At 70.4% G+C, this 42,883-nt stretch carries 38 protein-coding genes and 2 pseudogenes; 20 read left to right on the top strand and 20 right to left on the bottom strand.

Annotation, left to right across the window (positions count from 1 at the left end):
• A partial coding sequence (locus ACFYR3_RS40170; protein WP_389287057.1) for a helix-turn-helix domain-containing protein occupies window positions 1–559 on the bottom strand: 559 nt, incomplete at its 3' end.
• 145 nt (window positions 560–704) lie between these two features.
• Here ACFYR3_RS40170 and ACFYR3_RS40165 point away from each other — a divergent pair.
• From ACFYR3_RS40165 to pcaB, 3 genes and pseudogenes are all read left to right on the top strand, one after another.
• Window positions 705–1,071: pseudogene (locus tag ACFYR3_RS40165) on the top strand (IS200/IS605 family accessory protein TnpB-related protein); the annotation flags it as partial.
• A 236-nt stretch (window positions 1,072–1,307) separates the two neighbouring features.
• A complete protein-coding gene (locus ACFYR3_RS40160; protein WP_389287055.1) occupies window positions 1,308–3,335 on the top strand; it encodes an FAD/NAD(P)-binding protein in 2,028 nt (675 codons plus the stop codon).
• Window positions 3,332–4,747, top strand: a complete 1,416-nt coding sequence (pcaB, locus tag ACFYR3_RS40155; RefSeq protein WP_355858008.1) for a 3-carboxy-cis,cis-muconate cycloisomerase — start codon at window positions 3,332–3,334, stop codon at window positions 4,745–4,747. The genes ACFYR3_RS40160 and pcaB overlap by 4 nt, the downstream gene beginning before the upstream one ends.
• Window positions 4,748–4,880: 133 nt before the next feature.
• On the opposite strand, the gene ACFYR3_RS40150 is transcribed toward pcaB, so the two are convergent.
• The gene (locus ACFYR3_RS40150) at window positions 4,881–5,804 is read right to left on the bottom strand and encodes a response regulator transcription factor (protein WP_389287053.1); all 924 of its coding nucleotides are present in this window, start codon (window positions 5,802–5,804) and stop codon (window positions 4,881–4,883) included.
• Window positions 5,805–6,068: 264 nt separating this feature from the next.
• The gene (gene tnpA / locus ACFYR3_RS40145; protein WP_355858011.1) at window positions 6,069–6,497 is read right to left on the bottom strand and encodes an IS200/IS605 family transposase; all 429 of its coding nucleotides are present in this window, start codon (window positions 6,495–6,497) and stop codon (window positions 6,069–6,071) included.
• Window positions 6,498–6,519: 22 nt separating this feature from the next.
• Between tnpA and ACFYR3_RS40140 the strand changes: the two genes are divergently transcribed.
• Window positions 6,520–7,752 (top strand): RNA-guided endonuclease TnpB family protein, encoded by a 1,233-nt coding sequence (locus ACFYR3_RS40140; RefSeq protein ID WP_355858014.1) that lies wholly within the window; start codon window positions 6,520–6,522, stop codon window positions 7,750–7,752.
• 13 nt (window positions 7,753–7,765) lie between these two features.
• On the opposite strand, the gene ACFYR3_RS40135 is transcribed toward ACFYR3_RS40140, so the two are convergent.
• The 7 genes from ACFYR3_RS40135 to ACFYR3_RS40105 all read right to left on the bottom strand — a co-directional run bounded on the left by ACFYR3_RS40135 (window position 7,766) and on the right by ACFYR3_RS40105 (window position 15,315).
• On the bottom strand, window positions 7,766–8,809 hold the full coding sequence (locus ACFYR3_RS40135; protein WP_389287050.1) for a C45 family autoproteolytic acyltransferase/hydolase: 1,044 nt from the start codon (window positions 8,807–8,809) through the stop codon (window positions 7,766–7,768).
• Window positions 8,806–9,414 (bottom strand): GNAT family N-acetyltransferase, encoded by a 609-nt coding sequence (locus ACFYR3_RS40130; protein ID WP_389287048.1) that lies wholly within the window; start codon window positions 9,412–9,414, stop codon window positions 8,806–8,808. Before ACFYR3_RS40130 ends, ACFYR3_RS40135 begins: the two co-directional genes overlap by 4 nt.
• A 93-nt stretch (window positions 9,415–9,507) precedes the next feature.
• On the bottom strand, window positions 9,508–10,794 hold the full coding sequence (gene purB, locus ACFYR3_RS40125) for an adenylosuccinate lyase (protein WP_328663418.1): 1,287 nt from the start codon (window positions 10,792–10,794) through the stop codon (window positions 9,508–9,510).
• An 84-nt stretch (window positions 10,795–10,878) separates the two neighbouring features.
• Complete coding sequence (locus tag ACFYR3_RS40120; protein ID WP_355858021.1) at window positions 10,879–12,381, bottom strand: glutamine synthetase family protein; 1,503 nt, start codon at window positions 12,379–12,381, stop codon at window positions 10,879–10,881.
• A 42-nt stretch (window positions 12,382–12,423) separates the two neighbouring features.
• On the bottom strand, window positions 12,424–14,358 hold the full coding sequence (locus tag ACFYR3_RS40115) for a hypothetical protein (protein ID WP_389287045.1): 1,935 nt from the start codon (window positions 14,356–14,358) through the stop codon (window positions 12,424–12,426).
• On the bottom strand, window positions 14,355–14,690 hold the full coding sequence (locus tag ACFYR3_RS40110) for a 4Fe-4S dicluster-binding protein (protein WP_355858027.1): 336 nt from the start codon (window positions 14,688–14,690) through the stop codon (window positions 14,355–14,357). The genes ACFYR3_RS40115 and ACFYR3_RS40110 overlap by 4 nt, the downstream gene beginning before the upstream one ends.
• 121 nt (window positions 14,691–14,811) lie before the next feature.
• A complete protein-coding gene (locus ACFYR3_RS40105) occupies window positions 14,812–15,315 on the bottom strand; it encodes a zinc ribbon domain-containing protein (protein ID WP_389287043.1) in 504 nt (167 codons plus the stop codon).
• 259 nt (window positions 15,316–15,574) lie between these two features.
• On the opposite strand from ACFYR3_RS40105, the pseudogene ACFYR3_RS40100 reads away from it, so the two are divergent.
• Window positions 15,575–16,414, top strand: a pseudogene (locus tag ACFYR3_RS40100) (IS5 family transposase).
• On the opposite strand, the gene ACFYR3_RS40095 reads toward ACFYR3_RS40100, so the two are convergent.
• Both ACFYR3_RS40095 and ACFYR3_RS40090 read right to left on the bottom strand, forming a co-directional pair.
• Window positions 16,411–17,967 carry an oxidoreductase gene (locus ACFYR3_RS40095; protein ID WP_389287041.1) on the bottom strand — a complete coding sequence of 519 codons (1,557 nt, stop codon included), beginning with the start codon at window positions 17,965–17,967 and terminating at the stop codon, window positions 16,411–16,413. The pseudogene ACFYR3_RS40100 and the gene ACFYR3_RS40095 sit on opposite strands and share 4 nt — an antisense overlap.
• Window positions 17,968–18,041: 74 nt before the next feature.
• Entirely contained in the window at window positions 18,042–18,293 is a 252-nt protein-coding gene (locus ACFYR3_RS40090) for a helix-turn-helix domain-containing protein (RefSeq protein WP_355858036.1), read from the bottom strand.
• A gap of 119 nt (window positions 18,294–18,412) precedes the next feature.
• Between ACFYR3_RS40090 and ACFYR3_RS40085 the strand changes: the two genes are divergently transcribed.
• Window positions 18,413–18,637 carry a hypothetical protein gene (locus ACFYR3_RS40085; protein ID WP_389287039.1) on the top strand — a complete coding sequence of 75 codons (225 nt, stop codon included), beginning with the start codon at window positions 18,413–18,415 and terminating at the stop codon, window positions 18,635–18,637.
• 16 nt (window positions 18,638–18,653) lie between these two features.
• Here the strand turns inward: ACFYR3_RS40085 and ACFYR3_RS40080 are convergent, their stop codons facing one another.
• On the bottom strand, window positions 18,654–19,859 hold the full coding sequence (locus tag ACFYR3_RS40080; RefSeq protein WP_389287038.1) for a ParB/RepB/Spo0J family partition protein: 1,206 nt from the start codon (window positions 19,857–19,859) through the stop codon (window positions 18,654–18,656).
• 476 nt (window positions 19,860–20,335) lie between these two features.
• Between ACFYR3_RS40080 and ACFYR3_RS40075 the strand changes: the two genes are divergently transcribed.
• From ACFYR3_RS40075 to ACFYR3_RS40045, 7 genes are all read left to right on the top strand, one after another.
• Window positions 20,336–21,067 carry a gamma-glutamyl-gamma-aminobutyrate hydrolase family protein gene (locus tag ACFYR3_RS40075; protein ID WP_355858587.1) on the top strand — a complete coding sequence of 244 codons (732 nt, stop codon included), beginning with the start codon at window positions 20,336–20,338 and terminating at the stop codon, window positions 21,065–21,067.
• 535 nt (window positions 21,068–21,602) lie between these two features.
• Window positions 21,603–23,144: an alpha/beta fold hydrolase gene (locus tag ACFYR3_RS40070; RefSeq protein WP_389287036.1), complete on the top strand. Its 1,542-nt coding sequence runs from the start codon at window positions 21,603–21,605 to the stop codon at window positions 23,142–23,144.
• A 109-nt stretch (window positions 23,145–23,253) separates the two neighbouring features.
• On the top strand, window positions 23,254–23,829 hold the full coding sequence (locus ACFYR3_RS40065; protein ID WP_389287034.1) for an IS607 family transposase: 576 nt from the start codon (window positions 23,254–23,256) through the stop codon (window positions 23,827–23,829).
• Entirely contained in the window at window positions 23,826–25,286 is a 1,461-nt protein-coding gene (gene tnpB / locus ACFYR3_RS40060; RefSeq protein ID WP_389287032.1) for an IS607 family element RNA-guided endonuclease TnpB, read from the top strand. Before ACFYR3_RS40065 ends, tnpB begins: the two co-directional genes overlap by 4 nt.
• A gap of 63 nt (window positions 25,287–25,349) precedes the next feature.
• On the top strand, window positions 25,350–25,538 hold the full coding sequence (locus ACFYR3_RS40055; RefSeq protein WP_356786892.1) for a hypothetical protein: 189 nt from the start codon (window positions 25,350–25,352) through the stop codon (window positions 25,536–25,538).
• Window positions 25,535–25,987: a pyridoxamine 5'-phosphate oxidase family protein gene (locus tag ACFYR3_RS40050; RefSeq protein ID WP_389287030.1), complete on the top strand. Its 453-nt coding sequence runs from the start codon at window positions 25,535–25,537 to the stop codon at window positions 25,985–25,987. The genes ACFYR3_RS40055 and ACFYR3_RS40050 overlap by 4 nt, the downstream gene beginning before the upstream one ends.
• Before the next feature lie 168 nt (window positions 25,988–26,155).
• Entirely contained in the window at window positions 26,156–27,907 is a 1,752-nt protein-coding gene (locus tag ACFYR3_RS40045; RefSeq protein ID WP_355858572.1) for an FAD-dependent monooxygenase, read from the top strand.
• 282 nt (window positions 27,908–28,189) lie between these two features.
• On the opposite strand, the gene ACFYR3_RS40040 is transcribed toward ACFYR3_RS40045, so the two are convergent.
• Window positions 28,190–28,648: a MarR family transcriptional regulator gene (locus tag ACFYR3_RS40040; protein WP_355858569.1), complete on the bottom strand. Its 459-nt coding sequence runs from the start codon at window positions 28,646–28,648 to the stop codon at window positions 28,190–28,192.
• Between the two features lie 63 nt (window positions 28,649–28,711).
• On the opposite strand from ACFYR3_RS40040, the gene ACFYR3_RS40035 reads away from it, so the two are divergent.
• Complete coding sequence (locus ACFYR3_RS40035) at window positions 28,712–29,080, top strand: VOC family protein (protein ID WP_355858566.1); 369 nt, start codon at window positions 28,712–28,714, stop codon at window positions 29,078–29,080.
• Between the two features lie 218 nt (window positions 29,081–29,298).
• On the opposite strand, the gene ACFYR3_RS40030 is transcribed toward ACFYR3_RS40035, so the two are convergent.
• Window positions 29,299–30,552 carry an RNA-guided endonuclease InsQ/TnpB family protein gene (locus tag ACFYR3_RS40030; protein WP_389287027.1) on the bottom strand — a complete coding sequence of 418 codons (1,254 nt, stop codon included), beginning with the start codon at window positions 30,550–30,552 and terminating at the stop codon, window positions 29,299–29,301.
• Between the two features lie 51 nt (window positions 30,553–30,603).
• Between ACFYR3_RS40030 and ACFYR3_RS40025 the strand changes: the two genes are divergently transcribed.
• Window positions 30,604–30,738: an Arc family DNA-binding protein gene (locus ACFYR3_RS40025; RefSeq protein ID WP_389287025.1), complete on the top strand. Its 135-nt coding sequence runs from the start codon at window positions 30,604–30,606 to the stop codon at window positions 30,736–30,738.
• Between the two features lie 109 nt (window positions 30,739–30,847).
• Here ACFYR3_RS40025 and hemG read toward each other — a convergent pair whose 3' ends face one another.
• On the bottom strand, window positions 30,848–32,326 hold the full coding sequence (gene hemG, locus ACFYR3_RS40020; RefSeq protein ID WP_389287023.1) for a protoporphyrinogen oxidase: 1,479 nt from the start codon (window positions 32,324–32,326) through the stop codon (window positions 30,848–30,850).
• Window positions 32,327–32,678: 352 nt separating this feature from the next.
• Here hemG and ACFYR3_RS40015 point away from each other — a divergent pair, with 352 nt between their 5' ends.
• Together ACFYR3_RS40015 and ACFYR3_RS40010 are read left to right on the top strand one after the other, a co-directional pair.
• Window positions 32,679–33,407 carry an SDR family oxidoreductase gene (locus ACFYR3_RS40015; RefSeq protein ID WP_355857537.1) on the top strand — a complete coding sequence of 243 codons (729 nt, stop codon included), beginning with the start codon at window positions 32,679–32,681 and terminating at the stop codon, window positions 33,405–33,407.
• 104 nt (window positions 33,408–33,511) lie between these two features.
• On the top strand, window positions 33,512–34,390 hold the full coding sequence (locus tag ACFYR3_RS40010; RefSeq protein ID WP_355857534.1) for an NmrA/HSCARG family protein: 879 nt from the start codon (window positions 33,512–33,514) through the stop codon (window positions 34,388–34,390).
• Window positions 34,391–34,421: 31 nt separating this feature from the next.
• On the opposite strand, the gene ACFYR3_RS40005 is transcribed toward ACFYR3_RS40010, so the two are convergent.
• Window positions 34,422–35,039, bottom strand: coding sequence for a DsbA family protein (locus tag ACFYR3_RS40005; RefSeq protein WP_355857532.1), 618 nt, complete (start codon window positions 35,037–35,039; stop codon window positions 34,422–34,424).
• 221 nt (window positions 35,040–35,260) lie between these two features.
• Between ACFYR3_RS40005 and ACFYR3_RS40000 the strand changes: the two genes are divergently transcribed.
• From ACFYR3_RS40000 to ACFYR3_RS39990, 3 genes are read left to right on the top strand one after another with little or no spacing between them, the layout of a single operon-like run.
• A complete protein-coding gene (locus tag ACFYR3_RS40000; RefSeq protein WP_326782989.1) occupies window positions 35,261–36,289 on the top strand; it encodes a methyltransferase in 1,029 nt (342 codons plus the stop codon).
• A 60-nt stretch (window positions 36,290–36,349) separates the two neighbouring features.
• The gene (locus tag ACFYR3_RS39995; protein ID WP_326782988.1) at window positions 36,350–36,781 is read left to right on the top strand and encodes a carboxymuconolactone decarboxylase family protein; all 432 of its coding nucleotides are present in this window, start codon (window positions 36,350–36,352) and stop codon (window positions 36,779–36,781) included.
• An 18-nt stretch (window positions 36,782–36,799) separates the two neighbouring features.
• Complete coding sequence (locus ACFYR3_RS39990) at window positions 36,800–37,462, top strand: sulfotransferase (RefSeq protein WP_326782987.1); 663 nt, start codon at window positions 36,800–36,802, stop codon at window positions 37,460–37,462.
• 113 nt (window positions 37,463–37,575) lie between these two features.
• On the opposite strand, the gene ACFYR3_RS39985 is transcribed toward ACFYR3_RS39990, so the two are convergent.
• From ACFYR3_RS39985 to ACFYR3_RS39975, 3 genes are all read right to left on the bottom strand, one after another.
• Window positions 37,576–39,519, bottom strand: a complete 1,944-nt coding sequence (locus ACFYR3_RS39985) for a multicopper oxidase domain-containing protein (RefSeq protein WP_355857527.1) — start codon at window positions 39,517–39,519, stop codon at window positions 37,576–37,578.
• Window positions 39,520–39,645: 126 nt separating this feature from the next.
• Window positions 39,646–41,397, bottom strand: coding sequence for an ABC transporter ATP-binding protein (locus ACFYR3_RS39980; protein WP_355857552.1), 1,752 nt, complete (start codon window positions 41,395–41,397; stop codon window positions 39,646–39,648).
• Window positions 41,398–41,890: 493 nt separating this feature from the next.
• Window positions 41,891–42,751 carry an ABC transporter permease gene (locus ACFYR3_RS39975; RefSeq protein WP_389287059.1) on the bottom strand — a complete coding sequence of 287 codons (861 nt, stop codon included), beginning with the start codon at window positions 42,749–42,751 and terminating at the stop codon, window positions 41,891–41,893.
• Between the last annotated feature and the right edge of the window lie 132 nt (window positions 42,752–42,883).

Genomic DNA, 42,883 nt, shown 5'->3' with positions numbered 1-42,883 from the left:
CGGCGAACGCGATGTGCCACCGGCTGTTGCGCAAGGTGACACGGAAGGTCTTGGCCTTGGGCAGTTCGGGCCGGGTGAGTCGGAAGCGGACCCAGCCGCAGCCGGGCACCTTGACCTGAGCCCACCTGCGGTTGAGCTGGCGCACCACCACCGACCGGCCCATGATCTGCTTTCCGGTCTTTGCGTTGAGCTTCGGTAAGCCGTCCGCCTCGAACTCTCCGATGCGGTCGGTGCCGATGACGCGGAAGCCCTCGTGCACGTGCTTCCTGCGCCAGGTCGGCTCACCGAACCCGGACGTGAAGCGGGCGTTCTTGGCCGTGGTGAAGTCCTTCAGCGCCTGCTGCTGCACGTCCGCGTTCCCGGCGCCGAGCCATGCGTTCTCACGCCGGGCCTCGGTGAGTTGGCGGCACTGTTCGGCAAAACCGGGCGCCGCCCTGCGACCCTTGCGCCAGTGCGTGTGCTGCTCGACGGCGAGGTTCCAGACGTACCGGGCGTGCGCGCAGTGGCCGAGCATGACGCCCGCCTGCTCACTCGTCGGATACATCCGAAACCGCGCCATGCCGTGAACCTAGCCAACACGTTCCCCGACCGCCCACACCATCGACCAACACCACCCGTGCGAGCGACCGTACCCGGCCACCGACCACCAGTCAGTCAGCCACCGTCGGCTCCGAGTTGCCGCACCCGCTCGAGGCCGGCCTCACCACCGTCAGAAACCCCTCACCAGCACCACCAGGAACACCACCCGCCACGGCGCGGCCGCCGTGGCCATCGGAAGGCGCGCCCTGGGGCATCCGATCAGGCGTCGGACGGCACCGCCCCGTACCCACCAGAGCGATGGGTACGGGCATCGGACCGTCCAGGCCCGACCGGAAACCCCGGGACGTGAGGAAACCCGCCCCCGCATCCCCGGACCACGGACCCGATCCGTGCCGCCCGGACGCGGCGAGAACGCGGGCAACCTGGGGGTACCTCCCACGCCCTTAAGGCAGTGGGGGAGCCCAACACCGTCCGGGGCGTTCGACTGAGCATGAGTCCTGGCAACAGGACTCACTCCCGCTCAGTCTCTAGGAACGGTGCTCTTCGCGTGTCACGGGGCCCGTACGCGTGCCCGACCGGCCCGGACGGCGCCCGAAACCGGTCCAGGACCGGTCTTCCACTCGGATCCGAGCACTGGTTGAGCGGCGGGACTGACCGTTGGCGGACACCACCCTGACCCCCGGGGGCAGGCCGGGCAGGCACACCGGCGGGGCCGACGCGTCGGCCCCGCGGTCCAGCCGTCCCCCGTCTCCTGAGCGGAGTGCTTCGTGACTAGCGGACGTATGGAAGTGTGCCTTGTCGGTGCCGGACCCCGCGGGCTGTCCGTACTGGAACGGCTCTGTGCGCAGGAGCGGAAGTCCCCCCGCTGGGACCAGCTGACCGTGCACATCGTGGAACCGGACCCACCGGGCTCCGGCCGGGTCTGGCGGCCCTCCCAGTCCCGGCACCTCCTGATGAACACCGTCTCCTGTCAGGTCACGGTCTACACCGACGCCAGTGTGGCCATCGAAGGGCCGCTGGAGGAGGGTCCGAGCCTGTACCAGTGGGCCAAGGCGCTGGGCCCCAGCGCTCTGACGCCCGGAGCGGGCACGCCGTACGACGACGAGACCCTCGCCGAGGCCCGGGACCTTGGGCCCGACACATACCCCACCCGCGCCTTGTACGGCCAGTACCTGACCTGGGTGTTCGGCCGGGTGACCGCGAGCGCGTCCGCGAACACCACCGTCCGTGTGCACGCCTCGCGCGCCGTGGCCCTGGAGGACGCCGAGCCCGGCACGGGCCCCAGCGGGGCGCAGACCGTGCTCCTGGAGGACGGCACCCGGCTGACGGGCCTGGGCGCGGTGGTGCTCGCGCAGGGCCACGTGCAGGTGCGGCCGACCGACGTGGAGCGGGAGTTCGCCGCGTACGCCGCCCGGCACGGGCTGACCTACATCGCGCCGAGCAACCCGGCGGACGTCGATCTGTCCACCGTCGCCCCCGGCGAGACGGTGCTGCTGCGCGGTCTGGGCCTGAACTTCTTCGACTACATGGCGCTGTTCACGCACGCCCGCGGCGGGCTGTTCGAACGCGTCGACGGCCGCCTGGTGTACCGCCCCTCGGGCCGCGAGCCGCGGCTGTACGCGGGCTCCCGCCGCGGCGTGCCGTACCAGGCGCGCGGCGAGAACGAGAAGGGCGCGCACGGCCGCTACCACCCGCGGCTGCTGACCACCGATTTCGTGGCGTCCCTGCGCGCCCGGGTACGGGGCGGGGAGCCGATCCGCTTCGGCACCGAACTGTGGCCGCTGATATCCAAGGAAGTGCGCACCCTCTACTACGAGACGCTCCTCGCGCAGCGCGCGGAGCCGGCCGCGGTGGCCGCCTTCGGGGAGGCGTTCCTGCAGGCAGGGGATGACGAGGCCGAGGACCTGCTGCTCAGCGCGGCCGGTATCGGCAACGACGAGCGCTGGGACTGGGACACGGTCGCCCGGCCGTACGACGGGCAGGTCTTCCGGGACCTGGCCTCCTTCCGCAGCTGGCTGCGCGGCTACCTCGACGAGGACGTGCGCCGGGCCCGGGAGGGCAACGTCAGCGGCCCGTTCAAGGCAGCCCTGGACCTGCTGCGGGACCTGCGCAACGAGCTGCGCCTGGCGATCGACCACGGCGGCCTCGACGCCCACTCGCACCGCGACGAGCTCGACCGCTGGTACACGCCGCTCAACGCCTTCCTGTCGATCGGTCCGCCGGCCTCCCGCATCGACGAGATGGCCGCCCTGATCGACGCGGGCATCCTCGACGTAACCGGTCCGGGGCTGCGGGTGGCCACCGACCCCCTCGACCCCGCGGGCGCGGCCTTCGTCGGCACCTCCCCGGACATAGCCGACCTGCGGGTGCGGGCCACGGTGCTGATCGAGGCCCGACTGCCGGAGATCGACGTGCGGCGCACCGCCGATCCGCTCATGGACCGGCTGCTGAGCACCGGTCAGGCCCGGACCCACCGCATCGCGGGCGCGGACGGCTCGTCCTACGAGACCGGCGGCCTGGCCGTCTCGCAGCGCCCGTACCACCTGCTCCAGGGGCAGGGGGTGCCGCACCTCAGACGGTTCGCGTACGGGGTGCCCACCGAGGCCGTGCACTGGGTGACCGCGGCCGGCATCCGGCCGGGCGTGGGCTCGGTGACGCTGGAGGACTCCGACGCCATCGCGGCGGCGGTGCTGGCGCTGCCGGAGCCGCGCCCCGCGCTGCGGCTGCCCGGGACGCCGGCGGTCGCGGCGGGGCCGGCGATGTCCGGCAACGCGGGTGCGGGAGCGGTTGCGTGAGCCAGGCCGCCGTCCGCACCGCGGGCCCGGACACGGGGCTGCTGTCCCCGGTCCGGGCCGGCACGCCCGTCGAGGCCGCCGTCGCCGACGACGGCTGGGTCCAGGCGATGCTCGACGCCGAGGCTGCGCTGGCCCGCGCCCAGGCGCGGTGCGGCACGGTCCCGCCGGCGGCGGCCGCCGCGATCACCGCGGCCGCCCGGGCCTCGGACTTCGACACCAGGGAGCTGGCGCTGGCCTCGCGGGAGACCGCCAATCCGGTGGTGGGCCTGGTCGCGGCGCTCACCGCGCGGGTCGCGGCCCGCTCGCCGGAGGCGGCCGAGTACGTGCACCGCGGCTCCACCAGCCAGGACGTCTTCGACACCGGCGCGATGCTGGTGGCGACCCGGGCCCTGCGGCTGATCGTCGCGGACCTCAGGGCGGTGGCCGACGCCCTCGCCGGCCTGGCGGCCGACCACCGGGACACGGCGATGGCGGGACGCACCCTCGCCCTGCACGCCGTACCCACCACCTTCGGGCTGAAGGCGGCGGGCTGGCGCCAGCTGGTCCTGGAATCCATCGAGCGGCTGGAGCGGCTGGCCGAGGGCGGCCTACCGGTCTCCTTGGGCGGCGCGGCCGGCACACTGGCTGGCTACCTCCAGTACGCGGGCGACGGCGCCGACCCGGCGACCGTCCTGGCCGAGCTGGTGGACGCCTTCGCGGACGAGACCGGGCTGGCCGCACCGGTGCTCCCCTGGCACGCGCTGCGCACGCCGGTCGCCGACCTGGGTGCGGCCCTCGCGCACACCACCGGGGCACTGGGGAAGATCGCCGTCGACGTGCTGGTTCTGGCCCGCACCGAGATCGGGGAGCTGGCCGAGCCGGCGGTGGCCGGGCGGGGCGCCTCCTCGGCGATGCCGCACAAGCGCAACCCGGTGCTCTCGACGCTGATCCGCTCCGCCGCCCTCCAGGTCCCGGCGCTGGCCACCGTCCTCGTGCAGTGCCTGCCGCACGAGGACGAGCGGTCGGCGGGGGTCTGGCACGCCGAGTGGCAGCCGCTGCGCGAGGCGCTGCGGCTGACCGGCGGGGCCGCGCACACCGCCGTGGAGCTGGTCCGCGGGCTCACCGTGTGCTCCGAGCGGATGGCGGTCAACCTGGAGGTCACTGGCGGGCAGCTCGTCTCCGAGCGGGTCTCCGCCGTGCTCGCCCCGAGGCTGGGCAAGGTGGCCGCGAAGGAACTGCTGACGCGGGCGTCGCTGCAGTCGGCCGAGACGGCCCGCCCGCTGGCCGCCGTGCTGGCGGAGTCCGACGCGCTGCGGGGGGTGCTCACGCCCGCGGAGCTGACCGCGCTGCTCGACCCGGCCGGTTACACCGGTGCGGCCGGGCCGCTGGTCGACCGGGCGCTGGCCGTCGGCCGCTTCGACGCCGATACCTGAGGGCTGTCCGCAGAGTCCCGCCTGCTCCGCGCCCGGCTGTTCCTCCTGGACGGTCGAAACGACGCAGGAGGAGCGTGGATCCCGGACCTCCGGTACCGGAGGAATTCGGTCCACGGGCGCGGGGGGCGAGGCGTCAGACGGTGCCGAGGCGGAAGCCGACGCCGCGGACGGTGACGATCCAGCCGGGGTTGCCCAGCTTGCCGCGAACGCTGCTGACGTGGGTGTCCACGGTGCGGCGCGACCAGGAGTTGCCCCACACCTGCTGGAGCAGCTGCCTGCGCGGGACGACGGTGTCGGGATGCTGCGCCAGCAGGCACAGCAGGTCGAACTCCTTGCGCGTGAGGGTGACCGGCGCGCCGTCGACGGTCACCTCGCGGGAGCCGACCTCGATGCGCAGCCGGCCGTGCCGGATCTCCTGGGCCGGGCCCGCGGCCGCCGTCGGCTGCCACTGCGTGCGGCGCATGACGGCCTCGATCCGGGCCAGCAGCTCGCGGATCCCGAAGGGCCTGGTGACGTAGTCGTCCGCGCCCGCTTGGAGTCCGAGCACGCAGTCGATCTCGGACTCGCGGGAGGTGACGATGATGAGCGGCACCCGGCTGACCGACCGGATCGCCCGGCACACCTCCAGCCCGTCCAGGTCCGGCAGTTCGAGGTCGAGCAGGACGAGGTCGGCGCTGCCGTAGGCCTGCAGGGCCGCGCCGCCGTGGGCCGCCCTGGTACAGGTGTGGCCGTGTCGGCGCAGCTGGTGCGACAGCCCGTCCCCGGCGTCGGCGCCCACGACCAGGATGTGCCGACCGGAGACCGCGGGCGCCGGCCGGGGTGCGGCCCTGCCCAGTCCGTCGCGGGGCGACGTCTGACCGAGGGCGCCCGGTCCGGGCACGCTCTGGACGGGGCTCCTCTGGCCGGGCGCGTGCTGGCCGGGGGGCCACGCGCCGGAGGATCCGGGGCGCGGCGGCCACGCCTCCCGTACCAGCGCGCGGGCCCGCGGCTCATCGTGCTCGGGGTGTGGAGCGGACGTCTGGTGCTCCGGCAGTGCCTGCGCCTGAACCTGACTCATGCCTCCCCCGGGGGGTCGTGGCGAGGCCGGACCGGTTCGGCCGCCGCCCGCGCCGACGCTAGCGGTGTGCGGTCGAATCCTGGTGCAGGGCCGGTCCAGGGTCCGCCCGGCCGCTCGCCGTCCGCGGCCGGCCCGCCCCCTACCTCTGATCTTGCGAGAGTGCCCCGGCCTTTTAGGCCGGGGGTGAATCGCATCTCTGGCTGCTCTGGCCTCAGCCGTGGGCACCGGTCAGCACTGTCTGCCCGCGCCCACGGCTGCCCGCGCTCAGTCTGGGCGCTTTTGCTGTGCGATGTAGTCCTTGACCACTTGGAGCGGCGCGCCGCCGCACGAGACGGCGAAGCAGGAGGGTGACCAGAACCGGCCGTGCATGATGGCCCGGTTGACCCGGCCTGTGAACTCGGCGCGCAGGCGGCGGGAGGAGACGCCCTTGAGGCTGTTGGCCAGGCCGGCGAGTGCGACCTTGGGTGGGTAGTGGACGAGCAGGTGGACGTGGTCCGTTTCGCCGTTGAACTCCTTCAGCTCCGCGTCGAAGTCCTTACACACCTTGCGCATGACCTCTTCGCAGCGCGTCAGCATCTCGTCGTTCATGACGCCGCGCCGGTACTTGGTGACGAACACCAACCGCGCGTGCAAGGTGTAGACGACGGTTCGGCCCCTGCAGGTATCGGGGTTTGGTTCCCGTCGTGGCGACATGGGCCAGCGCTAGGGTGATTGCATGCAGCTTCGGTACAGCTTCCGCTTGTACCCGAGTGCTGGTCAGCGTGCTGCGTTGGCGAGGGCGTTCGGGTGTGCGCGGGTCGTCTTCAACGACGCGCTGCGCGTCCGCGAGGAGGCCCGAGCGGCGGGGCTGGGGTTCGTCACCTCGGCGGAGCTGTCCAAGAACCTGACGGCCTTGAAGAAGATGCCGGAACGGGCCTGGCTCGGCGGGGTCTCGGCGGTGATCCTCCAGCAGTCCCTCCGGGACCTGGACACCGCGTACCGGAACTTCTTCGACGGCCTCAAGGGCAAACACCCCAGGACGGGCGCGCCACGTTTCAAGTCGAAGCGGGCCAACCGGCAGTCGATCCGCTTCACCGCGAACGCGGCCTGGCGGATCACGCCGGGCAAAAAGCTGCGACTGCCGAAGATCGGCGACGTTCCCGTGCGCTGGTCCCGGACGCTGCCGGCCACCCCGTCCACCGTGACCGTCGTCAAGGACGCGGCCGGACGGTACTTCGCGAGCTTCGTCATCGAGACCGGCTCGCAGGAAGTCCTCCCCACCGTGACGCCGGAGGTCGGCATCGACCTCGGCCTCGGGCACTTCGCCGTCCTCTCCGACGGGACCAAGGTCGACAGCCCGCGCTTCCTGCGCCGGGCCGAGAAGCGCTTAAAGAAGGCCCAGCAGGAGCTGTCCCGTAAGGAGAAGGGTTCCAGCAACCGTGGCAAGGCCCGGCTGAAGGTCGCCCGCGCACACGCGCGGGTGACCGACGCGCGCCGCGAGTTCCACCACCAGCTCTCCACCCGGCTGATCCGCGAGAACCAAGCGATCGCCGTGGAGGACCTGGCGGTGAAGGGACTCGCCCGCACCCGCCTGGCCAAGTCCGTCCACGACGCCGGATGGTCGGCGTTCGTGAGCATGCTGGAGTACAAGGCCGCCCGGTACGGGCGCACCTTCGTGAAGATCGGCCGGTTCGAGCCGACCTCCCAGGTGTGCTCACACTGCGGCGTCAAGGACGGCCCCAAGCCCCTCAACGTCCGCATGTGGACATGTGGGGCATGCGGGGCCGTCCTCGACCGGGACATCAACGCGGCGGTCAACGTCGCCACGGCCGCCGGACTGGCGGTGTCAGCCTGTGGAGCGCAGGTAAGACGGGCATCCGTGCCCGCACAGCGCAGCGAAACAGGAACCCACCAAGAGCTACCCACCGCGTCGCCGCGGTGGGAGCAGATTGGAATCCCGGGCCTTTAGGCCCGGGAGGATGTCAAACCGCGAACACCTCGGTGGCGCCGTGGTTAGGGTCGCCCGCCCGCAGGTGCAGCTCGCCCGCCCCGGGCAGCATGACCGCCGAGGCCACCGTCCTCTCCAGGCGGTAGATCCCGTGGTCGGCGATGCATACCGGTGGCCGGCACAGCACCGCGAAGTGCTCCTCCGCAGTGGCCTGTGGGTCGAGTCCGGCCAGCCCCTTCGTCACGGCCTCCAGCCGGTCGTCGGAGTTGACGCGGTCGGGGGCCGACTGCCGGTCGAGCGGGGTGAAGTCCTCGTGCAGGTAATGGTTGGTGTGCACGGCCTCCCGCGAGGCGGGCTCGGTCACCCGCAGCCCGGTCCCGCACACCTCGGCGTACACCGCGCGCCGCCGGTCGCACAGCACCAGGTTGCGCGAGCTGGACAGGGTGAGCCCGGCCAGTATCTCCAGGGCCTCGTCCACGCTCCCGGCACGGTCCAGCAGGTGGCGGATGGTCAGGTACGGCGTGACGCCGGGCCGCCACAGGCCGTCGGTCACCAGGTTCAGCCCGATTGCGAGTCCGTCGCTGTTCATGCCGAGATACCCGAGCAGGCCCGCGAAGCTGAGCACCGTCACCCGGCGCGGCCCGCCCGCCCGGGCCAGCGACAGCACCGCGATGTGGCTGTCGATGTCCGCGTTGAGGTCCACCGTCTGCGCCAGCACCGGCCGGGCGGCCGGCCCGGTGCGCGCGTACGCCGTGCAGTCCCCGGCGCTCGGCACCCCGGTGTAACCCATGACCTCGCGGCGCAGCTGCAGCAGCCACGCCTCGTCCTCGGAAATCCCGGCCCCCGCCGCCAGCCCCGCGACCTCCTCGGCGAGGTCCGGGACCGCCGCCGTGATCTCCGCGCGGTACGTGGTGATCGACGGCAGCAGCCCGGCGAACGTCAGCGGCCGGTCGGCGAGGGGCTCCAGCCGCGCCAGGCCGTCGCGGAGGAAGCCGCGCAGCGGGCCGGCGAGTGCCGCCCCGTGGGTGCGGCCCAGTTCGAAGGGGGTGCCGGCGGCCTTGACGTACGCGACGCTCATGCGGAGGCGGCCGCCTTCTTCGGGCCCTGGGAGAGGGCGTCGAGCACCTGCGGCCACTCGGCGCGCAGGATGCTGTAGAAGACCGCGTCGCGGCGGCGTCCGCCCGGCATGTAGTTGAAGGAGCGCAGGGTGCCCTCCTCGGTGGCGCCGATGTTGCGCAGGCCCTTGCGGGCCTGGACGTTGAGCTCGTCCGTCTTGAACTCCACCCGCTCGGCCTCCAGCACCTCGAAGGAGTGCTGGAGCAGCAGCAGCTTCGCCCAGTGGTTGATGCTCTTGCCGCGGAAGTCGTGGCCCAGCCAGGAGGCCCCGATCTCCAGTCGGCGGTCCTTCTCGGCGAAGCTCAGCAGGCTCATGCTGCCCGCGATCCGGCCGCTCTTCCTGTCGGTGATCACGTAGACGGCGCGGCGGCCGGCGGTGTGCTCGGCGAGGTTCGAGTCGAAGAACGCCTCGAAGTCCGCGTCGTCGCCGACGACGACCGTGAAGTAGCGCCAGATCTCGGGGTCGAGGGCCACGGCGCGGATGCCCTCGCGGTCCGCCTCGCTGAGCGGGGTCAACAGGACGTGCTCGTTCTCCAGCGTGGTGGCGGCTTTCTCGGACCAGCTCATGGTGAGGGACTCCATAGGGCGAAGAGGGGATGGCAAGGGGAGGGTGGGGCGAGTCCGGACAGGTGGGTCGGGCTTTTCCGGGATCAGTCCGGATCAGTCCGTCAGCACACGGAGTTTCTCCAACCGGCTGTGCACCACGTCGTGGTGGACGAGGAAGTCCTCGGGCTCGCGCGGGCTGCTCCGCACACCCTCCTCGGCCAGGGCCTCGCCGAAGTTCTGCCCGTACTCCGCGGTGCGCTTGGCCGCCGCCTGCACCGCCCGGTAGGCCTGGTCGCGTTCGACGCCGGCCTCCAGCAGCTCCACCAGCACCGACGACGAGCACACCAGCCCGTTCGTGGCGGCGATCGAGTCCCGCATGCGGTCCGTGTCGATACGCAGGTTCTCCAGCAGGTCCGCGGCCCTGACCGTCTGGAAGTGCGCCACCATCAGTGCGTCCGGCAGCAGCACCTTCTCGACCGCCTGGTGGGCCAGGTCCCGCTCGTGCCACAGCGCCACGTTCTCGAGCGCCGTGTTGGCGTACCCGCGCAGCAGCCGCGCCAGTCCGCACAGCAGCTCGCTGCCCGTCGGGTTGGCCTTGTGAGGCATCGCGCTGGAGCCCTGGTAGGCCTCGACGCGCTGCTCCTCGACCTCGCGCACCTCGGTGCGCTGCAGCAGCCGCAGCTCCAGGGCGATCTGCTCGATGCAGGCACCCAGCACGGCCACCGCCTGGATCAGCTGGGCGTGCCGGTCGCGGGCCACGACCTGGCTGGGGGAGGGCTCGACGCCCAGCCCCAGCTGCTCGCACACGTACGTCTCTACGGCCGGGTCGATCAGCGAGTACGTGCCGACCGCGCCCGACACGGTGCCCACGGCGACGGCCTCGCGGGCGGCGGCCAGCCGCTGCAGGGACCGCTCGACGGCGAAGGCGTAGCCGCCCAGCTTGTGGCCGAGCGTGGTGGGCTCGGCGTGTACGCCGTGGGTGCGGCCCACCATCACCGTGTCCCAGTGCTCGAAGGCCCGGTCGACGAGCACCTTGCGCAGCCGCTGGGCGGCGGAGGTGAGCACGTCCGTGGCGCGGGCCAGGGTGAGGCCGAGGGCCGTGTCGACCAGGTCGTAGCTGGTCATGCCCAGGTGCACCCAGCGAGCGGAGGACTCCGGCATCTGCTCGGTGTACGCGGTCAGGAAGGAGATCACCTCGTGGTCGCGTTCCTTCTGGATCTCCACGACCCGGGACGGCAGCGGGGCCGTGGCCGCGCGCATGTCGTCGAGGACCGCGGCCGGTACGCGGCCGAGCCGCACCTGTGCCTCGGTCGCGAGGATCTCCACGCGGACGTAGGTCTCGTACCGGTACTCGTCCGAGAAGAGGTGCGCCATCTCAGGCAGGGTGAAACGAGGAATCATGGGACAGCCTTCGTCGGTTGCGGTTGCGGTTGCGGTTGCGGTTGCGGTTGCGGTTGCGGTGGTCGTGGTCGGGCCTCCCGGGCGTCAGAAGGCCGCGAAGTACTCGCGCTGCTCCCACTCGGTGACCTGGCCCGGCACCGGGGCGGCTTGCAGGGCCCAGGCCTCGTACCGGCGCACCTCGCTTTCCTTGAGCCTGGCCAGACAGGCGGCCAGCGGGTCGCCCAGCAGCCGGGCGGCCCGGCCCGCCGTGAACGCCTCCAGTGCCTCGCGCAGGGACTGCGGGACGGCGTCCGAGCCCTCGCGGGGCCCGTCGGCCGAGCCCCCGGCGAGCCCGTCGAGGCCCTCGATGCCGGCGAAGAGCTGGGCGGCGATGTTCAGGTACGGGTTCGCGCTCGGCTCGCCGACGCGGTTCTCGATGTGCGCGCCGGCCCCCGAGCCGACCACGCGCAGCATGGCCGTGCGCGACTCCAGGCTCAGGCTCACCCGGGTCGGGGACAGGGCGTGCTGCGCGCCCAGGCGCTGGTAGCCGTTGACCGTGGGCACCGACAGCAGGAACAGGTCGCGCAGCCAGTCCCGCAGGCCCTCTGCGTACGCCTTGCTCGTGGGGGAGAGCCCCGCCGAGAGGCCCTCGGCGCTGAAGACGTTGCGGCCGGTGGCGGTCTCCAGGACGGACTGGTTCAGGTGCCAGCCGCTCGGGTCCGCCCCGGCGATCGCCGGTTGCGCCATGAACGAGGCGTGCAGGCCCCGGGCCGCGCACCAGCGCTTGGTGAAGACGCGGAAGAAGAGCATCGCGTCCGCCGTGTCCAGCGCCGACATGGGGTCGAACGTGGTCTCCACCTGCCCGGGGCCCATCTCGTGCTCCATCGACCGCACCGGCAGCCCCAGGCCGAGCAGGGCGAGGGCCAGCGGGTCGGTGACCGGGGCGACCGTGTCGTACGCGGCGTCCAGGTTGAACTGGTAGCCCGCGTTCATCGCGGCCACCCGCGGGGCCGGGCCCTGCAGGCCGAAGCCGTTCCCCTCGTTGCCCGGCTCGTCGTCCAGGCGGCGCGCCAGGTACCACTCGACCTCCAGGCCGAGTACGGGCGTCAGCCCGCGGCCGGCGTAGCGTTCCAGCACCCGGTGCAGCACGTGCCGCGAGGACAGCGGGTGGGGGCGGCCGTCGCGCAGGTACTCGTCGCCGATCACCCAGGCCGTGCGCGCCCCCTCGCCAGGCAGCACCAGGAAGGTCAGCGGGTCGGGCACCAGCACGAAGTTGCCCAGGCCGGCGATCTCGTCGACGCCGATGCCGTGCTCGCCCCGGTAGTCCACCGCCGTGGTGCAGGCTGTGTCCTTCAGGAACGGGCCGGGGCTGTAGTTCATGCCGTTGCGCAGCACCCCGCAAAAGGTGCGGGCGGTCAGTGTCTTGGAGCGCACCAGGCCGTGCGGGTCACCCCACACCAGACGGACGAAGTCGATCCCGTCCAGCCCCGCCTCGATCCGCTCGGCGGCCGCCAGCCGGGCGTCGTCCCACAGCCCGTGTTCGGCGACGAACGCGTGGCTCCCGACGCTGCCCTCCGTGGCAGGGGTCGACCATGATCTGGAATACATGACGGGGAGCGTCCTTTCGTCAGGAGGTCGACAGGGGGCGTGTCAGGGGCGACGGAGGTCCCCGCGGGCCGGCTCCGGGGCGGCCCCCTCGACCGGGGTGCCGGTGATGGACCTCCAGTGCCAGGCCGAGTCGAAGGCCGTCACATCGGCCTGCTCCCCCTGCTCGGCGAGCGCGGCCGCCTGCTGCGTCATCCGGGCGATGAAGGCGGCCACCTGGTGCGCCGCGAGCATCTCCTGCTCGGTGTACGGCTCCCCGTCGGCGCGGACGATGCGCAGGTCCATGAATCCGTTGAAGGGCCGGCCGCACACCTCGACCGACTGGGGGCTGCGGATCGTGAAGCGCACCATGTTGTTGACGTGCCCGTGGTGGTGCTGGTCGGAGAAGTGGGCGATGTCGGGGATGGTGGGCGGCACGAAGTGGTCGCGCTCCAGGACCTTTGAGGTCCGCGGCAGGTTGCCGGCGATGAAGTGCCAGGAGTTGTACTGCATACGCGAGGACATCGCCCAGGCGGTGTCGGCGAGCGTGGCGAGCGAGTCGCCGTAGTGCCGCCGGGCCTCCTGCGCGGGGACCACGCAGCAGAAGAAGTCCGTGATGCCCCAGGCGCTGATCTCGTCCCAGGCCTCCGCGCGCAGCGCGCGGACCAGCTCCGGCAGCGACCGGATGCCGCGGCTCATCGAGAAGTCGGCCCTGAACGCGGCGGTGGTGGCGGCGACCGCCTCGTACACGACCGCCTCCAGACCCGTGCCGAACTCGCCGTAGGGGCGGGCCAGCCAGGCCGGGTCGGCGTCGTCGGCGAGCCGCAGCTCGGCCAGCCGGTCGCCGACCACGGGCAGCGTGGCGCGCAGGTGGTCGGTGACCTGCCGGTCCCGGTCCGCGGCCACCTTGCCGTGCGGGGCCGCTACCTTCTCCACCTTGTGGATCAGGGCGCCGTGGATCTCGCGGTACAGCTGGACGGTGCGGGTCACCTCCGGGCGGTGCGCGCCCAGCCCCGTGGCCAGGGCCATCAGCGCGTCGATGCCGACGTCGGGACCGGCCGCGGGGATCCGCTCCCCGCCCAGGGCTCCGTTGTAGTTGCGGCGGGTGCGCTCCAGCAGCCGGGCCACGTTCTCCGGGGTGAGCTGCGAGCCGTTGACTTCTTCGATGCGGCCGTACCCGGCCGAGCGGATGAGCAGGCTGATGCCCACGACCAGCAGGGCGTCGTGGTCCGACCACAGCTCCAGCGGCAGGCCGGCCAGGCTGGTGAACACGCAGTCCGGGTGGCCCGGCCACAGCGTCTTGCCCACGACCGTGTTGGTGTCGCGGAAGTTCGTGTACTGCTTGTCCTCGACGTAGAGCATGAAGGGGGCGGTGCGCCGCGCACCCTCGGTCAGCTGCGCCAGCAGCGCCTCGCGACCCTCGCGGCCCTGCTCCGCCAGCCAGCGGCGGCTGTCGGCCGCGTCGCGGTCGAACCGCTCCTGAGCCGTCGTCACCTCGCGCTGGTAGTCGTCCAGGTGCCGCAGGGTCCACGGAACCCGCAGCACGCCGGCGACCAGCGTGTGCTGCTTGGCGAGCGGCTGCTCGGAGGGAACGCGGACGACGACCCGGCCGCCGGTGGTCAGGCCGATCTCACCGAGGAACACGGTGCGCTCCGCGGGGTCCGCGACGGCCCCGGCCGGTTCGCGTGCGGCTCCGGACAGGCCGGCGACGACCTTCAGCGCGGCGGCGTCCGCGGTGCGCAGGGCGCCCTCCTGGACCTCCGCGGGCACGTGTCCGTCGAGCGTGAGCAGGGTGTCCAGGGCCGCGCGTATGTCGGCGGCGGCCGAGGCCTTCCGCCACACCCGGGCCAGCAGCCCGGGGAACCCGGCGTCCTCCTCGCGTACCCGGTCCGGCTTGGGCGTGGCGCCGGCCACCAGGCCCAGGCGGCTGGGCCGCCGGCTCTGGCGCTTGCGGGAGTTGGCGGCTCGACGGGATCCTTCGCGGTCTACGGGCGCGGTCATGCGGTGCCTTTCCCGGTGAGTGCGATGTGGCTCCACATCGCGTCGTCGGTGGGCGTCCAGTCCTCGTCGACGTAGATGCAGTCGACCGGGCACTCCAGGACGCAGACGGGGCAGCCCGAGCACAGCTCGGAGATGATCACGACGTCGAGCCCGCGGTCGAAGATCGCGCCGAATTGTTCCGGGCAGCTGCGCAGGCAGCTGTCGCAGGTGATGCACTCGGACGTCTCGATGCGGCGCGGGGGCTTGGTCCAGTTGCCGGCGCGGCTGCGCGTGGCGATCCGCAGGTCTCGCCCGGACGGCACATCTGAAGAAGCGTTGTTTTCCACGGGCATGAGACCCCTTAGGCGTCGTGTCGATGACGGCTCGAACGGACGCTTCGAGCATCCGGGGTTCCTCTGGACCAACTCCTGAACCCCGGTCGGGGCGTGCTGGAGCGTCACACCCGGGACGCCGTCACGCTGGCCGGGCAGGAGCGTTTCTTGACATCCTCCCCCTCTTAAAAGAGGGGGATTTCAACCGAGGTGGGTTGAGGTTCACGGATGCTCGACCGCTGTTTGGGCGGTGTCGTCCCTCCGGCACCGGCTGAGCGCCGGGGGCGGGGAATTCCGCCCTGTCCTGCCGCGACGTTGATGGCTGCATTGGTGTCCGCGTGCAGGTGAAGCCGCAGAAGGAACAGACGAACTCGGCTTGGCTCTTGCGCGAGTTCTTGTCGATCCAACCGCAGGCGGAGCAACGCAGTGAGGTAAAGGGCGCGGGGACGTCCTCGATGCGGCCCGGGGCCTTGTGCCCGGTGCGTTGCCGAAGCACGCCCCAGCCCTGGGCGAGGATCGCTCGGTTCGGCCCGGCCTTCTGTGCGATCATCCTGCCGGGTTGTGCCACGGTGCCCCTGGCCGAGCGGGTCATGTTCTTGATGTTCAGTTTCTCGAACCGCACCAGGTCGTAGGTGCGGGCGAGCATCGTGCTGGTCTTCTCGCACCAGTCCTTGCGCCGGTCGGCCTCACGGGCCTTGATACGGGCGGCCTTGGCGTACTCGGCGCTCTTTTGCTCGCTGCCCTTGGGTGCGCGGGCGGCCGTCGTTGGTGTTTGACGCGGAAGCCCTCGTGCACGTGCTTCCTGCGCCAGGTCGGCTCACCGAACCCGGAGGTGAAAACAGCGTTCTTGGCCTTAGAACTCCTAACGAAATGATCTTCAAGATGGTTGGATCACTCCGGGACTGATGCTCCGGGGGTGCTGGGTGGCTCGGCCGAAGCCATGGGAAGTCGACGATGAGCTGTGGGCGGTGATCGAGCCACTGCTGCCCAAGGTCGAGCGTCGGGCCCGGCACCCCGGGCGCAAGCGGCATCCGGATCGGCTGGTGTTCCAGGGCATCCTGTTCGTCCTGAATACCGGGATCGCCTGGGAACACCTGCCGCAGGAACTCGGCTTCGGCTCGGGCATGACCTGCTGGCGCCGGCTGGCTGAGTGGACTGAGGCCGGTGTGTGGCCCCGGCTGCACGAGGTCCTCCTGGCCAAGCTGCGCAGTGTGGACGCCCTGGACTTCTCCAGGGCGGCCGTCGACGGCTCCCACATCCGGGCGTTAAAGGGGGATCCAAGACGGGACGAAGCCCCGTTGACCGGGGTAGGACGGGCAGCAAACACCAGCTGATCACCGACGCCACCAGCATCCCTCTGGCCGCCACCCTGACCGGCGGCAACCGCAACGACGTCACCCAGCTGATCCCACTGCTGGAGGCGATCCCGCCGGTACGGGGCAAGCGCGGCCGACCCCGTCGCCGCCCCACCGCGGTCCTGGGCGACCGCGGGCTACGACCACGACAAGTACCGCCGTCTGGTCTGGGATCTCGGCGTGAAGCCACTGATCGCCCGCCGGGGCACCGAGCACGGCTCCGGACTTGGCACCCAACGCTGGGTCGTCGAGCGCGCGTTCGCCCACCTGCACGGATTCCGCCGCCTGCGGATCCGCTGGGAGATACGCGACGACATCCACGAAGCCTTCCTCACCCTCGGATGCGCACTGCTCTGCTGGCGACGCCTGCACTCAGCTGTCGCCCGCTAGTTTTTCTGCAGGGTGCGGGTGACACCCGCGATGACGGCGGTCGTCAGCACCCAGCCCAAGGCAATCAGCAGGTAGGCCAGCCCCTGGAGGCTGTCGTTCGACCAGGACCAGGCCGTGCGCTGACCCAGACCACCGATGGGGATCAAGAGGTCGAGTGTGTAGACGAGCGGCTGAAACGGGGCGCCTTCGCCTCGTTGGACCGGGTTGGGGGAGTGAGTGCCGAAGGACAGCGCGCCCAGTAAGGTCAGCGCGAGGAGCCAGACGCCGGCCAGCCAGGGGCGGTAGCCATAACCGACGGTCACGTCGAGCAGGCGCCCCCACACGCGCGCAGCCGGAGGCAGAGTTTGACGCCGATGGCGCTGTTTGGCCAGGAGTACGCGGCGGGCGTCGTCGTCGTGGCCGGCCTTCCGGTACCAGCTCGCCAACTGCTCATAGGGCTGGGGGCTGTAGCCCGGACTGCGTCGTAGCCACGCCACACGGTTGGCCACAGAGTCCCGCCGCCCCACTGCCTCCCGCCGCTCGCCTGCCTCGTCCACCTTGATGGAGCCGTAGACGAAGCCGTCCAGCTCCACCACGTCGGGCCAGCTGTGCTCGCGGTCGTGGAGGTAGGACACCTGCGCGCCCCGCAGGTCCACGGTGCCGGACGGTGGCCGGGCGAGGGTGAAGTCGAAGTCGACGGCCTGCATCCGTAGGGCGACCAATGATGGGCCGCGTCCATCGGGCGGCCCGTTCAGGACGGCTCCTTCGAAGGTCAGGTCGTCCGAGATCCGCGTACCCCGCAGCCGTACGGTCCCGTTCGCGGCGAACCCGTCGGAGAAGTCGAGCGTCGAGGCCACGGCGTTGTCCAGGGCGAGCGCGACCCCGCGCTGACCGGGGCGTTCCAGTAGTGCACCCCGCATGTGCAGTCCGCCTGGCAGCTGTGCCCCCATGAAACGGAGTTCACCGTGCGCGACGAATCCGTCCTGGCAGTAGACGCCGCCCTCCGCGACCAGTCCGCCAGCGGACACTGCCCATTCCTCGGGTGCGGTGATCTCGGCGCCGTTGAGGTTCACGGCGCCGCTCACGTGGGCGTTGATGAGCGACAAGGCGGTGACCCTGCGGTGGAAGGGCGAGGCAGAGCCGCTTTCCAGGCGAGAGCGCCGCAGGTCGAGGCGCCCCTCGATACGGATCATGCCGGCTTCCACGCCCGGCACTCGGCCGCCCACGATCGCAATTGACTGGGTCGACGCTCCGGAGAGGTCCACGCCCTCCTCGAACCAACAGTCCTCGAGCCAGAGGGCGTGAGCGATCTGTGCGCCGGCCAGGTTGAGGTGCCCGGATATCCGCGCCCCGGCGAGCCTTAGGCATGCGACGGCCCCCGGTTGCGCGGTGTTCGCGCCCTGGAGGAGCGCCGCGATCACGGCGGCCCGAACCGTCCGCCCGGGGCCCCACTGCTCACCCTCGGCGACACGGTCGTCCTCAGGCACACCTGTGCGCAGGTCCACGCGGCGTCCCTCGGGGAACGCATCCCACAGCTCACGCTCCGGTGAAGTCAACTCGTCGTATGAGAGCACTCATGCAGAGTAATGATCTTTCCTCGTACTCGCCTTGCCCTACCTCGCGCGGATCGAGAGGGTGGCCCATTCTGTTAGGAGTTCTTAGTGAAGTCCTTCAGCGCCTGTTGCTGCACGTCCGCGTTCCCGGCGCCGAGCCATGCGTTGTCACGCCGGGCCTCGGTGAGTTGGCGGCACTGTTCGGCAAAACCGGGCGCCGCCCTGCGACCCTTGCGCCAGTGCGTGTGCTGCTCGACGGCGAGGTTCCAGACGTACCGGGCGTGCGCGCAGTGGCCGAGCATGACGCCCGCCTGCTCACTCGTCGGATACATCCGAAACCGCGCCATGACCGTGAACCTAGCCAGCACGTTCCCCGACCGCCCGCACATCGATCGACATCACCTGTGCGAGTGACCGTTCCCGGCCACCGACCCGCCGGACCCCGCTCGTCGGGGGGCGCGGCGTGATGCCCGTGACGGTGACCGCCGACGGCGTCACGAGCGCGGCGGTGCGGCTGCGCCCGAGCCGGCCGACCGATCCGCCGGTCCTGCTGGCGTTGCCCGAGCTCGTGTCCCCGGTCAACTTCGTGTCGGCCCCCGGGTGTCCGTCCACCACCCCGCGTCAGGGTGCAGACGACCAGCCCCAGGCCGCGGGCCACCTCCGGCTGGTGTCCGCGGCACCGGTGCCGTGACAGGCGTGCCCGCAGTTCAAGGCATCATGTCCTGCCTGGTCTTGAGCCCCTCGGCGAGCAGGCTCCATTCCTTGCCGATGCGCTCGGCGATCGGGGCGATGACGCCGAGCCAGTGGGCCGGAACCACGTCGATCAGCTCCCGCCAGCCGTCGTCCGGCTCGGCGGCGTGCAGCTGCATCCAGCGGAGGAACTCCCGGCCGCCCGCGGTGTAGCGGATGGTGGGATCGGCGGCCATCTTCGCCGCCACCGTCGTCCAGGCCGGAATCTCGTCGGTGCGGTCCCTACGCTGCGGCGCGCTGTCGATGCTCGGTGCCACCCGCAGCGGCACATGGGCTGCGCCACCGGAATCCGCGCCGCCGGGAACTGCCGAGACGGGCCGCGACGGTTCCCCGGACAGCTGTACGGACCGCACGGGGTGGACGGGGTGGGCGGGGTGGACGGATCGCAGGGGCTGCGCCGCCGCGTCGGGTGTCCGGCGGCCGCTGCGCTCGGGGCTTTCGCCACGCCGCAGCCGGGCGCTCACGTCGTGGACCGTGCCGAGCGACACGTCGGTCTCCCGGGCGACCTGACGGAGCGGGGCGTTCGGGTGCTCGGCGATGTACTCGGCGGCCCGCAGCCGGCCCTCGCCCGGGCCCACCGGACGCCGCCTGCCGTCCCGGCCGATGCGCTTGCCGTCGAGCGGTGTTCCCTCACTCGAATTCTCGCGCAGCGACGCGATCGTCTTCGCGCTCAGCCCGGTGATGCGGGCGACGGCACGGTCGGACCAGTCCGGGTGGGAACTCAGGACACGCTGGGCTCCGGACACGCGGTCGGTCTTCGACAGCGGCAGTCCGTGCGAGACGTTCGCCTTCATGGCGATGACGAGCGCCTCGGAGTTCGAACAGTCGACGAAGCGCGCCTTGATGCTGCTGTCGCCGCGCAGCTTGGCGGCTTCCAGCCGGTGCAGGCCGTCGATGATGCGGTAGCCGTCGATCTGGACCAGAACGGGCGGCAGTTCCGCCGAGCCGGCCGCGTCGACGAGAAGCTGGATGTGCGCGGCGTCCGTGCCGCTCCGGCGCAGAGGCACGCCCGCCGACAGCGCGTTGACGAGGATGTCGCAGGCGGGAAGCTGCTCGAGGTTCTTCAGATCGAATTCGCTGCGGGCCGACGCGTCGACGCCTTCCGTCCTGACGGAGCCGAACGCGTTCGTGATCAAGATGGCCTGCGCGCTGCTCTGAGCCATTCCTTCACTTCCTCTCTGCTGCCGCTGCCGATGAGCATCGCAGGAGGGGCTCCAGCTGCAGTTGAGGGGAGATTGAAGTTTCCTGGAAATGCAGGACAGCGGGTGTCCGCCGGACCGGCGGACACCCGCCGCGGCAGCACCGCGGCGACGGCCGGCAGGGCGGCCGCCCGGAGTGCGAGCATCCCTGCGGGCCACGAGGCGGACCGTGCGGCGGGCTGTGCTGTGTGGCGAGGCGGTCGAATACCTTCGCGGTGAGCGTGCCGGGGGAGACGGTGAACCACAGCGCGGGTAAAGGGGTCCCCGTCTGTGATATCAGGAAGGTCATTCCGTTCAGTAGGCGTCGGCCTGCCCGGTTTTGAACGATGGCCGCCGCTTTACGTAAACGGCTATTTTATTGCCGTTATGGCTCTCCGCGGAAGCGGATGTTGCATCTGCCTACTTTCCTCAGTTGAACCCGGAAATCCATGAAGGTGGCTATGAAATCATTCGTGAATGGTTCGGCGAGCACGGGGCGGCCAGTGATCGGGATCTGTGCGCGGACCGCGCCGGTCACGTTCCAGGGCAGCGACATGGTCGTCAGCTTCGCGCTCCAGTCCCACCTGGCCTTCCTGACCGCGGCGGGCTGCACGCCCCTGCTGCTTCCGCTGCTGCCCGGCGTCGAGGCCATGGCGGACCGGATCGACGGCCTGCTGATCCCGGGTGGCCCCGATGTGGATCCGGCGCTGTACGGCGAGAACCCGCACTCCGGCACGCGGGCGATGACCCCGGAAGCCGACCGCGCCGAACTGGCGTTGATCCGGGCGGCACTTGACGCCGAGCTGCCCGTGCTGGGCATCTGTCGCGGCATGCAGCTGCTCAACGTGCTGCACGGAGGCACGCTGCACCAGCACCTGCCCGAAGTCACGGGCCACGACGGCCACCGCCCGAACACGCCGTCCTTCACCCTCGGCTCCCACCCGTTGAAGCTGGAGCCGGGCAGCCGGATCGCCGGTGTCCTCGACGAGGACGTGCCGGTGGCGGCCTGCCATCACCACCAGGCCGTCAACCGGCTCGGTGCCGGCCTCACCGCCACCGGCTGGGCGGAGGACGGTACCGTCGAGGCCGTCGAAGTCACGGATCGCCCCTTCGCCGTCGGCGTGCAATGGGAAGCAGGATTCACACCCGACCAACGACTTCATCACGCACTCGTGCACGCTGCCGGACGCTGACCCCGCAGGTCTTCGGCGATCACCGAACGTGAGCCGGAAGGGTGGAGGCGGGCCTTGTCCCGGCACCACCCGGCCGCCCTCGTTGCCGGCGCCGCCGCCCTTGCCCGCCATGTGCGTGGCCGGCTTGAGCCGTTGGCGTTCGCCGCCCGACAGCGTGGTGAGTGGTCGGGCCGTTTCGCAGGCGCCCCGGGATCAGCCCCGCATCAGCCCTGGATGAGCCCGAGGACGTCGCCGTCGAGGTCGGTGAAGGTGGCCACCAGTCGGCCGCCGCCGACGTCGGAGGCCGGCTTCTGTACCGTGGCGCCCGCCTCGGCGAGCTTCGCCTCGATGCCGGGGACCTGCCAGTGGACCAGGGCGAGGTCATGCCCGGGTCCGGCACCAGGCCGATGTGCTGCCCCGCGACGTCGTAGCCGACGTAGTGGTCCCCGTCGGTCTGCGGCTCGCTCATCGGTTCATTCTGACTCCAGCAGGTTTCGAGCCGCTTCAAGGACCCCCTTGCCACGCTGTGTGCGCCGTGCATCCAGAAGGGGTATCCATGAAAAAGCTCGCATTGGTAAATGCGGTGATCGTGATCGGCCTGTCGGTTCCGGCCGTCACGCCCGTGGCGGCGGCCGAGGGGGCTGCCGCGCCGACCACGGGAACAATCGACTGGTCGCCGTGTCCTGACATCGACCCGAACCTCGGTGCGTTGCTCAAGGGCCTGGAGTGCGGCTCGGTGGAGGTCCCGCTCGACTACGCCCAGCCCGGCGGTCAGAAGATCAAGCTGGCGCTGACCCGCGCCAAGCACACCGTCACCGACGACCAGTACAAGGGCGTCGTGCTGCTGCACCGCGGCCAGTGGCCCGGCCCGATCAGCCGCGACATGCCCACCCGGTACGCCAAGGGCACGACCGGGCTGGCGAAGGACGTCGGCGCCGCTTACGACTGGATCGGCTTCGACCCGCGCGGCGTCGGGGCCAGCGAGCCGGCGATCGTGTGCGACCCGTCCTACATCAACCCGGTGCTGGCCGACCCCGTGCCGAAGACGGCCGAGGATGAGCAGAACGCCGTGTCCAAGGCCGAGGCGTACGCCAAGAGCTGTGGTGACAAGTACGGCGACCTGCTCAACCACTTCACCACCAAGGACTCCGCGCGCGACCTCGACCAGATGCGGATCGCGCTCGGCCAGGAGCAGATCACCTACTACGGCATCGACTGGGGCGGCTACCTCGGCTCGGTCTACGCGACGATGTACCCGACCCGGGTGAAGCGCATGGTGCTCGACAGCGTGCCCAGCCCCAGCGGCGTGGGGTACCAGAACCAGATGTTCAAGAACATCACGTCCGAGTACAACGGCGGGATCTTCTTCGCCTGGGTCGCCAAGTACGACTCCGTCTACCACCTGGGCACGACCGCCGACGAGGTCGAGGCGAACTACTACAAGGGCCAGGACGCCCTCCGTGCGGCGCCGGTCGACGGCAAGATCGGACCGGGCGAGTGGGCGAACGTCTTCGAGCAGGTCGTCTACCGCAGCTGGACCTGGGTGAGCCGCGCGAAGATATTCTCCGACTTCGTGGTGCGCGGTGACGCGACGGCGCTGCGCGCCGACTCCCCGACCCCGGGCTTCCCTCAGCAGAACCGCGTCGCGATGACCAACGCGGTCAACTGCACCGACGGCCGGTGGCCGAAGGACTGGAAGGTGTGGAGCGCCACCCTCGCCAGCCAGTACGCCGCCGGGAACCACCTCCTGACCTGGAGCAACGGCTGGTACAGCGCGCCGTGCGCGTTCTGGCCGGTGCAGACCCAGGCTCCGGCGCAGGTCGGCAACGGCAGCGCCAACGTCCTGCTGGTGCAGCCGCAGTACGACAGCGCACACGGGATGTTCGGCGCTCTCGACATGCGTATCCGGTTCGCCAACTCCCGTCTCATCATGGAGTTGGGCGGCCACAACGTCGGCTCGGCGCTGTCGGCGAACAACAACCCCTGCCTCAACACCTACGTCAGCGACTACCTGAGGGACGGCACCCGTCCCACCTCGTCGTGGGGCATCGACGCCACCTGTCAGGCGCCCGAGGACCCGGTGCCGCCGACGGCCTGATCCGTCGTCAGCCGGGCCCCGCATGATCACCATGCGGGGCGACAACTGCCATGGATTTCCTAATCATTCATAGTCGTCTCTGGTCAGGCATCTCACGTAGCTTGGTGTTGTGAGGCTTTCGGAGTGGGCGCGTCAGCAGGGCGTGAGCTACCAGACCGCCTGGCGGTGGGTGAGGGACGGGAAGATGCCCGTTCCGGTCCGCCAGGCGCCGTCCGGGACGTGGTTGGTCGACGAGGTTGCCGTCCAGCCGTCCGGGCGCGTGGTGGCGTACTGCCGTGTGTCGTCAGCCGATCAGAGGGCCGACCTGGATCGGCAGGTCGCGCGGGTGGTGTCCGGCGCGAATGGGCTGGGCCTGGCTGTCGCGGAGGTCGTGACCGAGGTCGGGTCGGGGTTGAACGGGCGCCGCCGCAAGCTGCACCGGCTCCTCTGCGACCCGGACACGGCTGTGATCGTGGTCGAGCACCGTGACCGCCTCGCCCGGTTCGGCGTCGAGCACCTGGAGGCCGCGCTGTCGGCGTCCGGCCGGCGCCTGGTCGTCCTCGACCCTGCCGAGATCGCAGACGATCTCGTGCGGGACATCAGCGAGGTGCTGACCTCGATGTGTGCCCGCCTGTACGGGCGGCGGGCGGCGAAGACCCGGGCCGCCCGCGCGGTGGCCGTGGCGACCGGCGAGGACGGCGAGTGAAGAAGTTCCGGCCGCAGCCCGGGTTCGTGGTGCAGGCGTACCGGTTCGCGCTGGACCCGAACGCCGCCCAGGAGAGCGCACTGCGCTCGCACTGCGGTGCGGCGCGCGCGGCGTACAACTGGGCGGTGGGGTGGGTGTCGGCGTCGTGGTGGCAGCGCCGGGCGGAGGAGTCCTACGGCATCCCTGCCGACGGGCTCACCGAGTGGCGGCCGTGGTCGCTGCCCGCGCTGCGCAAGGAGTTCAACCAGGCCAAGAAGACTGACCCGCGCTTCGCTGCCTGGTGGGAGGAGAACTCCAAGGAGGCGTACTCCACCGGTCTGGCGAACGCCGCGGCTGCGTTCGACAACTACGCCAAGTCCAAGCAGGGCAAGCGGCGGGGCAAGCAGCTCGGGATGCCCCGGTTCAAGTCGAAGCACAAGGCGCGCCTGTCCTGCCGGTTCACCACCGGCACCATCCGGGTGGACGCCGACGGACGGCACGTCACACTGCCCAGGCTCGGGGCGATCCGCACGCACGAGTCCACTGGCGGCCTCCTCGCCCGTGTCCAGGCTGGGACCGCGCGCATCCTGTCCGCGACCGTCCGCCACGAACGCGGACGCTGGCTCGTCGCCTTCCAGACCGAGGTCAAACGCGACCTCGTCCGCGTCGCACGGCCCGAAGCCGCGGTCGGCATCGACCTGGGCGTGAAGACTCTCGCGGCCATGGCCGACAGCACCGGTGAGATCCGCGAAGTGTCCAACCCCAGGCATCTGGACAGCGCCCTGAAGGAGCTGCGCCGCGCCTCCCGCACCGTCTCCCGCCGCCGCGGTCCGGACCGCCGGACCGGACAGCGGCCCTCCTCCCGGTGGAAGAAAGCCGACGCCGCCCGCAACAAGGTGCACCACCGCATCGCGAACCTCCGCGCCAACGCCCTGCACAAGCTCACCACCGCCGTGGCCGCCGAATACGGCACCGTCGTGGTGGAGGACCTGAACGTCGCCGGGATGCTCCGCAACCGGCGCCTGGCCCGCAGGATCGCCGACGCCGGATTCGGCGAAATCCGCCGCCAGCTCACCTACAAGACCCGCCAGCGCCACGCCACCCGCATCATCGCGGCAGACCGCTGGTTCCCCTCCCCCAAGACCTGCTCCGGGTGCGGCACAATGAAAGCCAAGCTGCCGCTGCACGTGCGGACCTACGCATGCGACGCCTGTGGCCTGGTCATCGACCGGGACACGAACGCGGCACGAAACCTCGCCGCCCTCGCAGCAACAGCCTGCACGACTGGTACCGGAGTGGCCGGAGACCAGGACACCGCCCCGGCGGTGTCGAAGCCCCGTGGAGCCGACCACAAGACCCGCACCACCCGCCCCCGCCGCAAGACGGGGACGGGGCGGGCAGGTGGCACAACACTGCCGCACCAGCAGCAGACAGAAACGGGAGACCGTCCTCAAGCCGAGCCCCTAACGCTCTGGTGACGTGACGGACCTTCCAGGCAGAAATACCCGGAACGCTGAGACCTGACTACGGACTCAGCAACGGTGCGTGTTCTGCCCCTGCCCAACGGCTTCGTGCGCTTCGCTGTGCACCGGGCACACGACACGATCGGTGTGCGTGCGGCCGTCAGGGCGCTGGCGGCCGTCGCGGCCACCGCGCCGGTGGCCCGTACGACGACCGAAGGAGACCTCCTCGGACGGAGACTCTCCACGACATGGACGGCGGAAGCATGACGGCTGCACCACCGCGTGGGCTCGAAGAGCGGCTGGAGGACACTCGCAAGAGACTGGAGAACGACGTCGATCTCTGGGTCGCTTCGGCGGGTGGTCCGGGCGGCGCCCACCTCATCCCACTCTCGTTTTTCTGGGACGGGACCGCCATCCTCATCTCGACCCCGCGCGGTTTCGTGACCGGTCGCAACCTGCTGGCGGACGGCCGGGTGCGCGTCGGCCTCGGCCTGACGCGCGACGTCGTGATCGTCGACGGCGACGCGGAGCCGGTGGACGTCGCCGAACTCGGCGGGACGGCCGACGCCTTCGCGGCCAAGACCGGGTTCGACCCGCGCGAACTCGACCAGCTCTACCAGTACTTCCGCGTACGGCCCCGGCGCATCCAGGCCTGGCGGGAGGCCAACGAGCTGGCCGGACGCACGCTGATGAGCGACGGCGTCTGGCTCGGCTGAGTACCTGGGAGGAACCCCGGAGGAACCCCTTCCCCCGAGGCACGTAGCCGGCCGGTCACCCGCGCGACCGGCCGGCGGCTTTTCGGAGTCCAGTCGTTCTTGACCAGGGTTGCGGATGACGTTGTCAGGCTGTGCGGGAAAAGCCATCTGAATTCTGGAAGGGCGAACATGACGTCAATCGAGGTTCCGGTCCTGATCGTGGGCGGCGGCGGGTGTGGCCTGTCCGCCTCCGTCTTTCTCTCTGACCAGGGCATCGACCACCTGCTCGTGGAGCGGCACGCGGACACGTCGAGGGTGCCGAAGGCGCACTACCTCAATCAGCGCACGATGGAGATCTTCCGCCAGCACGGGATCCGCGATGACGTCCTCGCGGAGGCGGCGCCGCTGGACAAGTTCGGCAAGGTGCGCTGGGCGACCACGTTCGCTGGTGACGGGCCGATCGACGCTCGCCAGATCCATGAGATGGACGCCTTCGGCGGTGGCGAACTGACGGAGCGCTACGGGGCGGCCGGGCCGGAACTGCCCTCGAAGCTGCCGCAGATGTGGCTGGAGCCGATCCTGCGTCGTCACGCGGAGCAGCGCAGTCCGGGGCGGATCCTCTTCAGCCACGAGGTGATCGACTTCTCCGACGAGGGCGACCACGTCGTCGCCGAGGTGCGCAACGTCGAGACCGGCGAGGTCATCACGGTCAAGGCGCAGTACCTCCTCGGCGCCGACGGCGGCCGCTTCGTCGGCTCCAAGGTCGGCATCGAGTTGCAGGGCCCGCCCAGCAACGTCAACACGACGACCGTGTACTTCTCCGCGGACCTGTCGCAGTGGTGGGAGGAGGGCACGCTCATCACGCACTACCTCAGCCCGGAGGACCCCGACCTCTCCGTCAACCTCATCGAGATGGGTCCGAGCTGGGGCAAGGCCTGCGAGCAGTGGGGCCTGCACATGGCCCCCGGCCCGGCCGGCCGCTGGGACAACGAGACGGTCGTCGACCGCATCCGTGAAGTGCTGAAGGTGCCGGATCTGGAAGTGACCGTGCACAAGATCACGGACTGGATCGTGAACGCGGTCCTCGCCGACAAGTACCGGGTCGGCCGGGTGCTGATCGCGGGCGACGCCGCGCACAAGCAGCCGCCCGCCGTGGGCCTCGGCCTCAACACCGGCATCCAGGACGCGCACAACATCGCCTGGAAGCTGGCTGCGGTACTGAACGGCAGCGCGCCCGAGAGCCTGATCGACACCTACGAGGCCGAGCGCCGGCCCGTAGGCCGCGAGAACGTCGACTGGGCGGTCTCCGCCGCTCAGCACCACCAGGCGGTCATCGACGCCATCGGCGGCGGCCACAACATCCCGGCGGGGCGCCGCGGGCAGCGTCTGGCGGCGTACTTCGACCCGTCCCCGCTCGGCGACACTGTGCGGGCGCGGGCCCTGGAAATATTCGACACCCACCGCGGCGGCTGCCAGTCGTTCGAGATGGAGATCGGCTTCGCCTACGAGGAGGGAGCGGTCGTCTCCGACGGCACCGAACGCCCGGCCCGCGTCCCCATGCGCGACGAGCACACGCCGACGTCGCGCCCCGGCCACCGGCTGCCGCACGCCTGGATCACCCGGGACGGCGAGCGCCTGTCCACCCTCGACCTGACGGGCAGGACCGGCTTCACGCTGATCACCGGCCCGGAGGGGACGGCGTGGAGCGAGGCGGCCGCACGCGTGGCGGAGAAGTTCTCCGTCCAGGTCAACGCGGTCCGCATCGGCGACGGCGCCGAGTACGCCGACGTGGACGGCGGGTGGGAGGCCGTCCGGCAGATCACCGGTGCCGGCGCCCTCCTGATCCGTCCCGACCAGCACGTGGCCTGGCGCAGCACCGGCGCCGGCAAGGACGCGGAGCAGGCGCTGACGGAGGTCTTCGCCACGATCCTGGACCGCTGATGCGGTCAGGGATCCGATCAGGATCCGATCAGAGATCCGGTCAGCGATCCGAGCGCTGACCGGATCTTCTGGTGCCGCGACGAAGACCGCCGCTTCCGCGACGCGGAACGGGCAGGACGAGAAGGGCCGTGCCCGGGCACGGCCCTTCTCGTCCTGCCCGTAAGCGGCTCATCGCAGTAGAGGGTGTAGTCGGGGTCTGTCGGTTTTCGAGGTCGCCGACACGGATTTCAGGCTCGGCTGCATTCCTGTCCGAGCGCGACGAGACGTGCGCCGCGGAACGAGCTATGCACCCTCGTTGTCACCGCGCAGGGAATGGATCATGCTCTGCATGATCCGGAACGCGTCTGACTGCTCGGTCTCGGTCAGGCCGGCCAGCATTCTGGCCTCGACGGACCGGACGGCTGCGCTCGCCTTCTCGAGGCTTCGTCGGCCGCGAGGCGTGAGCCGCGTGGGAAGCACCTTCCCGACGGGTGCCTCCGCAGGCCTGGTCACGTAGCCGTCTCGTTCCAGGGTCTGGAGCAGCACGTTCATCGTCTGCCGTGTCACGAACGCGCCTCGCGCGAGCTCGGAGTTCGACAAGCCCGGTCGTTGGGCCAGCAGCTCGATGCAGGAGTAGTGCGTCACGCTCATCCCGAGCGGCCGCAGCACTTCCTCCATGGCCGCGCGGAGGGCGCTCGACGCTTCTTTGAGCAGGTAGCCCAGTGACGTCTCCAGGTTGACGCCGACACCTTCCTGACTCATGTCAGTATTCTGACATAGTTTGACGCATGTCAGAAAACTGACACGAAAAGAAGGAGCGTCATCATGCCCGCCACCGGCCCCGACTTCATCTCGCTCCAAGTGCGCGGCCTCGACGCTTCGCAGGCGTTCTACGAGCAGTACCTGGGCCTCGTCCGCTCGCCGGCCGGACCTCCGCACGCCGTCGTCTTCGAGACGAAGCCGATCGCGTTCGCACTCCGCGACGTCATTCCCGGCACCGACCTCGCATCCGTCGCTCAGCCCGGCATCGGTGCCGCGATCTGGCTCCACGCCACCGACGTCCAGGCCATCCACGACGCGCTCGTCGCCGACGGTCACACCATCGTCTCCGCACCGATCGACGGTCCCTTCGGTCGGACCTTCACCTTCGCCGACCCCGACGGCTACCAGGTGACGCTCCACGACCGCGCTTGATCGACCAAACGCCACCGGACGATCATCAGCGGTTGCGCCCTGGGCTCGTGCGTGACGCTACCTTCTGCCCTGCTGACCTGACGACGTTCTGCCGGCTGGATGACCTCGGCTTGGAAGTGGTCGGCCAACAGTTGCATCCCGACCACGCCGTGTTGCTCTGTCGATTGACATCCTCCCCCTCTTAAAAGAGGGGGATTCCAACCCATTTGGGTTGGGGTTCACGGACGCTCGACCGCTGTTTGGGCGGTGTCGTCCCTCCGGCACCGGCTGATCGCCGGGGGCGAGGGGATCCCGCCCTGTCCTGCCGCGACGTTGATGGCTGCGTTGGTGTCCGCGTTGCAGGTGAAGCCGCAGAAGGAGCAGACGAACTCGGCTTGGCTCTTGCGCGAGTTCTTATCAATCCATCCGCAGACACTGCACCGCAGGCTGGTGTAGGGGGCGGGGACGTCTTCGACCCGGCCGGGGGCCTTGTGCCCGGTACGTTGGCGCAGCAGGCCCCAGCCCTGCGCGAGGATCGCCCGGTTCAGGCCGGCTTTCTGTCTGACCTGTCTGCCGGGCTGCTCGGTGGTTCCGCTGGCCGAGCGGGTCATGTTCTTGATGTTCAGCTTCTCGAACCGCACCAGACGGTAGGTGCGGGCCAGCATCGTCGAGGTCTTCTCGCACCAGTCCTTGCGCCGGTCGGCCTCACGCGCTGTGAGCCTGGCCGCCTTGGCGTACTCGGCGCTCTTTTGCTCGCTGCCCTTGGGTGCGCGGGCGGCCCGTCGTTGGTGTTTGCGGATCCGGGCGCGTTCCTTGACGGTGAGCTGGGGGCAGTTCAGTTTCCGGCCGTCGGAGAGGGCGGCGGTGATGGCCACGCCCCGGTCGATGCCGATGATCTCGCCCGTGCCGGGCCCGTCGACGGGCGCGGGGACGACGGCGAACGCGATGTGCCACCGGCTGTTGCGCAAGGTGACACGGAAGGTCTTGGCCTTGGGCAGTTCGGGCCGGGTGAGTCGGAAGCGGACCCAGCCGCAGCCGGGCACCTTGACCTGAGCCCACCTGCGGTTGAGCTGGCGCACCACCACCGACCGGCCCATGATCTGCTTTCCGGTCTTTGCGTTGAGCTTCGGTAAGCCGTCCGCCTCGAACTCTCCGATGCGGTCGGTGCCGATGACGCGGAAGCCCTCGTGCACGTGCTTCCTGCGCCAGGTCGGCTCACCAAACCCGGACGTGAAGCGGGCGTTCTTGGCCTGGGCGAAGTCCTTCAACGCCTGTTGCTGCACGTCCGCGTTCCCACTGCCGAGCCACTCGCTCTCGCGCCGGGCCTCGGTGAGTTGGCGGCACTGTTCGGCAAAACCGGGCGCCGCCCTGCGACCCTTGCGCCAGTGCGTGTGCTGCTCGACGGCGAGGTTCCAGACGTACCGGGCGTGCGCACAGTGCAGCAACATCTGCCGCTCCTGCGCATTCGTGGGGTACATGCGGAACTTCGCCATGCCGTCACGGTAATAGCGCGATAACGCCATACCGGCGGAATGTTCAAATTCATGCTTCGTATCCCCAAAGCATTCCACGCCCGGCTCACCGCCCGGGCGGCCGCTGACCGGCGGCCCCGCAACGCCGAGATCCTGCACCTGCTCGAGATCGCCCTCGACGCCGTCAGGGCAGATGAATCGCCCTGACGGCGATTCCTCTGCCCTGCCCTGCTCCGCAGGGGCTCGCATTCACCCCCCGGCCTGAAGGCCGGGGCACCCTGCAAGGAAACGAGAAGGAAACGAGGTGGATTCGGGCTCACACCCCGACTGCGACCGAGTCTGCTGCAGCCTTCTTCACGACGGGGAGGATCTGGTCGACGGCCCTGCGCGAGGTCATCATGCAGACACCGACGCCCACGCCGTCGTACACCGCACCGCAGACCGCGAGTCCGGGCTGGGTCGCCACGGTCTCACGGATCCGCCGCACCCGGTCCACGTGGCCGACGGTGTACTGCGGCAGGGCGCTCTCCCAGCGGCTCACGCGGGACGCCACCGGGACACCGGTCACGCCGGTGGCCTCGGCGAGCTCGGCCGTCGCCAGCGCGACCAGGTCGGCGTCGTCGAGCTGGAGCAGGTGCTCCTCGCCGAACCGTCCGAGCGAGCAGCGCACGATCTCCACCTCGCCCGCCAGGTGCGGCCACTTCACCGTGGTGAACGTGACCTCCTTGACGGCCTTCCCCTCCTCCGCCGGCACCCGGTAACCGGCGTAGCCGCGGCCCGAGAGCCCGCTCGGGAACGCCGTGCGCGGGTAGGCGAGCGTCACCATGGCCACGCTGGCGTACGGCACCTCGGAGAGCGCCGAGACAGCGGAGGACGTACCCGGGACCCCGGCGAGCAGGCTGCCCGTCGGGCCGGCCGGGGTGGCGATGATGACCGCGTCGGCGTCGATGACCTCCGAGTCGGTGGCCGACCCCACGGTCACCTGCCAGCGGTCACCCTTGCGTGTCAGGTCCCGGACGGGGGTCCCGGTGCGCAGGGCCGTGTCCGGCGCGGCGTCCAGCACCTGCTGGACGATCGCCGCGGGCAGCGTGCCGAAGCCGCCCTCGAGGGTGGCGACGCTCACCGGCGGGGGCTTCTCGCCCTCTTGCAGGTGCGGCACCAGCGAGCCGGCCGCGTCCGCGAGCGAGATGTGATCGCGGGACGCCCTCGCCAGCGGGGTCAGGGTGGCTTCGAACGAGAGGTCCGAGGCACGCCCGGCGAACACACCGGCGAGGAACGGCTCGACGAGGCGGTCCACGACCTCCTGGCCGAACCGCCCGCCGACGAAGGACGCGACCGAGATGTCGCCCTTCAGGTCGAACGAGGGCAGCACGAGGTCCTGCTGCGCCCGCTCCACGCCCTCGGCGGACAGCACCCCGGACCGGGCGAGGTCGTCCATGTCACAGGGCACACCCATGAACTGACGGTCGGGCTGGTGCCTGATCGTGCCCCCGGTCCAGATCGCCGACGCGGTGACGGGGCCCGCCGACATGATCTGCTCGCCGAGTCCCGCCTCCTTGATCAGGCCGGTGGTCTTCTTGCGGTTGGCGTACAGCGACTCGGCGCCCTCGTCGACCGCGACTCCTGCCACGTCGGAGACCAGCAGCTTTCCGCCCAGCCGGGACGAGGCCTCAAGGAGCGTCACGCGCACCGGCTCGTTCCGCAGGTGGAACGCCGCCGCCAGTCCCGAGATCCCGCCACCGACGATGACCACGTGGGGCTTGCCGCTCGCCTGAGCCTGTTCGCTCCCAGTCATTCCACCAGCTCCTTCATGGTTACGGTGTCGTAAGGCCCGTACGGCCGGCGCCGAGACAGGCCGTGGGCAGTCTGGCCGAGCGCCCCGGACCCCGGGTGGAGGGCGCCTTGAAGGCGGGCCGAATCTTTCGCGATTGCTCGCCGGTCGGCTGTTCGACCGCGGGCTTTCGGCATTTGAACAGGGTGGTTCGACGGCAGCATCGGAGGTGCCCGGGCATTTGCGTTTCGTACCGTGAACGTATTAATTCATTGCTTAAAAACCGGGCGCAGGATGTTCCGCTCGCCGCCTCCGCGTATCCGGCGAATTGGCGTTCCGGAGGCATTGGAACCTGGACCTCACGAAAGGGAAAAACGTGCCGTTCGAGAAGGTCGCGCTCATCACGGGCGCCAACAAGGGCATCGGGTTCGCCATTGCGCGGCAACTCGGCGAGCAGGGGATCACCGTTCTCATCGGCGCCCGGGACGAGGTGCTCGGCAAGCAGGCCGCCGACGCGCTGGCAGACGAAGGCGTCACGGCCGTGCCGCTCCGGCTCGACGTGACGGACCCGGCCTCCGTGGGGGAGGCGGCCCGCGAGATCGAGCGGCGGTTCGGGCGCCTGGACATCCTGGTGAACAACGCCGGCATCGCGGGCGGCTTCACCGGGACGCCCAGTGAGGCGACCGCCGTCGACCTGCGGGAGGTCTTCGAGACCAATGTGTTCGGGGTGGTCACCGTGACCCACACGATGCTGCCGCTGCTGCGCCGTTCCCCGGCCGGCCGCATCGTCAACCTGTCCAGTCACGTGGGCTCGCTGACCCTGGCCTCGGCTCCGAGCGGCCCTCTGGCGGGCCTCAACATGATCGCCTACCAGTCCTCGAAGACCGCCCTGAACGCGGTGACGTTCGCGTACGCGAAGGAGCTGCGGGAGACCCCGATCAAGGTCAACGCGGCGCTCCCCGGAGTGGTGGCGACCGACATCAACCAGAACCGCGGGTTCCGGTCCCCCGCCGAGGGCGCGGAGATCGCCGTCCGGCTCGCCACGCTGGACGAGGCCGGCCCGTCGGGCCAGTGCCTGTCCGACGACGGCCCCGTTCCGTGGTAGCGCGCAACGTCACCATCTTGCGAGGGACCTCGGCCGTTCGCGGCCATCACACCTGACAGCCGGGCCGGGCAAGGACCGGCGGGCACACAACATGGAGGCAGACAGTGGCGGTTGCAGAGACGATCCTGGTGACAGGCGGCACCGGCCGGCAGGGTGGGGCGGTCGCCCGCGACCTGCTGCGGCGGGGTTTCTCCGTGCGCGCCCTGGTCCGCGATCCGCAGAAGGCGCAGGCGCGGGCGCTGGAGGAGGCGGGCGCGGTCCTCGTCCGCGGTGACATGGACGACGAGGCGTCGCTGGCGGCGGCGACGGAGGGTGTGTACGGGGTCTTCAGCGTGCAGACCTTCCGGGGCGCCGGCGGCGTCGAGGCCGAGATCCGCCAGGGCAAGGCGGTGGCCGACGCCGCGGTGCGGGCCGGGGTGAAGCACTTCGTCTACAGCTCGGTCGGCGGTGCGGACCGGGACACCCGCGTCCCGCACTTCGAGAGCAAGCTGGTGGGTGAGCAGTACCTGGCGACGCTCGACCTGCCGACCACGGTGCTGCGGCCGGCGATGTTCCACGACATCCTCCTCGACATCGCCCCCCGCGCGAGGCAGGGCGAGCTCGTCCTGGCCATGTGGCTCGACCCCGAGACCTCGGTGCAGATCATGGCGACGAGCGACATCGGCGCCTTCGCCGCGGACGCCTTCGAGAACCCGCAGGAATGGATCGGCCGGACGGTCGACATCGCCAGCGACGAGCTGACCGGGCCGCAGATGGCCGCGGCGTTCGAGGCCGTCTCCGGCATCCCGACCCGCTTCCAGCAGCTGCCCATCGAGCCGCTGCGCGCGGGTCGCCCGGACCTGGCCAACATGTTCGACTGGTTCGAGCGTGACGGTTTCCAGGCCGACCTGACCGAACTGCGCAAGAGCAGGCCGAACCTGGTCTCCGTGGAGGCGTGGCTGAAGGACAACTGGACCGCCCCGGCGGTCGCGGCCCGCGGCTGACGCCCGAGCCGGCCGTGGTGGACGCCGGGGCTCAGGCGAAGATCGGGTTCCGGGTCCGGGTGCGCTTGAGCTCGAAGAACCCGTCGGTCTCGGCCACCGCGAGCACGCCGTCCCAGAGCTTCACCGCGGCCTCCCCCCGCGGTGTGGGCGTCACCACGGGTCCGAAGAAGGCCACCCCCCCCACGGCGATGACGGGGGTGCCCACATCGGTGCCGACGCGGGCGATGCCGTCGTGGTGCGAAGCACGCACCGCGCTGTCGAACGCGTCGGACCCGGCCGCGTCGGCCAGGGCGGGATCGAAGCCCGAGGCGGCCAGGGCCGCCTCGTAAGTGGCCCGCTCCTTGGGCGCCTTGTCGAGGTGGAACCGGGTGCCGAGTTCGGTGTAGAGCCGGCGCAGCGCCCCGGGTCCGTACGTGTGCTCGGCGGCGGCGCAGACCCGTACCGGCTCCATTCGCAGGGCCAGGTCACGGTGCCAGCGCTCGTCCAGGTCCGCGCGTCCCTCGTTGAGCAGCGTCAGGCTCATGATGTGCCAGCGGATCTCCAGGGGCCGTCGCTCTGCGACCTCAAGGACCCACCGGGATGTCATCCACGCCCAGGGGCAGCTCGGGTCGAACCAGAAATCCACCGGGGTCGGGGTTTCGTGTGCCAACGTCGGCCTCCTCAAGGCGATTGCGAGTTCGCGGTCGGCACAGCCTGACAAGCGGGGTCGGATTCCCGGTTGAGTGTTAGTAGAGGTGGGCTCCGTTCAAACGCGAGAATTCCCCGGTTGAACATTCTTGTCAATGACGTGAGAAACTTGGCCGGTTGCGGCGGAGAGAAGCGTCGACTTATCGTCTGGAATCCGAGAAAAGACACTCTGAGGGGAAAGCGATGTCCGCATCGGCCGAGGTCCGCGACCAGTCGGATTCCTACGCGCTGCTCGAATTGATTCAGGGTGCCGTCATCACCCAGGCGATCTCCGTCGCAGCCCGGCTCGGCATCGCCGACGTGCTCGCCGACGCGCCGCTTTCCGCCGAGGACATCGCACTGCGGGTCGAAGCCGACCCGCGGGCGACCCACCGGATCCTGCGCGCGCTGTCCGGCCACGGAGTCTTCGCGGTCCGTCCGGACGGGCGGTACGAGAACACGGCGCTGTCCGGCAAGCTCCGCGAGGACGCTCAGGACTCGATGCGGAAGTTCGCCCAGCTGATGAGCCACCCCCTGCTGCACGAGGAGTGGGGCCACCTGCTCACCACCGTGCAGACCGGCGAGGCCAACCTGCCCAAGCTGCGCGGCATGAGCACGCTGGATTTCTTCCACGCGAACCACGCCTACGCCGCCGCGTTCTTCCAGGCGTTCGGCAAGGTCTCGGAGTCGGAGACCGACCCGGTCCTGGCCGCCTACGACTTCTCCCGGTTCCGCACCGTCGTGGACGTCATCGGCGGCCGCGGCTACCTCCTGGCGGGGGTCCTCCAGCAGGCGCCGAACGCCAAGGGCGTGCTGTACGACTTCGAGATCGCGACCGTGGACTCGGCCTCGCTCTTCGAGGAGGCCGGCGTCGCGGACCGCTGCACCGTCGAGCACGGCGGCTACCTCGGCAAGCTGCCGAAGGGCGGTGATGCGTACCTGTTCAAGCGCATCATCCACAACTTCTCCGAGGAAGACGCTTTGACCGCCCTGCGCAACGCACGCGAGGCGATCGGCCCCGACGGCAAGCTGCTCTGCATCGAGTACCTGCTCCCCGAGAACAACGAGCGCCACATCGGCCACACCATCGACCTCTGGCTGATGCTGATGATCGGTTCCCAGGACCGCACCCTCGCGCAGTACACCGAGCTGTTCGCCAGGGCGGGCTTCAAGATCAGCAGGGTGATTCCCACCGCGTCACCGATCTCGATCATCGAGGCGATCCCGGTCTGACGGCCCTGTCCGGCGTCCTCTCACCTTCCAGCGCACCGCTATCACACAGGAGAACTCCCGATGGCTCAACGGATGGGCAACCCCTCCCTGGTCGTTCCCGGCGCCCTGCAGCCCCTGCTCGACCTGTCCGAGGTCATCGGCAAGGTCGGCGTGCCGCAGTCGACCCTCGACTTCATCCGGCTGCGCGTCGCCGCGCTCAACGGCCGGGTCTACACCTTCCCGGCCGAGCCCGCGGACAAGCGTCTGCCCCTGGTGGACACGTGGCGGACCGAGCCCTCCTTCACCGACGCCGAGCGCGCCGCCCTGGAGCTGGCCGAGGCCGTCACCGTGCAGACCGACGCCCGGAGCGCGCCGTCGGACGAGGTCTGGGCGAACTCCTCCAAGCACTACACCGACGTGCAGCTCGGCGCCCTGATCATGCACATCAGTCTGGTCAACTTCTGGAACAGGGTGAACGTCGCCACCCACCAGGACGACGCGGTCTGGCGCTGAGGAAGAGGAGACATCACCGTGTTGAAGCTCATCAACGCCGGCCTGGGCCGGACCGGCACGACATCACTCCAGGTGGCCCTGGAGCGGCTCGGCCTCGGGCCCTGCTTCCACATGTTCGAGATCGTCGACGACGAACAGCGCCTCGCCCAGTGGGAGCGGATCATCTGCGACGGCGAGCGCCCCGACTGGGCCGCGCTCTACGACGGCTACACCTCCGCGGTGGACGGTCCCTCCACCGTCTACTACCAGCAGATCAGCGAGGCGCTCCCCGGGACCAGGGTGGTCCTCACCGTGCGCGACGCCGAGGGCTGGTACAAGAGCACCTACGACACGCTGTACCAGTTCGCGCTGCGGACCATGGAGCACCCGCCCGAGCCGGGCTCCCGGCAGGCCCGGCTGTTCCGCGTCGTCAACGCCCTGGTCTGGGAGGGCCTCTTCGACGGCCGGTTCTCGGACAAGGACCACGCCATCGAGGTCTACCACCGGCACACCGAAGACGTCGTGCGCGCCCTCGGCGCGGACAACGTCCTCGTGTACGACGTGCAGCAGGGGTGGGAGCCGCTGTGCGCGTTCCTCGGGGTCGAGGTTCCCGACGAGGAGTTCCCGCGCGCCAACAGCTCCGAGGAGATGCGTCAGCGGATAGCCCAGGCAGCCGGCGCCGGCCCGGTCCCTGCCGGCTGAGTCAGCGAGTCCCGGCACCACGACGAGAACGGCAGCCGGCGTCCGAGGACGCCGGCTGCCGTTCTCGGGTTCCGGGCGCGCCCCGTGGGCCCGCGCCGATCACCGGCGCGGGCTCACGGCATTGCGTGTGTGTGGTTGCCGCCCGCGTGCAGATGGACGGCCGGCGACACCACGAGGGGCCGCACCATGTGCTGCTCGTGCTCCAGCATGTGGCAGTGGTGGACGCCCCTGCCGACGACGGGGAACCGGACCGCCACGGTGACCAGCTCGCCCAGCGTGGCGTTCGGCGTGATCTGGCCCGCCGTACCCACCCGGATGACGTCCTTCTCTCCGAGCTCGTGCGCTTCCAGCACCCCCGCGGCCTTGAACGCGATGGGCCTGGCCGAGCCGCGGGTGGCGCGGTCGAACCCGGTGATGTCGTAGTTCTCGCGGGACTGCACCTGGAAGTGCGACAGATGGATGTGCATGGGGTGCGGGGACGCGGCGAGGTTGAGGTACTTCCAGATCTCCACGCTGCCGAGCGCGGCGGTGAACGTCCTGCCGTCGTCGTACGCCATCGCCGTCCTGCGCAGCGTCTTGACGGTGCCCTCGGCGTCCCGGACCTGGACGGTCCCGGGGGACGGGAACGTGATCCCCGCCGGGTCGACCTCCTCCATCTCCCACAGCTCGGGAATGTTCGTCGAGCCGGGACCGACCACGACCACCCACCGGGGGGCGACGTCGTGGGGCAGGTCGTCGTGGGTGAGCCGCTTGAACGTGGGCGAGATGACCTCCGGCAGCACAAACCGGTTGGACGGGCTCCGGTCCGCGACGCGGAACTGCATCACGTCGGGCTCCAGCAGGTCGTTGGGCCTGTCGGAGGCACCGGGCGCGATGCCCTCCAGCGTGTTGACCAGCTTCAGGGCCCGCCCCCGGAACGCGCTGAAGTCGATCAGTACGTCGGCGCGCTCGCCGGGGGAGAGGTTGAGCGCCCCCTCGACGGTCAGCGGCTCGTCGATCAGGCCCTGGTCGGTCCCGATCACCCGCAGCGCACCCGGGACGGGCCGGCCGTCCGACAGCAGCATCAGCCGGTATATCCGGGAGTTCGCGGCGTTGACGATCCGGAACCGGTACCAGCGCGGCGCGACCTCCAGGTACGGCCAGACCACCCCGTTGACCAGGGTGTAGGGGGCCGCGTGGGTACGCATGAGCCGCTGCGGGCCGATCATCTCCACCTTGTGGACCAGCCGGCCGGCGAGGGCACCGGACTCGTCCACGTCGAAGTTGCGGTCGCTGAGGATCAGCGGCACGTCGCGGGCACCGTCGGGCAGGTCGAGCGCCTCCTCCTCCTCGTTGCGGGAGAGGAACAGGCCCGCGAGCCCGGCGTAGACGCTGAAGCGGCTCACGTGGTGGGTGTGGTCGTGGTACCAGAGCGTGGTCGCGGCCTGGTTGTTCGGATAGGCCGACAACTGCACGTCGCCCGGACCTATGAGATTCTCCATCCAGCCGTCGTTGCCGCCGCCGGTCAGCATGCCGTGCAGGTGCACCGCGGCCCACGGCGCCAGGTCCGACACGTCGGGGACCACCTGGGTTCCCGACGTGCCAGGGTAGTTGGAGAGCGGGTCGGGTGAGCGGCCCGTGGTCGAGCCGAAGTCGACGGCCTTGACGGGGATGTTGCCCGTCAGCTGGTTCTCCCAGACGATCCGCAGCGGACGGCCGCTGACCGTCCGGATCGTCGGGCCCGGGTAGACGCCCTCGTACGTCCACATCGTCACCGGCGGCATCTCCGAGTGCACGGTGACGTCGGCGGTGCGCATGCGGACGGTCAGCTCGTCATGGTCGCCGCGGTCGCGGGGGCGCAGCACCGGCGGGACCCGCAGCGGATCCCTGAACTTCGTCAGCTTCAGCTCGGGTGCCGTCGGCTCGGGCCCGCCGGCCGTCACGGCGGCCGCACCGTCTGACCTGAAGAAGGGGGCGGCGGTCACCAGGGTGCCCAGCCCGGCCATGGCGCCGTAACGCAGCAGCGTGCGGCGGTTCGGCCCGGACGGCTCGAATGTCTCGGAAGTCGTGGGATCCATTCGCCCGACGGTAGGGGCGGCCGCTCTCGTCGAACTCGAGCTCGGCTCCAGGACGTGCCTTGCCGGCAGGGCCCGGCGCCGGTGGACGGCCCTGCGACTTCGGCAGGGCCGTCCGGGAGGCGGATTTCAGACCGCTACAGGCTCGGTGTCCCGGTTGATGAGCGTCGCGTAGTGGCCACCGCGCAGGAGCAGCTCGTCGTGGGTGCCGCGCTCGGAGACCCGGCCCCGGTCCAGCACGATGATCTCGTCGGCGTTGCGGACGGTCGACAGCCGGTGGGCGACCGTGATGGTGGTACGGCCCACGCTGGCCGCGTCGATGGCCTTCTGTACGGCCTGCTCGGTATGGGTGTCCAGGGCGCTGGTGGCCTCGTCGAGCACCAGGATCGGCGGGTCGCGCAGGATGGTGCGGGCGATCGCCAGCCGCTGCTTCTCGCCGCCGGAGAACCGGTACCCGCGCTCGCCGACCACCGTGTCGTAGCCGTCGGGCAGCAACATCAGATAGTCGTGGATGTGGGCGATCCGCGCCGCCGCGAACAGCTCCTCGTCGGTCGCGTCGGGCTTGGCGAACCGCAGGTTGTCCGCGACCGTGGCGTGGAACAGGTACGTCTCCTGGGAGACGACGCCGACCGCGGCCGTGAGCGTGTCGAAGGACAGGTCGCGTACGTCGACCCCGTCGATCGTGACGGAACCGGACGTGACGTCGTACAGCCGCGGGATGAGGTAGCTGAGCGTGGTCTTTCCCGAGCCGGTCTCTCCGACGATCGCGAGGCTGCGGCCCGCGGGGACGGTCACGTCGACGCCGACCAGCGTCGGCTGCTCCGTTCCCGCATAGGAGAAGCCGATCCCCCGCATGCGCACCTCCCCCCGCAGGGCGGCCGGCTCGACCGGCCGCTCGGGCTCGGCGATGTCAACGGGCAGGTCGAGGTACTCGAAGATGCGGCCGAACAGCTCGAGAGAGCCCTGGATCTCGATCCCGACGGTCAGCAGCCGCTGCGCCGGGCGGAACAGGCTCTGCTGGAGGGACGTGAACGCGACCAGGGAGCCGATGGAGATGGCCATGTGGCCGTTGTTCGAGGTCAGCCCCGAGACCCAGTAGATCATCGCCGGCATGGAGGCTATGACGATCCAGATCGTGGACTGGTACCACAGGCCCGCGGTGGTGACGCGCACCTCGACGTCGGTGAGCTTGCGCGACTGCCGCGCGAAGTTGTCGGTCAGGGAGTGCGAACGGCCCATGGTGTGGCTGAGCAGGATCCCGCTGATCGACAGCGACTCCTGCATGGTCGACGACAGCTCGGCGAGCTGCCTCTGCCGGTCACGGGTGATGTTCCGCCGCTGGTTCCCGACGCGACGGCTCACCAAGGCGAATGCCGGAAGCATGAGCATGGACGCGAGCGTCAACCGCCAGTCGAGCAGGAACATGGCGGTGGTCGCGGCGATGACGACCGTCACGTCGGACAGCAGCGCCGTGGCGGTGGTCGTAATGGTGACCTGCATCCCGCCGATGTCGTTGGAGATGCGCGACTGCACCTCGCCGGTACGGGTGCGCGCGAAGAAGGCCAGCGACATCCGCTGGAGGTGGGAGTACACCGCCGTGCGCAGGTCGTGCATGACGAGCTGGCCCACCGTGGCCGATACGTGCGTCTGCCAGACGTTGAACGAGCTGGTGGTGACCGACACCATGATCATGCCGAGGGAGAGCAGGGACAGCAGCCCCAGCCTGTCCTGCGGCAGCGCCGTGTCCATGATCTCGCGGATCAGGAACGGGTTGACGAGGGCGACCAGGGCGGAGCCCGCGACCAGCAATACGACGGACAGCAACTGCCTCCGGTACGGGCGGAACAGCCCGAGGATGCGTCGCAACTGGCCGTCTTTCATCAGTGCCTGGGGACGCGTGGTGCCCGAGCCGGCGCTGCTCACCCTGGCCTCCTTCTCTTGTTGGTCAGTTCCAGTCGACAAAACGCAGGACGACCCGCGGAGTTGAAGCCGCCGGGGCCCCGCGCCGGAACGAGAGCCGTGGACACGGGCATGTGCCGCGGCGTGGTCACCAGATCCAGGTCGTGCCTATCCCAGCTGTCTGATCAGTGCCGTCCATTGGGCGAGCTCCGCTTCTGACAGCGGTGGCACGCACGGCTGGTCGGCAGGCAGGGCGGCGGATTCCTTCCATGCGCAGGGGGGACACATGCCGCTCCACGCAAACCCCGTCCACATCACGCCTTCGCCCAATGTCTTCCATGGAAATCGCCTGGCGGACCTGGGCATCGCGCCCATATCGATCTCCGTTCGTAGGGGAACCGCCCGAGGTCATCTTGTGCAACGGTGCTCAACACGACGTCGGGACCGTGTCGAGTTCCGCTGGAGGACGGGCGCCTCAGCGCGCGGCCAGCAGTCCGCGGCTGCGCAGCACCCGGCGCTCCAGCGGGCTGAAGAACAGCAGGTCGATGGCGACGCCGACGACGAAGATCAGGATGATGCCGAGCAGCACACCCGGCATGTCGGAGAACTCCCGCTGGTTCTGCAGGTAGCGGCCGAGGCCGATCCCCAGATCGGGGGAGGAGGCGATGAGCTCGGCGGCCATCAGCGACCGCCAGGAGAACGCCCAGCCCTGCTTCAGACCGGCCAGGTACCCGGGCAGGGCTGCGGGCAGCAGCACGTGCCGGGCGCCGCGCAGACCGTTCGCACCGAGCGTACGACCGGCCCGTAGGAACAGCGGCGGCACCTGGTCGACCCCGGCGATCAGGCCGTTGGCGATCGAGGGCGCCGCACCCAGCAGAATCACGGCGTACATGGCCGAGTTGTTGATGCCGAGCCAGATGACGGCGGCGGGCACCCAGGCGACCGAAGGCAGCGACTGCAGGCCCGTCAGCACCGGCCCGATGGCGGCCCGTATCGGCTTGACCCGGGCGACGAGCAGGCCGATCGGCGTACCGATCGCGACGGCCGCCACGAAGCCTGTGACGCCGCGCCAGAGGCTGGTCCAGATGATGGAGAACAGGGTGCCGTCGCTCCAGAGGAGCGTGAGCGCGTGCCACACGTCGGCCGGACTCGACAGCTTCTCGGGGCTGGCCAGGTGCAGGCTGTAGGCGAGCTGCCAGAGACCGGCGACCAGCACGACGCCCAGGATCGGCGGCAGCACTTTCGCCCTCAGTACCTGGCTGAACGAGGCGCGCTGCGCGTGGCCGGCCTCCAGTGCGTCCAGGCCGGCCCCCAGTGCGTCGAGGCCGGCCCCCAGCGTGTTGAGGCCGGCCCCCGCGCCGTCGCGGGGGGGGGGGGGGGCCCCCCCCGCGGGGGCGGGGGGGGCGGCGGGGGGGGGGGGGCCCCCACCCCCCCCCCGGGGGGGGGGGGTGTGTGGTGACCCCCCCCC

The sequence above is a fragment of the Streptomyces sp. NPDC005784 genome, from assembly GCF_042871525.1.
Classification (GTDB): Bacteria; Actinomycetota; Actinomycetes; order Streptomycetales; family Streptomycetaceae; genus Streptomyces.
This window is presented reverse-complemented; position numbering and strand designations above follow the sequence as displayed.

Bases quoted from the DNA above. Each gene is read 5' to 3' on its own strand.
- ACFYR3_RS40070 (WP_389287036.1), top strand. From the start codon at position 21,603: ATGAAAAAGCTCGCATTGGTAAATGCGGTGATCGTGATCGGCCTGTCG.
- ACFYR3_RS40035 (WP_355858566.1), top strand. From the start codon at position 28,712: ATGCCCGCCACCGGCCCCGACTTCATCTCGCTCCAAGTGCGCGGCCTC.
- ACFYR3_RS40030 (WP_389287027.1), bottom strand. From the start codon at position 30,552: ATGGCGAAGTTCCGCATGTACCCCACGAATGCGCAGGAGCGGCAGATG.
- ACFYR3_RS40085 (WP_389287039.1), top strand. From the start codon at position 18,413: ATGCCCGTGACGGTGACCGCCGACGGCGTCACGAGCGCGGCGGTGCGG.
- ACFYR3_RS40120 (WP_355858021.1), bottom strand. From the start codon at position 12,381: ATGTATTCCAGATCATGGTCGACCCCTGCCACGGAGGGCAGCGTCGGG.
- ACFYR3_RS39995 (WP_326782988.1), top strand. From the start codon at position 36,350: ATGGCTCAACGGATGGGCAACCCCTCCCTGGTCGTTCCCGGCGCCCTG.
- ACFYR3_RS40150 (WP_389287053.1), bottom strand. From the start codon at position 5,804: ATGAGTCAGGTTCAGGCGCAGGCACTGCCGGAGCACCAGACGTCCGCT.
- ACFYR3_RS40090 (WP_355858036.1), bottom strand. From the start codon at position 18,293: ATGGCGCGGTTTCGGATGTATCCGACGAGTGAGCAGGCGGGCGTCATG.
- ACFYR3_RS39985 (WP_355857527.1), bottom strand. From the start codon at position 39,519: ATGGATCCCACGACTTCCGAGACATTCGAGCCGTCCGGGCCGAACCGC.
- ACFYR3_RS40050 (WP_389287030.1), top strand. From the start codon at position 25,535: ATGACGGCTGCACCACCGCGTGGGCTCGAAGAGCGGCTGGAGGACACT.
- ACFYR3_RS40045 (WP_355858572.1), top strand. From the start codon at position 26,156: ATGACGTCAATCGAGGTTCCGGTCCTGATCGTGGGCGGCGGCGGGTGT.
- ACFYR3_RS40115 (WP_389287045.1), bottom strand. From the start codon at position 14,358: ATGACCGCGCCCGTAGACCGCGAAGGATCCCGTCGAGCCGCCAACTCC.
- ACFYR3_RS40040 (WP_355858569.1), bottom strand. From the start codon at position 28,648: ATGAGTCAGGAAGGTGTCGGCGTCAACCTGGAGACGTCACTGGGCTAC.
- tnpA (WP_355858011.1), bottom strand. From the start codon at position 6,497: ATGTCGCCACGACGGGAACCAAACCCCGATACCTGCAGGGGCCGAACC.
- ACFYR3_RS40000 (WP_326782989.1), top strand. From the start codon at position 35,261: ATGTCCGCATCGGCCGAGGTCCGCGACCAGTCGGATTCCTACGCGCTG.
- hemG (WP_389287023.1), bottom strand. From the start codon at position 32,326: ATGACTGGGAGCGAACAGGCTCAGGCGAGCGGCAAGCCCCACGTGGTC.
- ACFYR3_RS40080 (WP_389287038.1), bottom strand. From the start codon at position 19,859: ATGGCTCAGAGCAGCGCGCAGGCCATCTTGATCACGAACGCGTTCGGC.
- purB (WP_328663418.1), bottom strand. From the start codon at position 10,794: ATGATTCCTCGTTTCACCCTGCCTGAGATGGCGCACCTCTTCTCGGAC.
- ACFYR3_RS40075 (WP_355858587.1), top strand. From the start codon at position 20,336: ATGAAATCATTCGTGAATGGTTCGGCGAGCACGGGGCGGCCAGTGATC.
- ACFYR3_RS40135 (WP_389287050.1), bottom strand. From the start codon at position 8,809: ATGAGCGTCGCGTACGTCAAGGCCGCCGGCACCCCCTTCGAACTGGGC.
- ACFYR3_RS39980 (WP_355857552.1), bottom strand. From the start codon at position 41,397: ATGAAAGACGGCCAGTTGCGACGCATCCTCGGGCTGTTCCGCCCGTAC.
- ACFYR3_RS40140 (WP_355858014.1), top strand. From the start codon at position 6,520: ATGCAGCTTCGGTACAGCTTCCGCTTGTACCCGAGTGCTGGTCAGCGT.
- ACFYR3_RS40105 (WP_389287043.1), bottom strand. From the start codon at position 15,315: ATGCTCGCCCGCACCTACGACCTGGTGCGGTTCGAGAAACTGAACATC.
- ACFYR3_RS40130 (WP_389287048.1), bottom strand. From the start codon at position 9,414: ATGAGCTGGTCCGAGAAAGCCGCCACCACGCTGGAGAACGAGCACGTC.
- ACFYR3_RS40025 (WP_389287025.1), top strand. From the start codon at position 30,604: ATGCTTCGTATCCCCAAAGCATTCCACGCCCGGCTCACCGCCCGGGCG.
- ACFYR3_RS40110 (WP_355858027.1), bottom strand. From the start codon at position 14,690: ATGCCCGTGGAAAACAACGCTTCTTCAGATGTGCCGTCCGGGCGAGAC.